The following is a 57,671-nucleotide window of genomic DNA, read 5'->3' on the forward strand; positions in this document are numbered from 1 at the left end:
GACTTCCAAAAACAAGTGAAGAAGCTAGGTTTAATTCAATCAATGTCAAGACGTGGAAACTGTTGGGATAACGCTCCACAGGAATCATTCTTTGGTCATTTTAAAGATGAAGTTTCTATTAAGTCATGTCAAAGTTTAGATGAGCTAATAAAAGAAATCACCTATTATATGAAGTATTACAACCACTATAGATATCAATGGAAATTAAAGAAGATGACCCCTGTTCAATACAGAAATCATCTCCTTAAAATTGCATAGACTTTTTTTCAATGTCCTTTACAAAGGGTACATTTTAAATCGAACGGGTTCTTTTTTATAGATGTAATCGATCTAAAAGATTCGATTTAGCAAGATCAATTACATCACTTGCATGGCCATTTAATACAGCTTTTAATGTCCACAGTGTAAATCCATGCGCTTGTTCAATACTTACTTTAGGAGGCATTGCCAGTTCTTGACGGTTTACTAAAACATCGATTAGAGCCGGTCCATTGTGTTCAAACGCACGTTGTACAGCGGATTCTAAATCAGCAGGGTCTTCTACACGAATTCCTTCAATCCCCATCGCTTGAGCTAATGATGCAAAGTTAGGGTTTTCTAAAGTTGTACCAGTTTCTAGATAACCAGCAGCTTTCATTTCTAATTCTACGAAACTTAGCGCACTATTATTGAATACGACTATTTTTACAGGTAATTTATGCTGGTGGATCGTTAATAAATCACCCATTAACATTGATAATCCACCATCTCCGCATAATGCCACTACTTGACGTCCAGGTTGAGAAACTTGAGCACCAATTGCTTGAGGCATGGCATTAGCCATTGTTCCGTGATTAAATGATCCAAGTAATCTTCTTTTTCCGTTCATTTGTAAATATCTTGCAGACCATAATGTTGGCGTACCGACATCACATGTAAATATAGCATCTTCACTTGCAAGGTCACTTACAATCTTAGTTAAATACTGAGGGTGGATCGGTGTTCGGCCTGGTTTTCCTACAGCAAATTTATCTAAATCTTCACGTACATTTTTGTATGCTGAAACATACTTTTCTAAATGGCTTGAATCTTTCACATCTGTTAAGAGAGGTAATAACTGACTAATTGTTTCTTTTACATCTCCACATAGTCCATAAGTAAGTGCAGCTCGTCGACCTAGATGCTCAGCTCGAACATCAACTTGTAAAATAACTGCATCGTCCGGATAAAACTGTCGATAAGGGAAATCTGTACCAAGCATTAACAAGACATCGCAATCCATAATCGCGTGATATCCTGATGAGTAGCCAATTAATCCGGTCAGCCCAGCATTATATGGATTATCGTATTCAAGGAATTCTTTTCCTCTAAGCGCAATAACCATTGGAGATTTTAACTTTTCGCAAAGAAGCATTAAATGAGAATGAGCTCCTTCACAGCCTGCTCCGCAAAGTAGTGTAACTTTCTTACCTTCATTGAGAAATCCAGCTAGTTTTTCCAATTCAGGTTTTGATGGACTAATCAGTGGATTCGTTACATGAATAACTTGTTCTGGAACAGTTTGTCGATCTTCTAAAGCAGCTATGTCTCCAGGTAAAACAAGTACAGATACACCTTTTCTTGCGATTGCATGCTGCATTGCAATCGTTGCTAGACGAGGCATTTGTTCTGCTCTATAGACTGTTTCACAGAAGTGACTGCATTCTTTAAATAATTGCTCAGGACGAGTTTGTTGAAAATACTCACTTCCAATTTCGATGCTTGGAATTTGAGCCGCAATCGCAAGTACAGGAATACGGCTTCGATGACAATCGTATAATCCGTTAATTAGGTGAAGATTACCTGGACCACTGCTTCCAGCACAAACTGCGATACTTCCACTCATTAGAGCATCTGAACCTGCAGCAAAAGCCGCAACCTCTTCATGGCGAACGCCGATCCATTCAATTCTTTTTGAGTTTTTAATTGAATCCAAAACAGCATTTAAAGAATCGCCAACAATACCGTAAATCCTAGTAACTCCTGCCTGAATCAATGAATCAACCAGTAAATCTGCAATTGTTTTCCTCATTGTAATCTCCTTCTAGTTCACTGTTAATAGGAACTAATTGAATTTAATAAGCCTTAGGCTACAGATAAATTTATGCTTTGCAGAAATGTAAAACGTTATACCAAAAAAAGGCAGGAAAAGTAGGATGCATTAAGAATTAAATACTTTAAAAATCTCTTAACCTCGAATTTTTTGTCGAAGGAATTCATCTTGAAACTTACGTTTACGTAAGATTTATAATATATCTATAGCTAGAAGGAGGAGGTCATTTTGAAGTTTTATTCGATTCGAGAGATGACGAATGAATTTAATACGACTCATAGAACCCTTAGATATTATGAAGAAATTGGATTATTACACCCATCCTATACTGAAAGTGGTAGAAGAAGGTATTGTCATAAAGATCGTACACATCTTTATTTAATTCAAAGGGGTAAAAATTTAGGCTTTCATTTGCAGGAAATAAAAGAAATGATTGATTTATTTGCGCTCGATCGAACAGGGGAAAAACAATTACAAAAAACCATTGAATATGGAAATCAAAAAATTGTAGAGATAGATAAAAAAATTAACGATTTAATTCAATTAAAAGATGAAATTATGAAAATGAAAAGTAATCTTGAGCGAAATTTATTAGAAATTGAATGAAATACTTCTGTAAAAGGATGTGGATGGCTTAATGAATTATTATAAAGAAGATCGTAATCTACAGATGATTTTAAGAAAATATTTTAATGAAGATTTTATTACATGGGCTAATAAAGAATTAGAAGAATTTGGAGAGCTTTGTGCGAATGAAATCGATCAACGTGCAATTCACACAGACCGAGAAGGTCAACCACGTTTAATCAAATATGATGCATACGGTAATGATATTTCACATGTTTGGGTAAATGAAGGTTATAAGCAAACTGTAAAAGATACTTATAATAGGGGGATTGTTAGCTATATTCATAAGCCAATTCCTGAACTTGGTATAAAGGGGAATTATATTTATTCCTATGCGCAAGGTTATTTATTATCACAGACTGAAGCTGGTTTTTATTGTCCAGTAACATTATCAATGGCTGCTACGTTTTTAGTTGAAAGATATGCACATGAAGCATTAAAAGAAAAATATCTCCCCCATCTATTATCAACTGGGGAAACAGAATTATATGAAGGAGCGACTTTTTTAACTGAAAGACAGGGTGGTTCAGATGTTGGAGCCAATGTAGTGAATGCAGTTAAAGAAGGAGATTACTATCGTATTTATGGAGAAAAATATTTTGCTAGCAATGCAGGGCAGTGTGGTATTACAACAATTTTAGCAAGAATTGAGGGAGCGCCTTCTGGGAGTAAGGGGTTAAGCTTATTTTTAGTACCTTGGAAGAATGATGATGGTACTAATAATGGATTCGTGATTCGTCGCTTAAAAGATAAGCTAGGTGTAAGAGCTGTTCCATCAGGAGAAGTTGAGTTTAATGGAGCGAAAGCATTTCTAATCGGAGATCCTTCTAGAGGAATTAACTATATGATGGAAGCATTGAATCTATCTAGAATATGTAATGCTGTAGCATCAGTTGGAATTATGAGAAGAGCCTATGTTGAGGCGAAGAAATATGCTGAAAATAGATCGGCATTTGGACAAATATTAACGAATTTTCCAATGATAAAAGAGACATTAGCAAAACTGGCAACCATTCAGGAAGTTCAGACAAGTGCAGTATTTAATTTAGTGGCTTTATATGATCGAGTGGTTGGGAAAGAAAATGGAACAACCGAGGAGCAAACATTAGTAAGACTTTTGATTGCTATATTAAAAATGCGTACTGCAGATGAAGCAATTCATTTCTCCCACGAAGCGATTGAAATGCATGGAGGAAATGGTTATATTGAAGATTTTGTGACACCTAGGCTTTTAAGAGATGCTCAAGTACTTACAGTCTGGGAAGGAACAGCGAATATTTTAGGTTTAGAGATTTTGAGACTGTTTAACAAAATGAATGGTTATCAAGTCTTTAAATCATTTATTGAAGAAAAATTAGTGGATACACCTCAAACATTAATAGATGAAAGTGAAATCATAATGAAAAAGCTTGAGGAGTTAAATGAAATCGTTCATTATACAGCTACTTTAGATACCAATACTCAATCATATAATTCAAAGAAAATAGCAAATAAAATGGCAGACTTAGTTGAAGCAGTTATTGCTCTTGAAGATGCAAAAGAGCATATTCGAAAAGAGTACATTGCAAAAGTATTGATTCATGAACGATATTTTAAAGATGAAATAAATAAAGAACAAATTCATTTAAAGTATTTTGATGAAATTGTTGGTTATAAAGTTTCGATAAATAAATGAAATGATTAATGTGAAATATTTTTTGTGTCGCTGGTCATTTAATGTACTGGAGTCAATTCTGAAATGTACAAGTACGAAGTGAACTATATTTACCAAGGGAATATCTTAATTGAAAATATTTTAATAAACTTTCTAAAAAATAACACGCAATGGGAAAAAGTATTAAGCTATAAGTATCCTTAAATAATCGAATTAGGCGACAAATTTTCAAAAAAATAATTAAAAAAAGATGGGGAATCAAAGTTTCCACCATCTTTTTTTCTTGTTCGTTTGCTCATCTTTTAATGATTTTAGAAAATCTTTATTTGACTTTAATACATTTTCTTCATTGATTACGCCTAATGGTTTGGACTTGATATGTTTCATTCGTCGCAATATCTCTTCATTTGATTGAAGTACATCTTCAATTTGATTGTTTTTGCTCAATTGAATCACCTCTTAGTCACTAATAGATAGTATATTAGTATCTCTTATAAGATATGATTCAAAACAAAAAAAGAGTGCAACTATTGCACCCTATACGCCTCTATTTTTTAACGCTCTAATTGCTAATCTGTTTGTTTTTCTTAAATTAGTGATTTCACTGGATGGTTCAATTACGATTCCATTACGTTTAGGAGAGGACTTAGGTTGTGATTCAGGAGCTTTTTTAAAAGATAATAATTTTTTTAACATCCATATCGACTCCTTATCTTAAGTTTCTAATAGCAGAATACATTGTTGTGATTGCAAATAAATAGTGTCTATCTACCGTTAATAAATCCGTAGATTGAACTGCAACAAGATAGCAATAACTATCTTTCATAAATTGTAGCACGTATATCCCTTGGTCTTCAATGCTATGCTGATTTTTTGATTTAATATCCGATAAAAATGATTGCTTAACATCATCTCCAACACCAAATCTTAATTTATACATATTAAAAAAAACGGTATAGGCAATATCTGTTTCCGGGTATATCTTGACAACAACTTTGGCCTCGTATAAATATAAATAGTTTTTTAGCAAATTATTTAATTCATCCTCAGGATCTAATTGCGTGTCTAAATACGATTCTAGTGATTCTATGAACTCAATATAATGATTAGTCCTTTGAAGAAGTTTAGCAACTAATCGATCGTTTTTTTCAATTTGAGTTTTAAAACTAACACTTTTTTCAATGGTGTTCCCAGCCCAGATAAATTTATCAGGTGTTAAAAGAAAAAAGATATCTACAAATAAAGGAATCCCAATTAATGAGATTAAAAAGGGGATTGTAACCAAATCTTTAATATCTGAAAATTGAACAGTATTAAAAATTTTGTATGCAACAAGCCCACCTAAAAATAAAAAAGTATAAAGCGCATACCAAATTTTACGATAAAAAACTAAGTTTGCGTCATACTGAAAAATTTGTTCTTCACTATTTTGACTTTTATAATATTTAATTAATACATAAATAAGGAAAATTAAAATCGCCAAAACACAAAAACAAAGAACAGCATCCATGAAATCAAAATGAAGTCCGTTCTCTGATGAGGTTTTGGGTTTTTGAATTATTTTACTTACATTAGTTTCATTAAATAGCAACATAAAATCCCTCCTAAAAACAATAAAGCAATGTGGAAGTTTAATGAGTTTCATTACTCACGTAAGTATACAAAATAATGGTTAAATTTGGTAGATAATTTTGAATTTGTTATAAAATTATCACAAATTATGTAACTTTATGAAAATAATCTTTAGGTTAAAAAATACAATCTACTAAAATAGAAATTTTTAAAATAGAAAAGACACCCTAAGTTGGGTGTCTCAGTGTGTAAACAAAGTACTAAAAAACTTGATTTTCAGACTGATTGCAAGCGCTTGTCTTTCGAGGCGCGAAGCCTGGTGAGGAGCGGAGTTACCCAAAACGGTAATGAGCACCGCAGACAGGCGAAGCAACGAAGAAAGCGAGCGTTTGGCGGGCAGTCTGAGACACCCTAAGTTGGGTGTCTTTCTACTTTTTCAACACATTAATTTTATAGTTCTGAAAAACAGAAGTAGTTCCAAAATGTGTAAAAGAATAAAACACAGTTAAGATGAGCAGCAGGCTAGAAACAATAATTACTGGAAAGAATGATGATAGTAGTTTTGGGAATCGCTGACTTAAAAACATAGTAGAACAAAATATAGATGAACAAGTTAATAATAATAAACAAATTAGTAATAAGGCATGTGCTTCTGATATTGAAATCATAACGACAATCATGCTCCCCATCATACCGGCCATCATTCCAGTAAAAATCCCCTCAAGTAGTGCAAGGAAATGTAATCGAAAGCCGATACATAATCCGATGAGTGCAGGTAAACCCATCGAAATAAGTAAGGAATTGAAAAATTGTTGGTGATTTGAAAGTGTAATGAGCACACCTATTGTTAAACCAGTAGTCATACTGATCATCATCATATACATCATTTGATGCATCTGATCATTTTTTGTTGGTTTGAGGTGGATCGAAATGATTGTTATAAAGAGCATTATGCTAATACATACCCAACTGGTGAACATATATGATACCCCCTAACTATTCGCTTTTTATCATCATATGGACAACTTAAAATAAATAGAATAAAAAATTGACACCTATACCCCCTATGAGTATATAATAATGGTGAGGTGATAATATGGAAAATTGCCATGATAATCAAATGGTTCCAAGAAGTGAGGACGAAATTAACGATTTAATGAAACGTCTTCGTAGAATAGAGGGGCAAGTTAGAGGAATTCAAAAAATGGTCGAAGAGGACCGATATTGTATAGATATTTTAACGCAAATTATGGCTGTTGAAGCTGCTATGAAAAAAGTAAGTTTCTCATTAATTGAAAGACATGCAAATCATTGTATGGTTAAAGCTGTAAAAGAAAACAATGGTGAAGCATCAGTTACTGAATTAATGGAGGTTATTAAGCGTTACGTAAAATAAGGGGGTTGATTAATATGAATGAAGCAAAGCAGTTAACCCTTGGTATTGAGGGGATGACTTGCGCAGCTTGTGCAACCCGAATCGAAAAAAGCTTAAATCGAATGGATGGCTTGAAAGCGAATGTGAATCTAGCTTTAGAAAAAGCTACTATTACCTATGATAAAGGACAATATCAAACTTCTGATTTAATAGAAAAAATCCATACGATTGGTTATGAGGTTGCAGTTGAAAAAATTACATTAAATATTGAAGGAATGACATGTGCTGCTTGTTCAGCTCGAATCGAAAAAGTAATAGGGAAAATGGATGGAGTTGTTCAAGTCAATGTCAATCTAGCTATGAATATAGCAACGATTTCTTATTTACCTGAAGTACGCTCAGTCCAATCGATAATAGATAAAATTAGTCACATCGGTTATGCAGCAGCTATAAAAGAAGAAAATGCAGTTAAAGAAAAAGACACAACAAAAAACAAACAGATTCAATTGATTGTTTCTATCTTACTTTCACTTCCACTATTGTATTCGATGGTATCCCATCTTCCATTTAGTACAAATATTTGGATGCCACATTTATTAATGAATCCATGGTTTCAATTATTGTTTGCAACTCCAGTTCAGTTTATTATAGGTTGGCATTTTTATGTAGGAGCATTTAAAGCAATACGAAATTATAGTGCAAATATGGATGTGCTCGTCGTACTCGGAACATCGGCAGCTTATTTTTATAGCTTAGTTGAGTCAATTAAGACAATCAATAATGATATGTATATGCCGCATCTATATTTTGAGACAAGTGCAGTTTTAATAACTTTAGTTTTGCTTGGAAAATATTTTGAGTATATTGCTAAAGGGAAAACGACTGAAGCAATTTCAAAACTAATGGAATTACAAGCTAAGGAAGCAATTGTATTAGAAAATGGAAATGAAGTTTATGTACCATTGGAAGCTGTAAAAGTTGGAAATCTACTACTTGTTAAACCAGGTGAGAAAATACCAGTTGACGGTGTCATTGTATCAGGAGTATCTACAGTTGATGAATCAATGATTACAGGTGAATCTTTACCAATTGATAAAAAGATAGATGATAAAGTTGTTGGAGCAACTGTTAATGGAAATGGTATTTTAACAATTCGAGCAGAGAAGGTTGGTAAGGATACGGCATTAGCAAATATTGTGAAAATAGTTGAAGAAGCACAAGGTTCAAAAGCTCCAATTCAAAGATTAGCTGATCGAATTTCGAATCTATTTGTTCCAATTGTAATTGGCATAGCCATATTAACATTTATCATTTGGTTTTTTGTAGTCGATCCACAAAATTTGCCTAAGTCAATTGAAGTAGCAATAGCTGTTTTAGTCATAGCATGTCCTTGTGCTTTAGGACTTGCTACACCAACTTCGATTATGGTTGGAAGTGGAAAAGGTGCGGAAAATGGGATTTTATACAAAGGCGGAGAATTTTTAGAAACGACCCAAAAAATTAATACAATTATTCTTGATAAAACAGGAACTGTTACAAAAGGAAAGCCTGAAGTAACAGATATCATTAATTTAAATCATCGAGAGGATTTATTGAAGCTCGTTGCAAGTGTAGAGAAAATGTCAGAGCATCCTTTAGCACAAGCAATTGTTCAATACGCACTTAAACAGGAATTGCAACTAACAGATCTTACAGAGTTTATTGCCATACCTGGACATGGAGTAGAAGCCTTGATTGAAAATAAAAAGGTATATATCGGTACTAGGAAGTTAATGAATGAAAAGAATATCGATTTTTCTCCAGTTGAAGATCAATTAATCGTATTTGAATCTGCCGGGAAAACAGGGATGTTAATAGCAATTGACGACAACCTGGAAGGTATTATTGCTGTAGCCGATACAATTAAAGAATCTTCTAGACATGCGATAAAAGCATTAAAGGATTTAAAAATAGAAGTTTTTATGGTAACTGGTGATAATAAACACACAGCAAAGGCGATTGCAGATCAAGTTGGGATTGAAAATGTATTTGCTGAAGTTCTACCAGAGAAAAAAGCAGATATAGTAGCTGAACTACAAAAACAAGGGAAAATTGTTGCGATGGTTGGAGATGGGATTAATGATGCTCCAGCTCTTGCAAAAGCTGATATTGGTATGGCAATCGGCACTGGTGCAGATGTCGCGATTGAAACAGCGGATGTTACGCTAGTAGGTGGCGACTTATCACATATTCCGAGAGCTATTAGCTTAAGTAAGAAAACAATGAATAACATTCGCCAAAATTTATTTTGGGCATTATTTTATAACAGTTTAGGTATACCGATTGCAGCTTTAGGGTTATTGCAGCCTTGGATTGCAGGTGCTGCAATGGCATTTAGCTCCGTATCGGTTGTCATAAATGCATTACGATTAAAACGTATAAAAATTTAGGAGGATTTAGTAATGGAAACAATTTTAAAAGTAGAAGGTATGACATGTGGACACTGCAAAGCTGCAGTTATGAAAGCGGTAGAAGGAGTGTCTGGTACAAATAATATAATCGTAAGTTTAGAAAATAAAGAAGTAACATTCAATACTTCAAACGCTGAAACAATTGAGAAAGTAAAAGAGGCTATTGAAGATCAAGGTTACGATATCGTTTAATCTTAGCAAAAAAATAAAAGGCGAACTAATGGTTCGCTTTTTATTTGGAAAAAATGCGAGACTGGGGAGAGAATTAGATGAAATACTTATTGTTGTTACTTAGTTTTGTTATAGTTATTGGTTTAAGTGGATGTGGAAATATGTCCCATACAGCTTCTACTCATGAAAGTATGAATCATGAAACAAAAGAAGAAAAAGATTCAACAAAGGTACAATTTACGTTTAACAGTAATCCTGAAAGTGGTAAGAAAGTAGATCTAAACATTCAAGTTAATGATTTGATGGGGAAAACAGTAAATAAATTTGAGTTCGAGCACGAAAAATTAATGCATTTAATTGTTGTAAGTAAGGATTTATCATATTTTGACCATTTGCACCCAGTATACAAAGGTAAAGGGTTATTTACAGTCACACCGGATTTTCCAAGTGGTGGTGAATATAAATTATTTGCAGATTTTATACCTGAGGGCTCTGATAAAAACGTAAAAACAAAACTAGTGCAAGTGTCAGGTGAGCAAGCTAAACCAGTTTCACTAATACCAGATAGAGTATTAACAAAAGTAATTGATGGAAAGGAGGTTACTTTAAAATTTGATAAATTGACGACAAAGAATGAAGTTAAAATGACATTTACGATTAAGGATGCTAAAACCCAAAAAGGTATTACTGATTTACAGCCTTATTTGGGTGCTATTGGTCATGTTGTTGCGATTAGTGGTGATACGAATACTTACTTACATGTCCATCCAATGAATGAAAAGTCAAGTGGACCTGACGCAGAGTTTATGACTAGTTTTCCTAAAAAAGGATTATATAAAATATGGGGACAGTTTAAACAAAATGGAGATTTGTTTATAGTACCATTTATTGTAGATGTGCCATAAATTAAACAGTTAAAAAGCAGGAAACCCTTTGTTTTCCTGCTTTTTTATATTTTCTTAAAGTTATATATTTACATATTAATTGTTTTATAAGATATTCGGCTTAATATCTGCAGGATGACTATTTGGTTTTTTTAAACCATCAGTCTTACTAGCATCGTTAAGTGATAAGTATTTAGTTTCAGGTGCCCATGCAATTGAAACTAGTGTTCCAACGACTAAAACTCTGGTAAAATATTGTTGTAAAAAAGTCATTCAACCTAAAACTTTGTGATAGAGTTCCTTAGCAACAGATGGTTCCTTTGTACCGTGAATGATCGCTCGACCGTCTTTAAATAAAACAATGCGATGATCTTCATAAGTACATGACAATAAATAAGGATTTACAATCAAATCAGTTACTAACCCTTGTAATCTTTCAGACAGGTTAGTTAGTGTTGGGGTTTTAGAAGATGATACTCTTAGTTGGACTGCATCTCTTCCACATAAAACATATGACTTCATATGGTCATCATCTTTTAAAAATGGATAACTTCTTATAGGACCACATGTTGGACAATTTTTATTTTTTAATTTTTCGATGTTAATATCAGACTTTTCATGCTTCCATACATCAATCGATTGTAAGATTGGTAAAAGTTCATAGTTAGTAAGATATTGCATGGCATAGGTTACTTGGTAGGCAGCAATTATTTGCACAATTGGACTGATTACTCCTACTGTATCGCAAGTTATATTTAAAGTTGGTATATGATTTAATAAACAGTTAAGACAAGGAGTTTTTCCTGGAATAATTGGAAACGAGAGGCCGTAGCTTCCAACACACGCACCAAAAATAAAAGGAATCCTATGCTTAATTGCTGCATCATTCACTACCATTCTAGTTTCAAAATTATCTGTTGCATCTAGTATGATTGTTTGACCTTTAATCAGCTCTTCAATATTAAGACTAGTAATATCTGTTATTAAACTAGTAATGGACACTTCACTATTAATTTGTTGAAGTCGATTTTTAGCTGCAATTACTTTAGGTAGTTTATTTCTAGCATCTTCTTCAGTATAAAGTGATTGCCTTTGTAAATTACTCCATTCAACGTAATCACGGTCAACAATTGTTATATTTCCAATTCCTGCTCTTACAAGTATTTCTGCTATTGATGAGCCTAGTGCACCTACACCAATAATAATGGCACTGGCTTTTTGTAAGTTTGATTGGCGATCTCTTCCTAAAAATAATTCTTGCTTTACATAACGGTTTGTCAAGAATTCACCAACCCTGTGATTGGGCTACTAGCTTCACCATAATTTTTTTCTTCAATTCTTCCTGCCTCATAACCAAGCCTTCCTGCTTCAATAGCAAGCTTCATTGCAACGGCCATTTTTACAGGATCTTTCGCATTAGAAACTGCAGTATTTAAAAGGACTCCATCAGCACCTAGTTCCATCGCAAAAGCTGCATCTTTTGGAGACCCGATTCCGGCATCTACTATAACAGGAACATTCGATTCCTCAATGATGAATTTAAGATTTAATGGATTAATAATTCCTTTTCCGGAACCGATTGGAGATGCACCTGGCATAATCGCATGTACACCAAGTTCTTCTAGTCTTCTTGCTAGCACAACATCATCGGAAGTATAAGGTAAAACAATAAAGCCTTCGTTTAATAACATTTCTGATGCCTTCAATGTTTCGATTGGATCAGGTAATAATGATTTATCACACCCAATTACTTCAACCTTGATCATATCGCACAAGCCTGACGCTTTTGCCAATCGTGCAATTCTAACTGCCTCTTCAGCAGTTTTTGCACCAGCTGTATTTGGCAATAGTTTATATTTCGTTAGATCTAATTGTTCAAGAAAATTTGGTTGAGATTCCTCAAAAATATTCATTCTTCTAACAGCAAACGTTAGGATCTCGGCTTCCGATACTTCAACTGCTTCTTTCTGGACTTCAAATGAAGGGTATTTTCCTGTTCCTAATAATAATCTTGAATGAAACGTATGATTTCCTACTTTTAACATAATTAGCCACCACCTACAAAATGTATTAATTCTACAGAATCTCCGTTAGAGAGATGAGTTAACGAATACTGTTCCTTATAAATAATTTCTTTATTTACCTCGACAATAACAATTCGGTTTTCTAATTGATATTTATTTAGCAGATCCTGAATTGTACAGGTTTCGCTCGAAATATCAATATTCTTTCCGTTTAATCTTATTTCCAAAAGATTACACCCCCAAAGAGTTAAAATTAACGATTGATTTTAAATGCTTCGATCCAGTTACGATTGACTTTCCGCTTAAGGATCAAATCTCGAATTAATTTTCCAGTTGCTGGTGCAAGCAATATTCCATTTCGAAAATGGCCGGTCGCAAATAAGATTTGATCCTCTTCTGGATGAGTTCCAATAAAGGGATTATAGTCGAGAGTTCGCGGTCGTAATCCTGCCCAAAATGAATCAATTTTCATGTCTTCAATTTCGGGAAGCATTTTTTTAGCGTTTTGTATTAATGACTCAATCCCCTTTAAGCTAGGGTTCTCATTCCATTCGTTATCGACCATCGTAGCCCCAATGACAAGGCGGCCGTCATTCCTTGGAACAATATAATTTTGTTCATGGAAGAGAGTATGCTTTAATGCAACCTTTTCACTTTTGACCGAGATGCATTCACCTTTAACGGGAATAATTTCGTGATGTAATCCAAGCTGTCCAAACAATGAATTACTCCAAACGCCACTTGCAACCACAATAGTTTTTGCTTCAAAATCGCCATTTGTTGTTTTAATTAAATAATGTGAATCATTTTTTTGAATCTGAAATACATGTGTATATTCAAAAATAGATGCACCTAAAATTTGAGCACTTTTGCAAAACGCATTACAGACAGAAACAGGTAATACATTCACATCGTCTTCAATATAAGCTGCTCCAATGATGTTTGGATGGATGCCAAGTATCTGTTTTTTTAACTCCTCCTGGTTATACCAAAGTGCCGAAGTTTGAGTGAGTAGCGGAGTTAATTGTTTTTTTTCTAAATCTGTATAAGCTAGTTTGAAAATGCCACCTTTTTTAAGTTCAATATCAATTCCACATAATTCTTTTAATTCTTCTTGAAGGTGAAAATAAGTTAATTGACTATTTCTAGCAAAAGTAAAAAACGACTCGGAGTGATCCCACTCGGAATGGGCACCAAGCATTCCAGCAGCTGCCTTAGTTGTTTTCTGTCCAACTTGTTGTCCTTCAAGAACTGCGACATGAATATTTTCTTTCGCTAGATAATAAGCAATGGAACAACCTATTATTCCACCACCAATTACTACAACATCAAATTTCTTGTTCATAAGCGAATTTGCACCTTTCAAAATATTGCAGCGCAGCTTCTAGAGGATTTCGGGCAGAAAATATGCCAGACATGACAGCTATACCATCAATTTCGTTCTCTTTTAGAACTTGGATATGTTCAGGTAATATTCCGCCGACTGCATAGATTGGTATAGTTAACGTTTTTTTCATTTCTGGAATTAGTTCAATCCCATTAGGTGTTAATCCATTTTTACACTCTGTTTCAAAACAATGACCGTACAGAATATAGTCAGCTTTATCATTTTCTGCCTGTATTGCTTCAGTAAGTGTGTGAACTGATTTTCCTACTCGTAAATTAGGAAAATATTCTTTTACATCAACAAGTGGAAGACCATGTCCCGGTAAGTGAATATTTGATAGGTTAGAGAAAATAGCTATATCTAAACGATCATTTAAAACAATTTTTTTCATATCTACCTTGTTTATTTTTAGTAGATTTAAGAGTGATAGTAGCTCAATTGCCATTTTCGACTTTTCGCGAATATGTACATAGTCGACTGCATCGATTATTTGAATTATTTTTGTAGCAAGTACTTTGACTGAGTGCTGATCATCTGTAATTGCAATAAGTTCCATGGCCCAGCCTCTTTCATTTGCAAAATTTTTTCAAACAAAAAAACCACTTTCCTAAAAAAAGAAAGTGGTTACATTACACGCGAAAAAAGTAAAAATGCGCCACTTTCCTACGCAGGTACTAGCCTGTTCAGGTTTTGAGGGTTTAAAAGTAACTACCTTATTCTCAGCCCTTATCAAGGGATCCCCTAGTGATGAATATGTATGAAAATTAATCTTAGCATAGCATATAAAAAATAATATTCAATACTAAATTTATTTTTACTAGTCCAATTTTATTACCAGAAATTGGGCTTGAAGTATAGTGAAATCAAGTGTTTTTAGGAATATAAAAAAACCAAAAATTTTTTTTGTTTGGAGTTTCTGTAAAAATTTAGGGAAATAAAAACATTTACATTTTAAATTTATGGGTTTATATTTAGTTTGAACAATTTAATAGATTGACTAGGGGTGTCCAATTAATTGGGCTGAGAGAGAAACGTGATTAAGTTTCTTAACCCTCAGGACCTGATCTGGTTCATACCAGCGTGGGGAAGTTAGAAATTTTCATTAATGATTACATAATTATTAATGTAGTTTTGCTAACACTTAGCCGGGTCTTAAACATAAGATTCCGGCTTTTTTTCATGCTTTAAATGGATTGGATTTCGTCCTTTTTAAACTAATTAAAAAGGGGAATGAAATCAAATGAACAATTCTGTAAATGAAATGAATTTTTCCATCATGTCTAGTTTTTCAGGAAGTAAGAAGGTATATGTTGAAGGATCTAGACCTGACATTAAGGTGCCAATGCGTGAGATTCAATTAAGTCCAACAACTGGCACTTTTGGCGAAGAAGAAAATGCTCCAGTTAGAGTATACGACACTAGTGGACCTTACACAGACTCAGCTAGCTCAGTTGATATTCGAATGGGACTTAAGGCGATTAGACATAACTGGGTAATCGAACGAAATGATGTTGAAGAGTATGAAGGACGTGAAATAAAGCCTGAAGATAATGGATATAGAAAAGAGTCAGATCAACATAATGTTGAAGTATTTAAAGGGTTAAAAAGAAAACCATTACGTGCAAAAGATAATGGAAATATTACTCAAATGCATTATGCTCGTAAAGGGATTATTACACCTGAAATGGAATTTATTGCGATTCGAGAGAATGTTTCAGCCGAATTTGTTCGTGATGAGGTTGCAAAAGGAAGGGCTGTCATTCCATCGAATATTAATCACCCTGAAAGTGAGCCAATGATTATCGGTCGTAATTTTCATGTGAAAATTAATGCCAATATAGGTAATTCAGCGGTTACGTCTTCAATCGAAGAAGAAGTAGAAAAAATGACATGGGCTACTCGTTGGGGAGCGGATACGATGATGGACCTTTCTACTGGGAAGAATATTCATACAACACGTGAATGGATTGTCCGAAACTCGCCGGTACCAGTAGGGACAGTTCCGATTTATCAGGCGCTTGAAAAGGTTAATGGAATTGCTGAAGATTTAACCTGGGAAGTGTTTAGAGATACTCTAATCGAACAAGCGGAACAAGGGGTAGACTATTTTACGATTCATGCGGGAGTATTATTACGCTATATCCCATTAACGGCAAAACGAGTGACAGGAATTGTATCTCGTGGTGGGTCTATTTTGGCTCAATGGTGTTTAGCTCACCATAAAGAGAATTTTTTATATACTCATTTTGAAGAAATTTGTGAAATTATGAAGCGTTATGACGTAACCTTCTCTTTAGGAGATGGACTGAGACCGGGCTCAATTGCAGATGCAAATGATGAAGCACAATTCGCTGAGTTAGAAACACTAGGTGAGTTAACGAAAATTGCTTGGAAACACGATGTTCAAGTTATGATTGAAGGACCAGGACATGTACCAATGCACTTAATTAAAGAGAATATGGATAAACAATTAGAAATTTGTCAAGAAGCGCCATTTTATACATTAGGACCGTTAACGACTGATATTGCGCCTGGCTATGATCATATTACATCAGCAATCGGTGCAGCAATGATTGGTTGGTTTGGTACTGCAATGCTTTGTTATGTAACTCCGAAAGAGCATTTAGGTCTTCCAAATAAAGAAGATGTAAGAGTAGGTGTTATTACATACAAAATAGCAGCGCATGCAGCTGACTTAGCAAAAGGACACCCTGGTGCACAAAAAAGAGATGACGCACTTTCAAAAGCAAGATTTGAATTTAGATGGCGTGATCAGTTTAATCTTTCCCTTGATCCTGAAAGAGCAATTGAATATCACGATGAAACATTACCTGCTGAAGGAGCTAAAACAGCGCATTTTTGTTCAATGTGTGGTCCAAAATTCTGTAGTATGAGAATCTCACAAGATATTCGAGATAAAGTAAAACAAGAAGAACTTCAAAATGATTCAATCATTGAAGAAGGAATGAAAGAAAAAGCGCTCGAATTTAGAAAACAGGGCGGAGAAATCTATCAATAAGGGTGTGAGCCTTATATGAATAGGGTAGAAGAAATCATAAAAGAAATAAAGAATTTGGAAAGAAATATGAGTCAGTTAAAAATCGAATTGAGCACAATTCAAAAAAATTGTGTACATGATTTCCAGAAGAAAGATACGATACAAGAATGCCTTAAATGCAGTTTAATTGAAAGCTTGTCTTGGTAAAATGAGAAACAAAAAAAACAAACCTCAAAACAAAGAGGTTTGTTTTTTACTTAAGAATTAATGTTCGGACAGACTATTGATTGAAACTTCTTCCTCTCGATCTGGTTGACCTAGCGGATAGATTCTAGCAGTTTCATTTGTTTCGTCAACATGTTGAATGTAAATTGGTACTCCATTATATGTCACATTAGCCATTTCAGGTGAAGAAGCAATTTCTTGAGCTCGTTGTTTATTCAAAACATAACCTCCTCTACATTAATAATTGAAACCTAACATATTATTAACAGAGGTATACTTGAGTATTCATAATCAAGTACAAGTTTTTTTATGTGATGAATTGTAATATTAAGTGCGACAACTAAGAAAACACAAAAAACCCATACTCGCTTCGTGTAAAATAGAAGTTACCACACAACTTTTTTACATGGAGGACAAGTATGAGCTATACCCATCTTACCACATTTGAGCGAGGGAAACTAGAAGCACTCCACCAAGCAGGATACTCTACTAGGGCAATTGCTAGGGAACTAGGGCGACATCATTCAACCATAGCCAGAGAATTAAAACGTAATATCCATATGGAAAAACATTATGATAGTCAGGCAGCTCACACTATTTATAGCCAAAGGAGAACTGCTTGCCAACCAAAAGGGAAATGGACGCAAGAATTGTGTGAAAAAATTCAAGAGAAATTGCACTTGACTTGGTCTCCTGAACAAATTGAAAATCGTTTATTAAAAGACCGAATATCATTCAAAACAATTTACAATTGGCTATATAAAGGTCTACTCTCCATGTCAGACGTAAGTGTTTTAAGACAAAAGGGAAAACGACAAAAGCCTAGAGAGACGAGAGGTCGATTCAATATTGGTACATCCATTCACAAAAGACCAAAAGAGGTCAAAAAGCGTAATACTTTTGGACATTGGGAGTTAGATACAGTAGTGTCTGGACGTGGAAAAAGCAAAGGATGTTTAGCCACTTTTATTGAACGTAAAACACGTTTCTATCAAGCTGTTAAGATGCCAGATCGAACTTCATCCTCAATGGAAGAAGCGATTAAATATGTCACTTCCTTATATCCAAAAGAGACATTTATTAGCGCTACTGTTGATCGTGGAAAAGAGTTTGCGTGTTACGAACAGGTTGAAAAAGAACTACCGATACACGTTTATTTTGCCGATCCCTACTCTTCATGGCAACGAGGTAGTAATGAAAATGCCAATGGACTACTGCGTGAATTTTTCCCAAAAGGAACAGATTTAGCAATCGTAACACAGGAAGAAGTAACTCAAGCTGTGAGCCTGATCAACTATCGACCTCGAAAATGCTTAAACTGGAAAACTGCACACGAAGCGTTTCATAGCGAACTGTCGCACTTAGCTTGACAATCTGTCATGTATAAAAAAACTCCTGTTAAAATTTAACAGGAGTTTTATAGTTTTTAAAGATTACCAGTGATGTCCATATCCATATCCGTCATGTCCAGACCAGCAAGCTGCTCCAACAATGATTAATAAGATAAATAGAACAACGATTAAAGCAAAACCGTTAAGATGGTGTCCGTGATGTCCAGTACTCATACATTTGACCTCCTTCATACGATATTTAAGGGATAACTCCCTTAGGGTCATGTAACTAATTGAAAATTACAATTAGGAGAGGTGGATAATGTATCGTATGTTTTTTTGCCAACTATGAAACTAGTCTATAATGTAATTAGGCTTATACCTAGAAGTAAGTTTTAATAAATGAATTATTTTTCCTTAGGAAGTGAAATTGCTGTTTCAACTACATAACCATTTTGAAACTTCACTGCAATTGTTCCTAAATAAGTGTCAGTAGGCTGAAGTGTTTCAGTACAAGTAAAATAACGAATATGTACAACTTCCTTCGTATCTTTACTAATCTTTTGACAAGCAAGTAAATTACTTAGTCGTTTTAATGCAATCTCTCTTTTCACTCCAATAAGATCTTTTTTAATAAATGATTCATAATAATTTTTTAATGGGAACATTTTAACAGCTCCTGTTCATTCGAAAATAAAATTTCCTAAGTCGTATCATATCATAAAGTAAATCTGTTTTTGTAAAGTTTGTTGTTGTGGATATTTATCATTATTCTAGATTGTTGTTGAAAATATGTAACTAACAAAAAAATCCCACTATAGGTTACTATAGTGGGATTTGCTTACTTATGCAGTTTGATTTGAATCCTTATCAAACTTATTTTTACCGTTTAGTTTAGAATTTTTATATCCGTATGTGCTATAAATTACTAAACCGATTACTAACCAAACTACGAAACCTTTCCAAGTAAATGATGAAAGTTGTAGCATTAAATATACACAGAATACAACAGCTAATACTGGTACTACAGGTACCCAAGGAGTTTTGAATCCACGCTTTAAGTCTGGTCGAGTTTTTCTTAATACAAGAATACCAAGAGAAACAGCAGAGAAAGCGAATAGAGTACCGATATTTGTTAATTCAGCTAATTTGTTTAATGGAATTAAGCCAGCGAATAAAGCAACTAATCCGCCAGTTACCCAAGTGCTTGTTACAGGAACTGAAGTTTTCTTATTAACTTTTGATAATTTACCTGGTAATAAACCGTCTTTACTGATTGCATAGAATAGACGAGTTTGTCCAAACATCATTACGATTAATACAGTTGTAATACCGATGATTGCGCCAAGTGAAATGAAACCAGCTGCCCAATCTTGGTGAATAAAAGCTAGTGCAAAAGCAACAGGGTCTTTAACACCTAATTGATCAAACGGAACGATACCAGTAAGAATTAATGAAACGACAATATATAAGATTGTACAAATTGTTAAAGCTGAGATAATACCGATTGGTAAGTTACGTTGAGGGTTTTTAACTTCCTCAGCTGCAGTTGATACTGCATCAAATCCAAAGTAAGCAAATACTACTACTGCAGCACCAGCTGTTACCCCATGGAATCCCATTGGCATAAATGGAGTCCAGTTATGCGGTTGAACGTACCAAACACCAACAACGATGAAAAGTGCTACTACTGCTAATTTTACAATTACCATGATCGTGTTAAGTTTTGCAGATTCTCTAACACCTCTAGTAAGAATGAACGTTACAATTAAAACAATAATTACTGCTGGTAAATCAATAAAAGTATGTTTAGAAGGATCAAATGCACTTGTTAAAGCTGTTGGAAGGTTTACTCCAAAACCATGTAATAAACTTTGGAAATAGCCAGACCATCCACTTGCTACTGCTGAAGATGCAAGTCCATATTCTAGTACCATATCCCAACCTAATATCCAAGCAATAACTTCACCAAAAGCAACATAACTATAAGTGTAAGCACTACCAGCCTCTGGAATCATAGAGGCAAATTCAGAGTAACAAAGTGCGGCGAATGTACAAGCTAAACCTGCGATAATAAATGAAAGAACAAGTGCTGGACCAGCGTAATCAGCAGCTGCTACACCAGTTAAAACGAATATACCTGTACCGATGATGGCACCGATACCTAACATTGTAAGATCAAACGCCCCTAGAACTTGCTTAAGTGAACTAGGTGAACTGCCTGTAACTGATTTTTTTCGAAATAAATTCATATGAGCCTCCTCTAATCCTATATTTAGTAGTTTTTTAATTTTCTATTTAGAAAGTTTATTATTTTCTAATTTTACCTTAAAAAATAGAAAATTCTGACAATTAGTCCCGAAGTAATATAACAGTTTGTCTCCCTTAAGTGATTTTTATGATAACACACTTATAAAAATATTCAAACAATATTTCGACTTTTTTTTCAATTTTTTTAAAAATAAGTAGTAAATTAGACTTATTACCCAATACCTAGTCGTTTGGTAAAAATAAACTAGTTGATAGTTATGCCATAAGTAATACTGCACTCCTTAAGCATTATATTCCTAAAGGTTTCAAATGAAATCAGACTAAATAGTTATATAATTGGGCTTTTTTCCCAAAAATGAAATAAACCTCCATAATAGAGGTTTATTTTCGGGTCTTTTTTATCATTTATTGTTCTTTTAAGTGACTTAATGATACTTCTTTATCATTTTGCGGTTGATCAAGAGGATAAATTCTTGCTGTCCCCTCATTTTTATTAACATGCTGAATATAAACAGGTACTCCATCGCATGTTACATTAATCATACCAGGTGCAGCTACGATTTCTAAGGCTCTTTCAGTATCCATCATAATACCTCCTTTAATTACTAACCTATTTTATTATTTACATAGTAAAGTTAGAGTATTCATGGAAAATAGGAGCTTTTTTAAAGGATTATGTAATATAGGACAAGGAGGGTAATTGTTGAAGCGATTGTTTTAAGTTTTGCCTGCATTACTTAACTCGTTTCTTTTCTTGTTGTATGATAGCAAAGAAAGCGAAAAATAAAATTGAACTACACATAAATAGTAAACAAAGTAAACCAAAAAGTATTTGCATATTCGCACCTCCTTTTTATGATGAGAACATCGTAAAGTATGGAACTAGTTTCAGAGCAAGAAAAAGTTTAGAAAAGGTGAGAAAATGTCTAATATTAAAGAAATTGCGAGGATTGCCGGCGTTTCGGTTACAACAGTCTCACGAGTTTTAAATGATGAACCATACGTTAGTGAGGAAAAAAGAAAAGCAGTTTTAAATGCAATTGAGTTAACAAATTATCAACGAAATCAAAATGCAGTCAATTTAAGCAAAGGAAAAACGAATCTAATTGGAGTGGTTATTCCGTTCTCGCAACATCCGTACTTTGGATTGCTAATTGATGGAATTGCTAACGAAGCGATAAAAAATAATTATAAGTTAGTACTATTTCAATCAAATTATGAAGAGAAGAGAGAAATTGAGGCTTTAAAGATGCTGCAGCATAAACAAATAGATTCGCTCATTATTTGTTCTAGAATTTGTTCGATTGAAATGATCGAGCATTATAAGCAATATGGACAAATAGTATTATTTGAAGATACGAGAAATACGGGGGTTTCCTCAACATTTATTGATCAATACAATTGCTTCATGATTGCATTAGAATATTTATATCAAAAAGGACATCGGAAAATCGGTTATAGTATTGGCCGTAGAACAGGCAAGAATAGTAAACAAAGAGAACCTGCCTATATTGATTTTCATAAAAAATATAATGAATCACTAAATAACGATTTCGTATTCGATAATTGTTACTATTTTGAAGATGGTGAAAGAATTGTCCAATCTTTGTTAAATTTAAAAGAGAGACCAACAGCCTTGTTAGTAACAAGTGACCAAGTGGCAGCGGGTGTGCAAACTTGCTGTAATGATCGTGGAATAGCTATTCCTCATGATTTAGCGATAATTGGGTTCGATAATCAACCAATTGCAAAAGTAATGAAGTTAACAACAGTCGAAATTCCATTACGAGAAATAGGGAAGAAACTTTTTATACAAGCGATTGATTCTGTCATTAATCAAGAGGAGATAGCGATTAAATTAATTGAAAGGCAGACGGTATAATAAAAAAGCTAGTCAGGGGCTAGCTTTTTTTCGTGTCGTTGTATGGGGAAGTGCAAATAAAAAAGCTGAAACGGCAAATAAATCTGGGGCAGTGCATATAAAAAAGCATAAACTGCAAATAAATTTGGCAAATCTGTAAATAAAAAAGTGGTATCTGCAATAAAAATCAGCATAACTGCAAATATAGTCTTGAAACATGATTGTATAGAGTAAATGCATTAAAAAAATAGAAGAAATAACATTAAAATGGACTGAAAAACAGCTAAAACTAAATAAAATCCAGTAAAACCAATATTATTACACAATAAATTTTCAAGGATTATGCCGAATTTTTTCAATAACATTTAATCAATAAAGTTAAACTATATGTCCGGACTATAACTCCAAAGTAAAAACTAATATAAAACTAGCTTTTGATAGATTGATTCCATAAAGATGACTGTTCTCTAACAACTTCCATAAATTTTCTAGCAGCACGTGATTGCCATCTGTTTTTATGCCATGACATGATTGTAGATACACTTCCTAAATTTGTATCCCAATGTATGACTTTTAGTTTTTGTTGCTGCATTTCATTTTGAACTGCTACGAGTGGGAGTATGGATATACCAAGTCCACACATGACACATTGCTTAATTGCCTCAACACTCCAAAATTCCATTCCAGACTCGGTTGCGATCCCTTTACTTCTTAAAAATGCTTCAAAATAATCACGATAACTACCTTGTTCTGTAAGAATTATATTTTCATTCGCATTTAGTGTAAACGTTGAAAGTGTTCTAGTATCAGAAGTTGTAGGTAGTAAAATGACAAGTGGTTCTTCAATCAGTGTTTCCGTATACAAATCTGAATCCGTTAATGGAGCCTGTAGGAAGAAACCAATATCTAGATCACCTCGACGTAATTCATCTTGTAATTCCCAACATGATCCAGATTTCATCATAATATTTACTTTCGGGTTTTGTGATCGAAATGCTTGAATAATTTGTGGAAGACGATAGATTGTTAAAGATTCAGGAGCTCCAATCTTTAACGTGGATACCTCTTCATTTTCCATTTGGAATACATCTTTTGCTTTTGTATAGAGCTGAATCATTTCGATTGCGTGAACTAAAAAGTTCTCACCGACCTCAGTCAGGTGTACCTTTTTACCTAATCGGTCAAATAAAGGCACTCCTAATTCTTGTTCAAGTGCTTGTATATGTGCAGTAACTGTAGATTGTGCATATCCGAGATGGACTGCAGCTCTAGAGAACCCGCCCAGATCGACAATTGACTTAAACGTAATTAAATGACGGATTTCCATAATAGCCTCCTAAGTATCGAATTTTCCGATGGTTTATATCATAACTATTCATTTTACCGATGTTAGTTTGGTTCATATAATTAAAGTATACGAGATTACAATTTGTTTCAATAACTATTGGAGGGATATTAATGAGGAATCGAAAAATTGGTTTTCTTTTGCTCAGCGGGTTAATGATTGGACCTATTTTAGGTTCGGGAATTATCATTTTACCACCTGCAGTGTATGAGACTGCTGGTAATTATGCTATTTTTGCTTGGGTTCTTATGCTTGGTTTAAGTTTAATATTTGCACTAATGTTTGGTAAGCTAAGTCTGCTTATCCCAGGAGATTCTGGAGTACCATTAGCAGTTGAACGTGCATTTGGTACACAAATAAAAAACCTTTCAGCAATTTTCTTTTTACTTGCAGTTTGTTTTGGACCGATTGCAGTTACAGGTACGGCAGGGCATTACTTACAACTAATGACGAATCAAAGCTTCTTCAATGAAAAGTGGCTAGCTCTAGGAATACTATGTTTTGTTTATTTCATTTTAACTAGAAGCATTGCCGATGTTGGGAAATTTGCCTTTTTTATGTCTAGTTTCATTGTAGTGACACTTATAGTAGGCAGTATTCATACGTTATTTACAGTTGATGGGAGCTTTACTTTATCGAATCAAATTACTGTTTCTGATTTTGGAGAAAGTTTACTTTTATTATTTTGGGCTTTAATCGGGTGGGAGGTCATCGGTAGCTATTCTTTAGAAGTAAAAACGCCAGAACGAACAATTCCTAGGGCAGTAGTCTTAAGTTTCTCGATTATAGCAATTGTAAGTTTAACCGTTGCATTTGCTTTCCAGTGGATTCATTCTAAAAATGGAAATATGATGGATCAATCATTAGCACCGTTACTTCAGAGTTTATTTGGAAGTTGGTCAACTCCAATTATTTCAACAATTACAATTGCTCTTTGTATTAGTACGGTTCTGCTAGTAATAGGAGCAGTATCAAGGCTAATCGCGGATCAAGCCAAAAACGGTTTATTACCTTCATGGCTTTCTTTTAAAAATAAAAATAATGTGGCAACTCGATCGTTATTTAGTTTGTTTTGCATTCACATAATTGTATTTATTCTTTATTTTAATGACTTCCTAAGCATTCAAACACTTGTAGCAATTGCAAATGCATTCTTCCTATGCAACGCCTTACTAGGAGTATTGGCATGTTTGCGATTATTTGATTCCATATTTTTTAAAATGGGTTCATGTATTCTAGCAATTTGCTTTTTAGGAATACTTTTATTTTCTTCACCAGTCATATTAATATTAATCATATTAGTTTCAGTGTACTTTATTTGGCTACAAAAAAGAGATTTAAAACAACATGAAAAAATTTTACAAGTTGGAAATGAATAATGGATAAGAGAGGGAACTTCTATTAAAAGAAGTTTCTTTTTTTGAAAAAAATTTTTATAATAATTCTACTTATTGTATATTTATTATTATTTTATATGGATATTTACTCAAGTTTTACACGTTTTTTTCAGATTGGTATACGATGAAGCTATTGCTTTTTTAGTGCAGATGAAAGGCCTTTTGTTATTTTAGAATTAAATATTTTTTTGTAGTTATCAGGTTTACATCTTTCTATTTCTGATATAAAGAGAAACGCTTAATAAAATGATATCCTAATGATTATAGGAGCATTGTTAAGTGGAGTTTATTACTTCTTGCTATAAATAAATAATGAAAAATCTGATTTTATACAAATGAAAAAACAATTCAATTGTATTATTAATTAATCTAAATTAATGTAATTCTGGAATTTGCAAGTCTTAATGTCTACATTAATTGCATGAACTAATAATTTCTGAAATTACTTTGATATTAATATTTATACACTTTTGTATTGGCTGCAAAAAAATATATATAGTAAGGTGATTAAATTTAGTAGAAAAAAAATAAAAAATTTTTTAACTAAATCGAGTGTGGAATTTTCCATATTTTATAAGGTTTTTTCGCTTAAATTATCTTTTCTATTAGATCGTTTTAAAAGAAATAGAATCTTAAAATCTTTACAATCAAATAATTGCTAGTTATAATGAAACCAAATTTGATAATTAGTGTCCTTCGGGGTCGGGTGAAATTCCCAACCGGCGGTGTTGTATATTTTTATACTAAGCCCGTGAGCTTCATATAGATTTTTTATATGTTGCTGATCTAGTTAGAATCTAGAGCCGACAGTATAGTCTGGATGGGAGAAGGATGGAGTGCATATACGGTATGGCTATTTGTTTTTTCAAAAATACTATCCGTATAGGCTTAGTTCGTTGTACATATTTTATTTGTACAACAATAGACGTGCTACAATATTGTCTTTTAATAGTTCATATTGTACTAGCGTTTATTTAAGTATGCTTCCTTTCTTAAACATCTATTGCCCCTTAGGAGTTTTCTAAGGGGCTTTTCACTTTTTCAAATTAATTTGAATTAGAAGGTGTGATAAGGTGGATCAACTATTTATGAAATTAGAGATAGATCTTATAAAGTCATTTAAAGGGCTTGAGTGTAATGTGCTTTTTCGAAATGAGGTGAAAAAACTTGTTTACTGGAATCGTTGAGGAAATAGGAACAGTAAAAAATATCGTAAAAAAAGGTAAAACTTTATTGCTAACAATTGAGGCACCAGTCATATTAGAGGATGTTCATTTAGGAGATAGTATCTCTGTAAATGGAGTGTGTTTAACCGTTACAGATTTTACTAAAAATGAATTTTCTGTTGATGTCATGCCTGAAACGTTTCAAGCGTCGAATCTAAGTACTTTGGTTTCAAACCAAAAAGTAAATTTAGAGCGGGCAATGGCTGCAAATGGAAGGTTTGGTGGACATATTGTATCGGGTCATATTGATGGCACAGGTAAAATTATATCTGTAAATGCAATGGAAAACGCAGTAATGTATAAAATTACTATTCCAAGTTCGTTTGCTAAATATTGCCTACAAAAAGGCAGTATAACGATTGATGGTACAAGTTTAACAATATTTGAAGTTGAAACTGATATTGTAACAATCTCTTTAATTCCTCATACCCGATCACATACGATCTTAGGCAGTAAAAAAACGGGAGACGTTGTTAATATTGAGTTTGATTTATTAGGTAAGTATGTTGAAAAAATGCTTGGTATGAATGAGACGAAAAAGAGTTCTGCAATAACAACTTCATTTTTATCTCAAAATGGCTATATATAAAGGAGTAAGATCATGTTCTCTAAAATAGAAGAAGCAATTGAAGATTTGAAAAATGGAAAAATTATTATTGTTTGTGATGATGAAGATCGAGAGAATGAAGGCGATTTTGTTGTTATCGGAGAATTTGCAACTCCTGAAAATATCAATTTTATGGCAACACATGGTCGCGGTTTAATATGTGCACCTGTTTCTGAAGAGATAGCCAAAAAACTGGATTTATATGAAATGGTAACAAACAATACAGATTCACATGGAACTGCCTTTACGGTAAGTATTGATCATATCGATTCTACTACTGGTATCTCAGCATTTGAGCGTTCACATACTGTTTTACAAATGTTAAATGATGAATCAACTGGAGCAGATTTTAGAAGACCTGGGCATATGTTTCCTCTAGTCGCTAAAAACGGAGGCGTTATTGAGAGACCGGGACATACTGAAGCGGCAGTAGATCTAGCTCGAATGGCTGGATCGAAAGAAGTTGGTGTTATTTGTGAAATTATGAATGACGACGGAACTATGGCAAGAGTACCGGATTTAATTCAAATCGCAAACAAGTTTAATTTAAAAATGATAACAATTAAAGATTTAATTCATTACAGACAAGAAACTGAACAACTTGTAAAAAGAGAAGTTGAAATTAAATTACCAACTGATTTTGGTGATTTTAAGATGATTGGTTATACAAATGAGATCGACGGTAAAGAGCATATTGCGATTGTAAAAGGTAAAGTTGACGATAGTGAACCAGTGCTTGTACGTATTCATTCGGAATGTTTAACAGGTGATGTATTTGGCTCATGTCGTTGTGATTGTGGACCTCAGTTACAATCAACATTATCGATGATTGAAGAAGCAGGCAAAGGCGTAATTGTTTATATGCGACAAGAAGGCAGAGGGATTGGCTTACTTAATAAGTTAAGAGCATATAAGTTACAGGAAGAAGGCTTTGATACTGTTGAAGCAAATTTAAACTTAGGATTTGATTCAGATTTAAGAGATTATGCGATAAGTGCTCAAATTATAAAAGATTTAGGCATTGAGAGTATAGATTTAGTAACTAATAATCCAGTTAAAATAGATGCGTTAAAATCTCACGGAATACAGATTAATAATCGAGTGCCAATTCAAACTGAGATGAAAATGGAAAACGAAAAATATTTAATTACTAAAATTGAAAAAATGGGACATTTATTACACTATTAAAAATGGGAGAGATTAAGATGAAATTTGAAGGAAATTTAGTAGGATCTGGACTTAAAGTTGCTGTAATTGTAGGACGTTTTAATGAATTTATTACATCAAAACTACTTGGTGGTGCAGAAGATGCACTATATCGTCATGGTGTAGAAGAATCAGACGTTGATGTTATATGGGTACCAGGAGCATTTGAAATTCCATTAGTTGCAAAAAAACTAGCAGATTCAAAAAAATACGATGCGATCATTACGCTTGGAACAGTTATTCGTGGGGCAACTACTCATTATGATTACGTATGTAACGAAGTGGCAAAAGGGGTTGCAGCTATTACTCTACAAACTGGTATCCCTGTTATTTTTGGTGTATTAACGACAGAAAATATTGAACAAGCAATTGAAAGAGCGGGCACGAAAGCTGGTAATAAAGGTTGGGATTCTGGTATTTCGGCAATTGAGATGGCTAATTTATTAAGAACTTTAAACTAAGTATAAATATAATAGAAGAAACTGGTTAAGGAGAGGTGAATTTTACCTCTCTTTTTTTTATTAAATTACCAATAATCTATTAGAAATTACATGTTAAAATAAGATTAATAATTTGATAATTCAAAAAGAAAGGGTGATTCACTCAAGTGGCTATTTTTCAGTTAAAATCAAATAACCCTGATTTTTCCTATATAATTGCAAAAAATCCAAGCTCTGGGATGAGTATTAAGACAATTAGGAAGGGAAACGCGTTTGCGTGGTATTCTACAAAAGATACATATAATGTTTATTTTAAAGATGCTGATAATGAAATTTCGTATAAAGAACAAGCAGAGGAAATGTTTGAATACTTAAATACGACAAGATATTGTTCAACCCTATTCCCTTTAAATGCAATCAACACATTCTTTTCTTCAGCATTCAAAAAATTACATGAAAAAGATCAGAATGAATGAACATAAATATCAGAAGTTAATCAAACAAAAGCGGATCAATAAGAAGATAAATGCCTCAATTAAAGATTATGTTTTAGGGCAAAAGATGTTAGAATATCCACTATCTTCAATCTCAAAAGATAATGAGCAGTATAAACAATTAATTGCAAATAAATTATTCGAAGAACAGCAGGCAAAAGAAATCGATCCTAGATTATAAAATGAAACACCTTTTATGAATCATAAAAGGTGTTTTTTCATTTAAAAAAGCAATCTGAATATTTGTTTAATCTTCTAAATTTGTGGTAGTGTAAAATTTAGTAAAAGTTAATTTGGAGGTAGAAATTAAATGTTATTTTTACTAATTTTAGTATTGCTAGTTATCTTAATAACAATGTTTTTAAATACATATCCTCATTTTGGGAAGAAATATTCAAAGGATAAAATGCAGTCATTTTATGCTTTAGATCATTATAAAAATGGTAAGTTTATAAACCAAGTTCCTACGAGTATGAGTATGGATTTCAAAACAAATATTTCCATGATTAGGGACTTTGTTAAGAAAAATCCGAATCGTACACCTAAAGATGGGATCCCAATGGAGAAAATCGATGTATCATTATTGCATTTGAAAAATAACGACACAAAAATTACTTGGTTTGGACACTCAGCTTTATTAATTCAAATCGATGGAAAAAGTATTTTAATTGATCCAATGTTTGGGAACGCACCAACCCCGTTTCCGCAATTTGGTGGTAAAAGATATAGTGGAGGTTTACCAATTGAGATCAGTGAATTACCAAAAATAGATGCTGTCATATTATCGCATGATCATTATGACCATTTAGATTACGGTACGATAAAAAAAATCAAACAAAAAGTTGATCGATTTATTGTTCCTCTTGGTGTAGGGAGTCACTTGGTGAGTTGGGGAGTATCAAAAGAGAGTATTTCTGAACATAACTGGTGGGATGAATTTAAATTTGATCAATTAACTTTAGCTTGTACTCCTGCAAGACATTTTTCAGGAAGAAATTTAACTGATCGTAACAGTACATTGTGGTGTTCGTGGGTCATCATTGGTGAGAAAACGAAAATTTACTTTAGTGGAGATAGTGGTTATGCACCTCATTTTAAGGAAATAGGAGAAAAATATGGACCGTTTGATCTAGCGCTAATGGAATGTGGTCAATATGATAAACGATGGTCTGCAATTCATATGCTGCCAGAAGAAACAGTTCAGGCTTTTATTGATGTAAAAGGTGAAGTTCTTGTTCCAATTCATTTTGGTGCTTTTACATTAGCATTTCATGACTGGAATGACCCAATTGAACGTGTTGTAAAGGCTGCTAAAGAAAATGGGGTAAAGTATGCAACACCTAAAATTGGAGAAACAATTAATATAAGTGCAGGTGAATATCCTAATTCAGTTTGGTGGAAGTAGTTTATTTATTTGAAAAAAAGCAGGATTGTACACTTTATTATTGAATAAATAAAAAATCAATTTTTTAGGGAAGTGATGTTAATGGTAGCATTAAAAGAAAGTGCAAAAATCGTACAAGATTTAATTCTTGAGTTAGGTTACTCGAATAAAGTGATTGAATTACCAAATAGTGCAAGAACTGCTAAAGAAGCAGCGGATGCATTAAATTGTGAAGTGGCTCAAATTGCAAAGTCTATTATATTTAAATTAAAAAGTTCAAATAGTCCTGTCCTAATCGTAGCAAGTGGAATAAACCGTGTAAATGAGAAACAAATCGAGAAAATAATTAATGATAAACTAGGTAAAGCAGATGCTGATTTCGTACGTGAACAAACAGGATTCGTAATTGGAGGGGTATCACCAATCGGTCATAAAAACCAAGTAATGACGTTTATTGATGAGGATCTGTTACAGTATAAAGAAGTATGGGCTGCCGCGGGTCATCCAAAAGCAATTTTTCAGTTAACACCAAATGAATTAATTGAAATGACAAAAGGGAAAGTTGTAAAAATTAAATAATAGAACCTAAATTATTTAGGCACATTCAAGTGTAATAAATCAGTTATTGATTTACTATACTTAAATGTGTCTATTTATATTGGAAATTTTTACCTTGAAATCTATATGGAATACGTCAGATTAAATTAGAGGGAAAGTGAGATGAATAAGTAAATGTTCAAATTTATTTGTACGACTTGTGGCGTTCAGTATAACAAGTCTATTGATCCTCCTGAGTACTGCATAATTTGTTCTGAAGAAAGACAATACATCAATCCAAGTGGTCAAAGTTGGACAACATTACAATCAATGAAAGAAGAGAACTATCAAAATATTATTCGTTTTGAAGAGGAAAATCTATATAGTATTGTAACTAGCCCCAAGTTTGGGATTGGTCAAACTGCATATCTCATTAAGAATGAAGGGTTTAATGTTTTATGGGATTGTGTTACTTATCTAGATGAGAAGACGATTGAAGAAATTATGAGATTAGGAGGAATCAATGCGATTGCTCTATCACATCCACACTATTACTCTAGTCAAATTGAATGGGCTGAAAGATTTGATGTACCTGTATACATACATGAAGATGATCAAGAGTGGATCACGAGAAAAAGTGACAAAATTATTTTTTGGTCTGGCGAATCGTTAAAGCTTAACAAAGGAATTCAAATTCATCGATTAGGTGGTCACTTTAAAGGTGGGGCAGTATTAGAATGGAAAGCTGGAAATGAGCAAAAAGGAATACTGTTAACAGGTGATATTATTCAAGTAGTTGCAGATCCAAATTGGGTAAGTTTTATGTACAGTTATCCTAATTTAATTCCATTACCAGCAAAAAAAGTAAAAGAGATATCATTAGCCGTAGAGAAGTTAACATTTGATCGAATTTATAATGCATTTCATGGGATTGTAAAAGAGAATGCAAAGCTCGTTGTCTCTAATTCTGCTAAAAGATATATCGAAGCATTGGATGGTATATTATTTGATACTTAAATGATAGTTAATCTACGAAAAAAGGACCAACTCTGTTTGGTTCTTTTTTGTGTTTTAGGAATCTTACAATCTTACTTAGAACATTCCATCGTTTATCTAAATAACTTTATTTATATTTTAATTTTTAATTAGCTAATTGAATTATAAAATGAATCCCTAAAATAGTTAAAAATCACGTTAATTTTATTAAAAAAAACGCAGAATTTTGTCGTATTTTTTCATAAGTGGAATAAATGCTGATAAATCAAGGCCAGCAATAACCCATTTGATTAAAAACAGAATATTCACGATAATTTAAGTAAGATAAATGAACGAAAATTGATCATTTTAAATGATTAATGACAGTGAATTTTGTCAATATAAGATAATTTTTGTAATTAATTGTATTAGCTATTTTATTGAAAACGAACTGGAGGAAGAAAGATGGGGGAAAATAGAGAGAAGGGTAGAGTTCTTAAAGGTTTTACAGTATTAGCTTTAACATCTAGTTTTATTTTAGGTTCTCTTGGACAAGTATCAAATGTATCAAATGCAGCAAGTCCAAGTAAAGCAGAAGACATTCTTGCTAACTTAACTGCACAGCAAAGAGCGGCACTTAAAGAGCTTTCAACGAATGAAGAATCAGGGCTTCAAATTTCTTCTGATATTAATTTGGACTCTACAGAGCAAACAAGTGTTATTGTCGAGTTTGTGAATCAACCTGCGAAAGTTGCTCAAATTGAAGCTAGTTTGGAAGGGAAAACTCTAACTAAATCGGATGCTGAAATATTAATTGATCAAGACCATGATACTTTTACAAAAGATGTTGCTCAAGTATTGAAAAATGAAAAAAGTAAAAAAGTAGATTATAAAATTAATCATTCTTATAAACATGCATTTAATGGCGTTTCGATGACATTACCTGCAAATCAAATTAAGAATCTACTAAAATCAAAAGCAGTTAAAAAAGTTTGGAGTAACGAAACATTATCTATTGATCCACCAAAAGAAACTGATCAACTAAAAGCAGATGAAGCTAATGTTGGAAACTATACGCCATATGATGCTTTAGATCGTTTACATAAAGAAGGGTTTACCGGTAAAGGGATTAAAGTTGGAATATTAGATACGGGTATGGATTATAACCATCCAGACTTGAAGGATGCTTATAAAGGTGGATATGATTTCGTTGAAAATGATAATGATCCAATGGAAACGACTTACGCTGATTGGAAAAAATCTGGTAAACCTGAGGTTAGTAATTCAGAAGCATATTACACTGAACATGGTACACATGTAGCAGGTATTATTGGTGGCCGTGGTAAAGCAAACAGTGAGTATAAAACGTTAGGAGCAGCACCAGAGTCAGATCTATATGCTTACCGTGTACTTGGACCATATGGAAGTGGAACAACTGAAGATATTCTAGCAGGAATCGATCGTGCAGTTCAAGATGGTATGGACGTCATTAATATGTCACTTGGAGCAACTATAAATGATCCAATGTATGCAACTTCTATCGCAGTTAACAATGCAGTTTTAAGTGGTGTGACAACAGTCGTTGCAGCAGGAAATACTGGCGATAAAATGTATACACTTGGTTCACCTGGTGCTGCGGCGTTAGCTTTAACGGTAGGGGCATCATCAATCGCTTTAGATGTTTATCAATATGCAGGAGTAAATAATGGAAAGAACTATTCAGTAAGACAATTAGCTCAAAATTATTCAGATAATATGACATCACTAAAAGGAAAAACTTATCAATTAGTTGATGTGGGTCTTGGAAACCCTGCAGATTTTACTGGTAAAGATGTAAAAGGAAAAATTGCCTTTATGAAACGTGGTACGATTGCTTTAATTGATAAAATTAAAATCGCAAAAGCAAATGGTGCTGTAGGCGTATTAATATATAATGATGAAACAAATAAAGCTGAAGGTGCAATCCAAGCATTCCTTGGTGAATCTGTTGACGCAATTCCTGCATTTTCTGTTTCAAATGAAGAAGGTTTAGAAATTTCAACCGCAATCAAAGCTGGTGCATCAGATTTCACTTTTGGTGATTTTAAAAAGATACAAACAGCATCAGATGAATTAGCAGGATTTAGTTCAAGAGGTCCATCACGCACTAACTATGATATAAAACCAGAAGTAACGGCTCCAGGTGTTTCGATCCTTTCGACTGTGCCATTCTATATCAATAATAAAACAGTTGATGGATCAAAACCCGAAGATTATGAATATGCATATGCGCGCTTATCTGGAACATCTATGGCAACACCTTATGTAGCGGGCGTATCAGCATTATTACTTCAATCAAATAAGGATTTACAACCAGAAGACATTAAATCAATCTTAATGAACACAGCTGATCCATTATCAAAAGCGTATAGCGTTTTTGAAGTTGGTAGTGGACGAGTAGATGCATATGAGGCAATTCACTCTAATGTAGAATTAGAAGTGGTGGATCAAACAACTACGTTTATTGATGGAAAAGAAAAATCAATTAAAGAATTAACTGGAGGCATTAGCTTCGGTTCATATGGTTCTGACGATCAAGATATAACGGATTCTCGTAATATTACATTAAAAAATCGTAGTGAAAAAGCTAAAACATTTAAAGTGGATGTGAAATTCCAAAGTGGATTACGGGGTTCTAAAGATGCGGCACAAAATAATGTAACATTAGCTGGACCTACTTCTGTAAAATTAAATGGAATTAACCAGAAGAATGTTCAATTTAACTTATCCATTCCAAAAACAGCAGAAAAAGGAACATATGAAGGCTATATTACATTTACAAATACGTTAGATCCAACGGAAACGTATCAAATTCCATTTGGTGGACGTTTTGTTGATGAAGGAATTGATACTTTTAAGATCAACAATCCAATGTTTGGCAATAATATAGACTGGCCTGAAAATGCGTATCCTTATATAAGTTTTAGTTACTCATTAAAATCATATATGAAAACATTAGATGTAGTGTTACAAGATGCAGAAACTGGTGAGGATTTAGGTTTAGTAGGTTCATTTGTACCAATCACATTGAACGAAAATCAAAATTATACGAATTCAAGAGGATTTAATTCGATCTACTATCCATTTACTGGAGACGCGAAAAATCCGATAAGTAGCGAACCGAATAATGCAACAGCGGGTAAATATCGATTAAAAATGATTGGAACAAATGAAGAAGGTAAGGTATTCACTAAAACAGCTGATTTCTTTTTTGACGCTGGCACACCAACTATGACAACTAGCTTTGATAATTTAGATCAAAAAGTTATTGAATATAAAGATAGTCAATTCGATTCAAATGGCCAATTTTTATATGACTTTAACATTAATTTAAATGATCCTGAAACTGCCGAAGCAAATGGCTTAGGTATTCCGGTTGATCAATCAAGCAATGCAGTTGTATCGTTTTACGATAGTCCATTCCCAGCAAAGCCTAAGTATACAGATAAAAATGGAAACTATGCGGATAAGATTAAAGTTAAAAAGCGTTCTACTCCATTGCAAGTTTCATTTTATGGATTTGATGCAGCACGAAACTTTACTGGAAATGCATCGAATGATTTAAGAATCATATTTGTGGATGAAAATTTTCCATACTATTACTTAAAACCAAATAAACAAACCGTTACAACAGGTGATACTGTAAATTACAGTGTTCGTTCAAATAACGTGAAATACTTAAAAACAACAAAAATCAATTTAAAAGTTGATCCAAATCTTGCAACTATTCAAAATGTCGATGTAAGTGATGAAGTAAAACAATTTGGGGATGCGCAAGTTTCTGTGTCATCAGTACCTACTGCAACGGGTACACTTCTTTATACATTTACCTTTACTTATAATGGAACGAAAAATTTGCCAGGAGATCTAAAATTATTTAATTTCGACATAAAAACAGCTGAGAAATGGATTAAAGGTGTGCCATTTGATTGGTATACAATGACGTCATCAACGATTGATCAATCAAATGTAGAAACAAGTAACGTCTATACTTATATGGAAACTTATAAAATCAAGGAAGCTCAATCAAGGGTAGATGGAGCCATATTATCTGAAGGATCAATTGATCTGACTACAGGTCAAATGAATTATGCAATTGATCAAAGTAAAATTGGTGCAAAAGTAACAGTTACTTCTTATGATGGAAAAACGACTGTAGAAGCACCAATTTCTAACAAAAATGGTCAATACATTGCTGAAGGTATAAAAGCTGATCATAAACCTTATACTGTGAAAGTCGATATACCTGGTCATTTTACAATGTATCGAAAAATGAATTTAGCAGATAACGTACGTGGTGAATTAATAGGGAAGAGAATGAATTGGAATTTAACTAGGGCAGCAGCTGGTGATGTGAATAAAGATAACGTTATCGACATTTTAGATGCAATAGCTGTCCAAACATATTGGGGTACAAATAAAAATACTACCGATTTTAACTTTGATAAAGTAGTGGATGCAAAGGATATGGCTTATATTGTGAAGAACTTTGGATTACAAAATTCTTCAGTTGATAATCCGCCTAAACCAAAAACTACTTATAAAGGAAAGAATTTAGAAAGCATTTTAAAGGACTTAGGATTAGATCAGTAATAAAGGAAGGGAAACCAAATGACTCGGTTTCCCTTTTTTGGGTGTGTGATTTATTATTTCATAGCTACTGCTTCTATATGATTTAGTTCTTCTTTTCTCGGTTTAAAGGCAGATAAAGATAAAACAATAATAGAGATTATACCAATCCAAATAATAATACTTAATGGATGACTCATCGAAAATCCTTTATCAAAATAGAAAATTTCTCTTAATCCGTCAGCACCAAATCGCATTGGGACCCATGAGTAAATCCAGTCTTTTGAAAAAGTTGGTAAAAGCTCTTTTGGCATTCCGATTAAAGAACCCGAGAAGAAAAAGATTAGGGCAAAGATCCCTACCCCACCAAAGCCGATCCAAGACATGACAGCAGAAATTAAGATATGGAAACAGAAATAAGTAATCGTTAAATATAGCGCAACGTCCAAGAAGTTTGGAAGAGTAAAGCCAATCCACTTTGCCATTAAAGTTATGCCGAAACCGATTAGGAAGGATAGGACTACTCCTAATAGTAATTGTTCAAAAATAACTTTTAATTTACTAATTGAATTTGATGTTACTGTTTTCTTTTTCGCTAAAAAGACGATTACAGCACCAATTAAGCTAGACATCCAAAGTGGTGTGATTAAACTTATTGGTGCATTTCCATTTGCTGTATGTGTTCCAATAGCATTTACATTTTCAACCTTCGTTATGATTGGGTTTGCTAATACTTCAGCTTGATTAACTGAAATTGAGCGCACGCTTTTCTTTAATTCATTAAAAATTTCAGTATGAATAGTTAAGTTAAGATTTTCTACTAAATGAGTCAGCATTTGACTAGCCATTGTTGATCCATTTGTATTTTTACCTTGATTAACTAAAATTTTCATTGTAATAGGTGAAGGATTCGCTGTTTTTAATGAAGCCTGATTTTTACTTAAATCATTCGGAAGAATAAGGGCAGCATAATATTTTTGGTTATTTAGACCTTTACGTACTTTTTCTTCACTTGATACTTGAATCCACTTAATCGCTGGTTTTTCACCATTTTTCGTTTTAGATAGTGCATTTATTTTTGCAACCATCATATCACCTATATTAACAGTCCCTTTTGAAGGTACTTGAATTCCTTGATCTTCGTTTACGATCGCGATTGGAAGATTTTTAGGTGTAGGATTAACGGATGATGCTAATGTTAGACTGAAGATAATCGCAACAACTAGTACTAGTATAGGAGCTAATATAGCTTGTTTTTGTTTAAATAAGTTCATTTTAATAACCTCCTAATTCTTTTAATTAAATAACTGAACAACGTGTTGACTATTGTTATGTGAAGATATTACAATGAGTTTTAATAAATCACAATAAGCAAATCATACAAATGTGTTCATTACTAAACACATTTGTATGATTTGTTTAGTAAGAACTAAAAGGATGATCTAAAATGAGTCAATCATTGAGAGAAATAAAAGTTGAAAAAACAAAGAAATTAATAAAAGAGACGTTGTTAGATTTAATAGAAGAAAAAGGATTCGAAGCTATTTCAGTTAGAGATATTACTTTAAAAGCAGGATTAAATCGCGGTACATTTTATCTACATTACAGAGATAAATATGATTTAATGGAAAAAAGTCAAAATGAAATATTGGAAGGATTACAGGATCGACTTATCTTTATAAGGCCTAAAGAAATGAATGAGTTTTATTCAAATGATATTGTCTATCCACCTATTCTTAATGTATATCATTATTTAAAAGAAAATCAACGAATGATAAAAATTTTAATCAGTACAAAAGGTGACCCAGCTTTTCCAAAGAAAATGAAGGAACATATAAAAGAGACGATTTATGAAAAACTAGTGGATTTATTAGAAGAAGAATACATGATTGAAATTCCACATGAATACACAACTGCATTTATTTCATCGGCATTTTTTGGACTTTTGGAGCAATGGCTAGAAAAAGAAGAACCAATTACCCCTGAAGAAATGGCAATTATGCATATGAAGCTTTTGAAGTTTATGAAGAAATTTGTTAGTCAAATCGCTAAATAATATAAATAAAAATGATGTCTCAAGACTTTTATTAGAGACATCATTTTCCTAATAATATTAAGATCTTGTTTCTGATATTGCTGTTCTAACTTTTTCAAATGATGTTTTAGCTTTATGAGAGTTTAAGATCATTAAGTTTACGTATAATGCATCAATAATACTTAATTGTGCAATTCTAGATGCCAGTGCTTCTGGTCGATATTCTGTTTCCTCGGAAGAGGTGTAAAGCGAGACATCAACATTTTGACTTAACGTAGATTTTGGGAAACCTGTAATTCCAATCGTTTTGGTACCGTTTTCATTTAATACTTGCAAAATACGAAGGATGTCTTTATTTGAGCCTGAATGCGAGATAACAATCGCCACATCTTCTTTTGTCAGTTGAGAAGCTGACATTAATTGAAAGTGTGAGTCAGTGTATGAGTTTGCTTTTATTCCTGTGCGAATAAATTTATGGAAGGCATCCATTGCAATAACAGATGAGCCACCTACACCATATAATTCAACTTTATTAGCTTTTAATATAAGATTTACTGCTTTTTTAAACGATGCACTATCTAGAATTTGGGCAGTGTTTTCAAGTGTTCGAATATTAGATTGAAATATTTTATTCGCGATTGTTATCTCATCGTCAGTTTCGTTAATTTCTTCATGGATTTGCTGAATCGGTGTCATAATTTCAGATGCTAATGCAATTTTGAGCGCTTGGTAACCTTTAAATCCAATCCGTTTACAAAATCTAAAAACAGTTGCATCAGCAACGTTTAGGTCTTCAGCTACTTCTGTAATTGTACTGTGAATTATATGCTTTGGGTTTTGTAATATATAATCAGCAATCTTTTTTTCTTTATCACTTAATCGCGCATAGTAAGAACGAATTTTACCTAAGCTGTTCGTTTGTTCCATATTGTTTACACCTTTCGAGTAAATTGAGTTTTAGTTATAAATAAATTTTTAATATAGTATTGAATTGAAAAAAATGCATTTTAAAGATTTAGAAAAGTAATATAATTTGCTTAATTATTATTATATAGGAAAAAAGAGTTTTTTTTAATAATAATATGAAAACCCTTTCATATGAAAATTATTTCGCATATATTAATTTTTGTCAAAAAAAATTTTTTCACACATGTTTAGTATAGCAAATTTTCAAAATAAGTGGGTTAAGTGATTAAAAAGAGTCAAAAAAGGAATTTTATCTTTGGTTTAAATGAAGAAAGATGAAGATTAACATATTGGGTTGAATAGGTCTTTAGAAATAAATGAATAATAATAAATTAGTCTTTAAGATAGGATTTCATTTTTGGATCCTATCTTTTTTTTAGTAATAATGTATTGGATTTGTATTATAATTTACTAGTACTAGGTAAAAATCATTAATTGTTTTTTCCTTAAAAGGATATTAAAATTTAGTAAAGAATATTTAGATAAGTATGTTTATAGAGATAGAGGAGGGTGCATATGATTGAGGGGGAAATCATAAAGTTTTATCGTGAAAAAATGGGGTTAACTCAAGCTATGCTTGGAGAAGGTATATGTACAACTACTCATGTAAGTAAAATTGAAAGAGGTAAGACGGCATACTCACCTGATATTATTGCTTTATTTTCAGATCGTTTAGGAATTAATATTAATCAAGAAGTCCAATCTTTTTATAATTTAGAGAAAAAATTACAACTATGGCATGATGCATTAATCATGAAAAAAGAAGCTCAAATAGAAGAATATAAAGCAGAACTTGAACAATTGCCCTTTATTGACTATTCACAATATGCAGCCCACTATAATTTACTAAGAGCAAGGTATTATTTTCATTATCAAAATTTAGATATGGTTAAGCAAATACTTACATATGTAAAAAAAGAATTTAGTGATTTATCTCCTTTCGAGAAAAATTTATTCTATCATCTTCAAGGTATGTACTATATATCGAACTATACTAGCCTAAGTAGCGAAGACCATCAAAAGGCAATTAAAGTATTAAAGATGATTAATATTGATGAGTATCGAAATGAAGAATATTATCACCATCTAGCAATTGCCTATCATTATGGAAGCTCAAAAATCTTAGCGTATAAATATGCTGAAATGGCACTTAAGTTTTTTCAGAAGACGAATAATTATTTATTTGCAATTAGTTCCGAAACCCTTATGCTATTGCAGTACGGTAGTGAATTAGAAATGAATTTTAGTGAAGTTGTCGAACGCTATAAAGATCTGATTCATAACTGTGAAGTATTAGGAGATCGCGAACGCAAGGCCATTTTATTAAATAATCTCGGAGTGAAATACTTTAAGCGAGAAGAGTATGAAACTGCATTGTATTATTTTGAGGAAAGTATTAATGAAACCGAAAATAAAAAATCAATCAATTATTTAAGACGTTTGTGCAATTATTTAGAGACATGTACAGAAGGCATACTATTAGAAAAAGAGATACTTCTTGGTGTGATGAAAAGAGCATTAGCATTAGCAAAAATGTTAAAAAGCCCAGTACATATTACATTGATTAAACTATTTAAGCTTAAGGCTGAGGGAGCCCGTGAAAAATTTTATCAATATCTATCGGATGAGGCACTCCCATTCTTTTATTCTACTAATAATAAATTTTATATCGAACAGTTTGGTAAGAAATTATATAAATACTATATAGAGATTAAAGAGTTTCAAAAAGCTGCCGAGTTATATGAGTCCATTGAACATACATTTGTAAGCATGTAAATAACATGAGGGTATCCCAAAAGGGGTCCCTCGTTTTTTTTGCTGACAAATTCAAATTAAGTGGTCCAACTATGCAAATAAATATTGGCAAGTTCAAATAAACAGTGAACTGCAAATAAAATCTGAGAATCGCAATTAAAATTAATAAAACAGCAATTAAAATTAGAGAATAGCAATAAAAATTGCCAAAACTGCAATTAAATCCAAGGAAATCGCAAATAAAGTTAATAATTCCCCATACCGGATGGGGTAATATGACTCGGAAATTGTATAATAGAAGATCAATTTAAATGGAAAACTAGCTAATGTAATCTAAATCTTACAATTTCAACTAAACGATTTAATTATTTTTAAAAATAGAGAAGTATCTCAACCACAAATGAAAAGTACATCCTGAAATACCCCCACTATTTAGATTAACAAATAATTGTTCCAATAGAGTTAAGGAGACATCGTGTGAAATTTGAGATGGCTCCTATTTTTGTCTTTTATAGAAATTTATTTCGTGGTAATAGGCTAATAAATTAATAGATTGAATGTAAATTGCATGAAATTGGTTTATTCTGATGGGGAATTATGTTGTAATTTGTCAATTTTTTAAAAGGGTATTTAGTAAACGTTGATAAATCAGGGTTTGTTATAACCCAATTGATTAAAAATAGAAAATTCATAATAATATAATTAATAGAAATAAACGACAAATGTCATTCTATTTTGTTGATTACTTGAAGAAGTTGTCAAAAAAACTTATTTCTAGTATTAACGGATAAGGCAATCTAAGAAGAAAAATGAACTGGAGGAAGAAAAATGGGGGAAAAGAGAGAAAAAAGTAAAGTTCTAAAAAGTTTTACTGTTTTAGCTTTAACATCTAGTTTTATTTTAGGTTCTCTTGGACAAGTAACAAATGTATCAAATGCAGCAAGTCCAAGTAAGGCAGAAGATATTTTGGCAAGTTTAAATTCAGAGCAAAGAGCAGCTCTTAAGCAGCTTTCTACTAGTGAAGAAACTGGGCTTCAAATTTCCTCAGATATTAACTTGGACTCTACTGAACAAACGAATGTCATTGTAGAGTTTGCCAATAAACCAGTTAAGGTTGCTCAAATTGAAGCGAGCGTAGAAGGGAAAACTTTAACGAAAACAGATGCTGAAAAGCTAATTGATCAAGATCATGATACTTTTACGAAAGATGTCGGCCAAGTTATAACAAGTGGCAAAAGTAAAAAAGTAGATTATAAAATCAATCAATCATATAAACACGCATTTAATGGTGTTTCCATGACATTACCAGCAAACCAAATTAAGAATCTACTAAAATCTAAAGCTGTAAAAAAGGTGTGGAGTAACCAAACATTTACAATTGATCCGCCAAAAGAAAATGATCAACTGAAAGCCGATGAAGCAAATGTTGCAAACTATACTCCATATGATGCCCTAGATCGCTTACATGCTGAAGGGTTTACGGGTAAAGGAATTAAAGTAGGGATTCTAGATACAGGAATGGATTATCATCACCCAGACTTGAAGGATGCTTTTAAAGGTGGATACGATTTCGTTGATAACGATAATGATCCGATGGAAACAACTTATGCAGATTGGAAAAAATCAGGTCAGCCTGAAATTAGTGGCTCATCAACTTATTACACTGAACATGGTACTCACGTAGCTGGTATTATTGGTGGACGTGGTGTAGCCAATAGTGAATATAAAACAATTGGTGCAGCACCTGATGCTGATCTTTATTCATATCGAGTGTTAGGGCCTTATGGATCTGGTACTGAGGAAGACATTATTGCCGGAATTGATCGAGCTGTTCAAGACGGTATGGATGTTATTAATATGTCACTAGGTGCAACCTTAAATGATCCGCTTTATGCAACATCGATTGCAGTAAATAACTCTGTGTTAAGTGGTGTAACGACAGTTGTTGCAGCAGGAAATAGCGGTGATAAAATGTATACGCTTGGTTCTCCTGGTGCTGCAGCATTAGCATTAACAGTTGGTGCATCGTCAATCGCATTAGATGTTTATCAATATGCTGGAATTAATAATGGTAAAAACTATTCAGTTAGACAATTAGCTCGAAATTATTCTGATGACTTAACAACTTTAAAGGGAAAAACATATCAGTTAGTTGATGTTGGTTTAGGTAATCCTGCAGATTTTAATGGTAAAGATGTAAATGGGAAAATTGCTTTCATCAAACGTGGAACGATTGCATTAATCGATAAAATTAAAAATGCAAAAGCAAAAGGTGCAGTTGGCGTTTTAATGTACAACGACGAAACAAATCAAGCTGAAGGTGCAATCCAATCTTTCCTTGGTGAATCAGTTGATGCAATTCCAGCATTCTCTATATCTAATAAGGAGGGTATAGAAATTGCAGCTGCAATTAAAACTGGTGCATCAAACTTCACATTTGGAGACTTTAAAAAGGTGCAAACAGCATCAGACGAATTAGCTGGTTTTAGTTCAAGAGGTCCATCTCGAGTAAATTATGATATTAAACCGGAAGTGACGGCTCCTGGTGTGGCGATCCTTTCAACTGTACCATTTTATGTAAATAATAAAACTGGTGATGGATCGAAACCTGAAGATTATAAATATGCGTATGAGCGCTTATCAGGAACATCAATGGCAACACCTTATGTAGCAGGTGTGTCGGCATTATTACTTCAATCAAATAAAGAATTACAACCAGAAGATATTAAATCAATTCTTATGAATACAGCGGATCCGTTATCAAAAGCTTATAGTGTATTTGAAGCAGGTAGTGGACGTGTTGACGCATATGAAGCGATTCATTCCAATGTAGAATTAGAAGTAGTAGACCAAACGCCAACTTATATTAATGGTAAAGAAAAATCAATTAAAGAATTAACAGGTGGCATTAGCTTCGGATCTTTTGGTTCCAATGATCAAGATATTGCAGATTCTCGTAATATTACATTAAAAAATCGTAGCGAAAAAGCAAAAACATTTAATGTTAATGTGAAATTCCAAACTGGATTAAGAGGATCAAAAGATTCAACTGGGAACAATGTAACTTTAACTGGTCCTACTTCTGTAAAATTAAATGGAATTAGCCAAAAGAATGTTAAGTTTAACTTAAATATTCCAAAAACAGCAGAAAAAGGAACTTATGAAGGATTTATTACATTTACAAATACTCAGGATCCATCAGAAACATATCAAATCCCATTTGGTGGGCGTGTAGTCGATGAAGGCATTGATTATTTTAAAATTGATAATCCAATGTTTGGTAATGATACGAGCTGGCCAGCAAATTCATTTCCGTTCTTATCATTTGATCTTTCATTGAAATCACATATGAAAACATTAGATGTATTACTACAAGATGCTAAAACAGGTGAGGATCTTGGTTTAGTTGGTTCTTTCACACCTATTACAATGAATGAAAATCAAGATTACTTTATTGGAAGAGGATTTAGTTCAATTTACTATCCATTTACTGGTGATGCCAAAAATCCAATTAGTTATGATCCAGTAGTAGCAAAAGCAGGAAACTATAAATTAAAATTAGTTGGTACGAATGAACAAGGTAAAACATTCGTAAAAACCACTGATTTTATTTACGATGTTGCAGCACCTACTATGACTTCTAGCTTTGACACATTAGATCAAAAAGTAATTGAATACAAAGATAGCCAATTTGATTCAAACGGGGAATTCTTATATGACTTTAACATTAATCTAAATGATCCTGAAACTGCTGAAGCAAGCCGCTTAGGTTTCCCAGTAGATCAGTCAAATAATGCAGTTGTATCGTTTCACGACAGTCCGTTCCCGGCTAAACCAATTAAAACAGATAAGAACGGAAACTATACTGACCAAATTTTAGTGAAGAAGCGTTCTACACCATTACAAGTTTCATTCTATGGTATGGATGCAGCAAGAAACTTTACTGGAAATGCAACAAATATGTTAAGACTAGTATTCGTGGATCAAAATTTCCCTTACTACTACTTAAAAGCAAATAAACAAACAGTAACAACAGGTGATACTGTAAATTACAGTGTTCGTTCAAATAATATTAAAAACTTAAAAACAACTAAAATTAATTTCAAGGTTGATCCAAATCTAGCAACAATTCAAAATGTCACTGTAAATGATGCAGTAAAACAATATGGTGATGCACAAGTTTCAGTTACTTCAGTACCTTCTGGATTAAGTCAGCTTTATACATTTACGTTTACTTATAATGGAACAAAAGCTTTACCGGAAGACTTACAATTATTTAATTTCGATATGAAAACAGCAGAGAAATATACAAGATCAACTCCAAATGACTGGTATACAATGACTGCGTCTACAATCGACCAATCAAATGTTGTGACAAATGATGTTTATGCGTACATGGAATCTTATAAAATTAAGAACACTTATTCAAAAATTGATGGTGCATTACGCTTAGAAGGAACAACAGATCCGGCAACAGGTAACACAAATTATGCGCTTGATCAAAGTGCAATTGGAGCAAAAGTAACCGTTACTTCTTATGATGGAAAAACAATTGTGCAACCTTCGATCAACAAAAGCGGACAATTTAGTGCTGAAGGACTGAAAGCAGATACAAAACCTTATACTTATAAAGTTGATGTACCTGGGCATTTTACAATGAATAAACAAGTACTTTTATCAGACAAAGTACGTGGCGAAGAACTAGGAAAAAGATATAACTTGAGTTTATTAACAGCTGCAGCTGGTGACGTTAATAAAGATGATGTAATTGATGTGTTAGATGCATTAGCTGTACAAACTTATTGGGGTACAAATAAAGCTACAGCAGACTTTAACTTTGATAAAGTAGTAGATAAAAAGGATATGGACTTTGTTGTTCGAAACTTTGGATTACAAAATCCTACTGTTGATGAAGCACCAAAACCAAAAACTACTTATAAAGGTGCTACATTAGATAGTATCTTAACAGAGTTAGGATTAAACAAATAATAAAAGCAGCCTTCTCCCGATTATTTTTTGGGAGAAGGCTTTTTATTTTAGTTAATTGGTAAATTTATACATAATAAAATTCGTTTCAGGTTAATTTAAAGGAATAAAGGATTTGTAGGGAGACTTTTTATGAATAAAAAGTTTATTTATTCAACTCATATTTATATCTTGCTTATTATGTCTACTGGATTTATGTTGCACGTGTTTATCGTTCCTAGTGTTTTGACATCAACTCATCGAGATTCTTGGATTACGGTTATGGCTAGTATTCTCCCTTTTATAAGTTGGACAGCTTTAGTTTTTTATTTGTATAAGAAGTTTAATAATGAAGATATTTTGTCTGTAATGTTTAAAGTATTGTATAAACCATTAGCTTATATATTATCAGGCATTTTTGTAGCTTACTTTTTATTTTCAGCTTTTGTTACTTTTCGTTTTACACTTATTTGGGCAAATATAAACTATACACAAGATATTCCAGATATTGTCGTAGTTTTATTAATTGCACTGATTTGTTTTTATGCATCATGTAAAGGGCTTCGTACAATTAGTACGGCAGCATTTTTAATTTTACCGCCTGTTGTTTTATTTGGTTTCTTGGTTGGTATTGGAAATGAAAAGAACAAAGATTACGGCCTACTATTTCCTATATTCGAAAGAGGATACCAAGATTTCTTTCATGGTTTTATTTATACTTGTTCAGGTTTTTTTGAAATCATTTTTATTTTATTTTTAATCTCCTATCTGAAAGATAAAATAAAAGTAAAAGGGCTAATGATTGTAAGTTTTATATTATTAATGTTAATTTTAGGACCATTAACTGGAGCGATTATGGAATTTGGACCACTTGAGGCAGAAAAAATGAGAAATCCAGTTTATGAACAATGGAAGCTTTTAACCTTAGGTGAAAATATTACAAGATTGGATTTTTTATCAATTTATCAGTGGTTAGCTGGTGCTTTTATTCGGATTAGTATAAATTTGTTCATTGCAAATTATATCATCAACTATAGTGGACGGAAAAAATGGAGTTTACCATTATTGTCCCTTTTTTTATTAGTAGCGGTAATGATTCCCTGGAACGCATCATCCTTTTATAACTTTTTACAATACTACTACTTTCCTATCAATTTAATTTTTTTAATATGTATGATGTTGTTATTTTTAGTTATTTCAAAATTAAAAGGTGATTCAACATGAGAAAAGAATCGACATCTTTAGAAAGCCTAAATCTATTAGAATTTATGGAGTCTTTTAATCACTCTTCGGATATTGATTTTAGAACGAAATCGTATAAAGAAGGAGAAGACTCACATTTTGTCATCATTATGTTTTGTCCAAACTTAATAGATGTTCAATTTAGCAATCAAATTATTAATGACATATTTAACGTAGTCCATAAAGAAGAAAAATTTGATTTTGAGTTATTAAGAAATATAGTCGAAGCAAAGAGATTAAAAGATGTATCTTCTATTAAAAAGGAAGTTGAAGAAAACTTATTTTCAGGAGATTTAGTCATATTTAGTTCTTATTTAAATGATGTTTTCTTCATTCCTGTTTCAAATCCTCCACAACGAAGTCCAGAAGAATCAAATTTAGAAAATTCAATTCGCGGTCCAAGAGACGGATTTGTAGAAAGTATTTCAATAAATATGGCATTAATTAGACAAAGACTGAAGACTTCAACATTAAAAAGTGTCGAATTTACAATCGGTGAACGTAGTCGAACGAAAGTTTTATTAGTTTATATGGAAGATATTATTAATCCTGCAATTCTTGCAGATGTTAAACAACGCTTAGGTAATATTAAAAAAGATGTGATTATAAGTAGCTATGAAATTGAGGAAGCTTTATATGATGAACCCTTCTCGATCTTCCCGCTTTTAGATAATATTGGTAGACCAGATTTCGTCGTACAATCAATCAATCAAGGTAGATTTGCAGTCATTGTTGATGGGAATCCTACTTGTTTAATAGGTCCGACAAATTTAAATCAACTCGTATATTCACCAGAGGATATACATGCAAGTTTTTATTACGTAAATATAGTTAGGTATCTCAGAATTATGGCAATCATTACAACAATATTCCTACCAGGGTTTTATATTGCAATGGTTACTTATCATATAGATCAAATACCTTATCCATTCCTTGCGACGATTGGTATGTCGAGAAACGGTTTGCCATTTTCAGCACCGCTAGAGGCTTGTTTAATGTTAGTTTTTTTTGAATTATTTAAAGAAGCGGGGATTCGTTTACCGAAAGCAGTAGGTCAAACTGTAGCTGTTTTAGGGGGACTATTTATTGGCGATGCCGCAATCCGCGCAGGACTAACTTCACCTGCAATGCTTGTTGTAGTAGCATTAACGGTTATTTCAGGCTATACATTAATTAACCAAAACATCTCAGGTAACATTGTAATCCTCAGATTTTTTATTTTATTTTTATCGGCTGCTCTAGGGTTAATTGGCTTTTTTACTGGCTTTTTTCTAGTTATAACGTTGATTGTTTCGTTAGAAAGCTTTGGTCAACCGTATATTTCCATCCTATCTGTTCCAAGTAAGTCTGATTTCTTAAATGTAATTATTAAGTTACCTCAAAAGTTTAAAGTCAAACGAAATCTATCACTCCATCCAGTTGATGAAGACCGTCAGAAGGAGTGAGAAATAAGATGAAAAAATTACTTATCAGTATATTGGTGATTTTTCAATTACTCATTTTAACAGGTTGTTGGGGAACTCGCACAATTATTGATCAAACATTAGTTACAAGTTTTGGTATTGATTTTAAGGATAATCAGTATGTTGTCACGATTCAAGCACTCAATTTTTCGAATATTGCTAAGCAAGAAAGTGGGGCATTACAAGTACCAGCTCCTCCATTAATTGGTCAAGCAAAAGGTAAAAGTATACAGTCAGCATTAACTAAATTGGAATCACATTCACCAATACCTTTGTATTATGGTCATGTAAATAGTGTCATTTTAAGTAAATCGGTTATTGAAAAAAAATTGAAGGACGTTAATTCCTTTATTAGCGGAAGACCACAATTAAGATACACAATGTGGATTTATGGTACCGATCAGGATATTAAAGATATCTTAAGGAGTCAAAGCTTCTTTAATTTACCTTTTTTATATACGGTAGTAACGAATCCAGATGAGAAAAGTAGAGGGGGCTTAATTTTTTTAAGCTTGAAATTTCATCAATATATATCAAGATATACTGAACCTGTTGGAACATTATTGATCCCTTCATTAGGTATTGAAGATAAGAAATTTGAAGAAAAAGAATTAGACAAAGTAGCTTATATTAATGGTGCCTACGCAATATCACAGAAAAAGTTTAAAGGGCATGTGAATTTAAAGGAATTAAAAGCACTAGATTATATGGATCAAGAAAATTACAGTTTACCACTTTCACTTGAAAAAGATAAATTGAATTTAGTCGTTAGGAGCTCAAAGAGTTCAATTAAAGTCGTAAAAGGTGGTAAGAAGCCAAAGTATATTATTAAAGTAAAAACTAATGTAGTCATCGTACAAAATGAGAATCTTTATAGTAAAAAGAAAATTGCTTCTAAAATCAGTAGTAAAATGAAAAATGAAATTTTAAAGACAGTAAAAAAAGGAGAAGTGCTTCATGCCGATCTTCTCAATATTTCAGAAAAGCCTTATCGATTTAATCGAAAAGAATGGGATATAAAGACCCTGAATGATATCGATACAAATTCAATAAAAGATATAAAAGTAAATGTGCGTATTATAGGAAGTAAAGCATATAAAAGATAAAAGTTGTTTTGAAAAAAGAAGAGCGAAAAAGGAAGGTTAAATTTTATCAAAGAGACCTTCTTTTTTATGCTCATTTTTATTGAAAATGAATTATGATAGAAATGAACTGAATAAAAAGGAGAAAAGCAATGACTGAAGGAGTAAAAGATAATTGGTTTCCAGGGCGATGGTTAGGTGGGATCTCCTTAATTTTAGGTCCAATTTTTATGCTTACAGGTGTCATTTTAAGAAGTAGATTTCATTTCTTCTTCCCAGATCAGCTTGAAGCATATAAGGCGCACCCAACTTTACTATTTTTATCATATAGTTTCTTTGTTGCTGGGAACGTCTTATTGTGGCCAGCAGTTATTTCACTTTGTAAATTAATCAGTATAAAGAAACCAAATTGGGCATTATGGGGAGGGAGTTTTGCAATATTTGGTCTTTTTGCTCGTACTTTTCATGCAGGAGTTGATCATCTAGCTTTTCAGCTTGTACGAATTCAAGGTGTTGATTCTACAACAAAAGTAATGGCGCAATCTTACGGAGCGTTTCATATATTCCATAGCCTATCCCCATTAATTATGTTTGGTTGGATTATTTTAGCCATTGGTTCATATCGAGCTAGAGTACTGGGGTTCATTCGCTCTATAATGTTAGGACTTATGAGTTCGCTGCCACTTGGTGTCTTAAAAGGTACAACCCCATTTTCAATTGTGGCTACATCGGCTCTTTGTATAGTACTTTTACCAATGGGTATAAGGGTATTAAAAGACGGACCAAGACCAAGTTTAAAGAAAATACTTGGGTCAGTTTTAATAATGATAATATTGTTAGTAGGATTATTTGTAATTGGAGAGCTAGGTTAAAAGAAAATAATCCCTATTTTTTGGAGAAGAGGTGAAGAAATTGATTCTAGTAATTGGTGGTGCTCGAAGTGGGAAGAGCTCATATGCCGAAAGACGAATAAAGGAGCTACAAACAAACACAAATGAAGTAGTCTATATTGCTACTGCAATACCATTTGACGGAGATATAAATGAAAGAATTAAAAGACATCAAGAAGATCGTCCGATTGATTGGCATACTGTTGAGCGATATAAACAATTTAATCAATTAAAAATGAATGAGGAATTTATACAATCCAAATATGTCATTTTAGATTGCATGACGGTTATGATTACAAATTTAATGTTTGATCATTATACTGATATTGATTTTGAGACGATGAATAATGAACAAATAAATAAACTAGAAGTAGATATAGAAAATGAAGTGAACGAGTTGATAAACGTTTGTGATCAACACGGTAAAACATTCATAATTGTATCGAATGAGGTAGGTTATGGACTTGTTCCATCTTATCGATTAGGAAGGATTTTTAGAGATATAGCTGGGCGTATAAATCAAAAAATAGCTTCAAGAGCAGAAGAAGTTATACTCGTTACAGCTGGTATACCATTCAGAATAAAGTAGGAGTACCAATATGAATCGATTTAAAATGATCCTTAGTTTTTTTTCAACCATCCCGGTTAAAAATTACGATTTTATTGAAGCCGAACTAGGAAAAGGAATTAGATTGGTTCCATTAGTAGGTGTGTTATTTGGTTTAATACTAGTTAGTTTGAATACTGGAATCTCGTTAGTTTTGGACAAAGAAGCAGGTGCATTTCTTATTCTATTAGTCTATTTATTCTTAACAGGTGGATTACATTTTGATGGAGTAGCTGACACGTCAGATGGAATTTTTAGTTATCGTTCAAAAGAAAGAATACTAGAAATTATGAAAGATAGTCGCATTGGCGCATTTGGGGTCATTTCCTTAATTGTTTTATTTTTAGGAGATTGGTTATTTTTATCAAAGAGTACAACATTTGTTATGTTTTTATTTCCGATTATTGGAAGATGCATTGCCTTATTTACATGCAGAATTAGTACTTATGCTAGAAATGAAGGATTTGGAAGTCAATTTATAATCGAAGCCAAAAAATCTAATTCATTATTTGTTCTAATTACATATGTGTTACTCATTTGTGTAAGTAGTGTATTACTCAATGAAATAGCCATTATTTTTGCGGTATGTATCACGTTTATTTTTATTACTTTTATAACGAAAAGAATCAATCAAAAACTTGATGGAATTACAGGGGATGTAATTGGATTTACAATTGAAGTTTCCCAATTATGCTTTTTAATTTTTGCTGTTATAGGTGAGAGATTAGTATGAGAATATTTTTAATTAGACACACAGAAAGCATTGGAAATAGACAAAAGGTTTATGCAGGAATGACTGATTTTGATTTAACAGAAAAAGGCTTAAGTCAAATAGGTGGTGTGATCACCCAGTTTACGAAAATGATTGAGCCTACTTCACACTTTACTTTGTATTCTAGTCCACTTCGTAGATGCACTTTATTAAGTGATGCGATTGAAGGTTTAATAGGAGAATCGAAAATCGTTGATCATCGGTTACAAGAGACAAATTTTGGGCTATTTGAAGGGAAAACATATACTGATCTTTTAAATGAAGTGCCTGAAGTTGTAGAAAAGTGGAATGAAGATTTGATTCATTTTCAAATTCCGAATGGGGAAAGCTTAAAGCAGTGTGCAGAAAGAGTTAATACATTTTGTCATGATATTAGATCAAAAAATGAAGATGTAATAGTCGTATCACATGGTGGGATTATGAAGGTACTACTCTTAAATTTACTTCATTTAGATTTAAGTCATTTCTGGAAATTTTATACGAGTAATGGATGTATTATTGAAATTGAGTATAATGACGGTTTTGGATTTTTGAAAAATATCATTCAACTAAATTAAGAGGATGGAGAAACATGAACACAAAAAGAATTGTTTTACTTTCATTATTTATCGCATTAAGTGCAGTACTGTCTAATATAAAAATAGTTTATTCTATCGCATTCGATTCATTGCCGGCCTTTCTGGCTGCTATGTTGATTTCACCGATTGCAGGCGGGATTGTAGGGGCACTAGGTCATCTTCTTACAGCAATTACTTCAGGTTTTCCATTTACAGTACCAGTGCATCTATTTATCGCAATACAAATGCTTGTGATTGTTTGGATGTTTGGCGTATTATTTAAAAAAATGAATCAATACATCGCAATGATCGTGGCAATTATCTTAAATGGTCCAGTTGCAACTTTGTTAAGTGGTCTATTAATTGCTTATTTGAATCACTCGTTTACAGTAAAGACTATTAGTAGTTTTTTTATCTTAATGGTTGTGCCTTTGACTTTAGCTTCAGCGGCAAATATTGTTTTAGCATTTATACTTCAAAAGGTGATGAAACGTGCAAATTTCAAAATATAGAGATTTAACTTTAATGCATATAGATGGGAGTCGTTATTTTACTATTGCTTGTGATAGCTGCGGTGGAATAGGGATGAGTGAGCTTGATCTCATTAAAGTTGATGAAGACATTGTAGGTTATTTAACAGCGAAATTATGTTTAGTCGAAACATTAGCATTTCGTGCTAAGCCCACTGTTTTAATTAATACTTTATGTGTAGAAATGAACGGAAGAGGTAAGCGAATAATAAACGGGATTGAAAAAGCGATTAAAGAATATAATGAAGCTAATTTTTATGAAGACAACTTAGAAATAAATATTACAGGAAGTACAGAAGAAAATATTCCAACAAAACAAACAGGTTTAGGAATTACTTTAATGGGAGAAATTTATAATCCGTTTAATAGAAAAGAAGTCATTTCAGGGGATCGTGTAATATTAATTGGTTATCCAAAAGTAGGAAATGAAGTATTAGAGGATTTAAATGAAAATAAAAAAGAAATCATTAACTTTAATACATTAAAGCAATTAACAAATTGCGAAGAAGTCTCAGATCTATTACCGATCGGTTCAAAAGGCGTTCAATATGAATTGAATCAGTTGATGGAAACACATACTATCGATATAAAATTAGTTAATCAATCTAGTATCCCATTACATAAATCGGCAGGTCCCGCGACATGTGCTCTAGCAATTATTAAAAAGGATGCGATTGAAGGATTAAAAAGGCAAATCTTACAACCAATCACATTACTAGGTGAGATCGTTTAATGAATCGATTGAAATAAAAATATGGAGATTTAATATGGCAGAAGCTTTAAAAGATTTATATAACCACGATTTAATTTCAAAAATTGCAAATGAAATTAATACCGTTTATACAGTTTTTAATCGAGAAACATTTATGGATAAGGTTTTCAATGAGAGCTGGGAAGCAAAAACATTAAAGGAAAGAATGAGACATATTACGATTTGTTTGGGAGAGACACTTCCAAACAAATATGAAAAATCAATAGAGATTTTAAGTAGTATATTAGAGAAATTTCCAAAAGGCCAATTAAGTAGTATTTTTTTTCCTGATTTTGTTGAAGTGTACGGCTTAGATCATTGGGAAAAATCAATAGAAGCCCTAGAATTATTCACAAAGCACTCAACATCAGAATTTGCTGTTAGACCGTTCATTGTTCAAGACCAAGAACGAATGATGACACAAATGCTGAAATGGTCTACTCATCCAGATGAACATGTAAGAAGACTTGCAAGTGAAGGATGCCGTCCAAAATTACCTTGGGGGATGGTTCTAAAAAATCTAAAAAAAGACCCAACTCCAATTCTTCCTATTCTAGAAAACTTAAAGGAAGACGAGTCATTATATGTTCGCAAAAGTGTAGCAAATAATTTAAACGATATTTCGAAAGACCACCCAACTCTAGTATTAAAAATTGCGAAAGAATGGTACGGTAAAAATCCACATACGAATTGGATTATAAAGCATGCATGTAGAACATTATTAAAAAAAGGGAATATAGAAGCTTTAACGATATTTGGATTTCAAACGACAAAAGCAATCCATATAGACAAATTCCAATTACAATCAGACAAAATCGAAATTGGTGGTGACTTAAACTTTTCATTTACAATTCATAGTAACGAACCGACTACTACAAAACTTAGAATCGAATTCGCAATTGATTATGTAAAGTCAAAAGGTAACCGTACAAGAAAAATCTTTAAAATATCCGAAAACACAATTGAAAATGACAAAACATTATCATACAACAAAACACACTCATTCAAAAACTTATCAACAAGAAAACACTACCCAGGCCAACATAGCATCACAATTCTAATCAATGGAGTTGAAAGTGGAACTTTTGACTTTATGGTAAACTAAAAAAGAGATTCCAATTTTTGGAATCTCTCCTTTTTTCACTTATCCCTGTCGCTTGTGCATCATTACATCTTCAGTTAATGGAGTAAAGCCAAGTTTTTCTTGTAATACACTTTTAGGAATTTGTGATTTAGTGATTGTAACTGCTGTAACTTTTCGATTGATGTTTTCATTATGGATGATCGACATTATATCATAAAAATAAGGTATAGCTGCGTCAGTATAAGCAACAGCTAATATTTCTGAATACCCAGTATCTGGTCGTATTGTCATACCAAAATAGGCAATGACTTGATTTTCTTTCTTACATTCAACTGCATAATCAAATTCAATTGAGCTATAATACTCACTCATCATGGCAACTTGTTCGTTCGTAAGAATTTGTTGCTTCATTTTTAAATCTTTCCAAACATTAAATTGAAATTGATCCTTTATCTCATACGAAAATCCAGGAATACTTTGAATTGTTTTTATAAGAAGTGGATAATACGCACCAACTATTTGTGTACGATTGGTAATGTTGAAGCCTTTTGATAAGAAATAGTCTATTTGTTTTGACCACTGTCCTCTAAATCGCTGTGCAAATAGTTTTCCACCGTATTCCTCGCTAACAGCAAATTGATAAACTCTTTCAAACAATTCATCCCGGACTGTATCCTCATATTCAGGTAATACCCATGGATAACCTAATGAAACAAACTCTCCTTTACCAGAAAAACTCATATATCCTACAAGCTGATCTCCGTTAAAAGCAAAGCATCTAGATTTTTCATTAAATTCAGATTGTTGTTCAAATAATTTTGGAGATAAAGTTGCTTTCCAAGCATATGGTAGAGATTCGGTCATCTTATTCCAAAAATCAAACTGCAAATCAAGATCTGTTGGACTCTCATAAAAACGATAATCTATAGTCATATCAATATCCTTTCCTAAATCGTACTAATTTTAATAGTAACAAATTCATTTGGATTTGAATCTTCAAGAATAGCTAATTTTACTAAAAAAAATCAGTAACATCTAATAAGGTCAATTAAATAAATATCATATTAATTAAAGTATGATTTTATAGTCATTCTGTTGCCTATAAAAAGGGCATTGAGTAAGATGTTTAATTTGAGTCTGTAAAGGGGCACTTTTTTGTTTTACTTTTTTAGTAATAATTACATATTTATACTCCTTAAGGTAACGATATAAAAATGACCTAAATTAGAAGGGGACTATGCGGGCGGTTACTTATCAAGGGCATTATAATGTAAAAACATTTAAGTAGATGACCCAAAAATTCAGGATAAAGAAGATGTCATTATTAAAATTACTTCAACAGCAATTTGTGGATCTGACCTACATCTTTATCAAGGCAATTTTCCAATAAAAGAAGGCTATATTATTGGTCATGAGCCAATGGGAATAGCGAAGAAATTGGCCCGGGTGTTACTAATCTAAAAAAAGGGGACCGAGTTGTAATTCCATTTACTGTAGCATGTGGAACTTGTCCATATTGTACGAGCACCCCTTCGTTCCAATCAACTTATTCATCAAAAAAAGTATGCAATAAATCCTAATAAAATAGCCTTTACTTAGAGTAACCTAACAGTTCTTTATTAATCAGTTTAAGGTCAATTAAAATCAAACATCAACGTTTTAAATAATCGTTTGAACTTGTTTTTCTAAAAATTAGCTCTTATCTATTTTTATCTACTTTTGAATAAACAATTACTAAAATTTGTTAATAATATAAAACCGTTCTATCATCTAAAATTCTAAAAGGAGTTCAATAGTTTGTACTCCTTTAGATTTATCTACAGAGATATTTTATTTTGCTTATAATCTAATT

General features: G+C 32.6%; 54 protein-coding genes, 1 pseudogene and 3 riboswitches (1 of these 58 running past the window's edge). Of the genes and pseudogenes, 34 read left to right on the plus strand and 21 right to left on the minus strand.

Annotation, left to right across the window (positions count from 1 at the left end; genetic code table 11):
- A partial coding sequence (locus tag ACFVRR_RS20090; RefSeq protein WP_387332101.1) for an IS3 family transposase occupies positions 1-258 on the plus strand: 258 nt, incomplete at its 5' end.
- Positions 259-313: 55 nt separating this feature from the next.
- Here the strand turns inward: ACFVRR_RS20090 and poxB are convergent.
- Entirely contained in the window at positions 314-2,050 is a 1,737-nt protein-coding gene (poxB, locus tag ACFVRR_RS20095) for a ubiquinone-dependent pyruvate dehydrogenase (RefSeq protein ID WP_387332103.1), read from the minus strand.
- Between the two features lie 249 nt (positions 2,051-2,299).
- Between poxB and ACFVRR_RS20100 the strand changes: the two genes are divergently transcribed.
- Together ACFVRR_RS20100 and ACFVRR_RS20105 are read left to right on the plus strand one after the other, a co-directional pair.
- Positions 2,300-2,677 carry a MerR family transcriptional regulator gene (locus ACFVRR_RS20100; RefSeq protein WP_387332105.1) on the plus strand — a complete coding sequence of 126 codons (378 nt, stop codon included), beginning with the start codon at positions 2,300-2,302 and terminating at the stop codon, positions 2,675-2,677.
- A 31-nt stretch (positions 2,678-2,708) separates the two neighbouring features.
- Positions 2,709-4,373, plus strand: coding sequence for an acyl-CoA dehydrogenase family protein (locus tag ACFVRR_RS20105; protein WP_387332107.1), 1,665 nt, complete (start codon positions 2,709-2,711; stop codon positions 4,371-4,373).
- A gap of 237 nt (positions 4,374-4,610) precedes the next feature.
- On the opposite strand, the gene ACFVRR_RS20110 is transcribed toward ACFVRR_RS20105, so the two are convergent.
- From ACFVRR_RS20110 to ACFVRR_RS20125, 4 genes are all read right to left on the minus strand, one after another.
- A complete protein-coding gene (locus ACFVRR_RS20110) occupies positions 4,611-4,799 on the minus strand; it encodes a hypothetical protein (RefSeq protein ID WP_387332109.1) in 189 nt (62 codons plus the stop codon).
- A 90-nt stretch (positions 4,800-4,889) separates the two neighbouring features.
- The gene (locus ACFVRR_RS20115; protein ID WP_387332111.1) at positions 4,890-5,048 is read right to left on the minus strand and encodes a hypothetical protein; all 159 of its coding nucleotides are present in this window, start codon (positions 5,046-5,048) and stop codon (positions 4,890-4,892) included.
- Positions 5,049-5,061: 13 nt separating this feature from the next.
- The gene (locus ACFVRR_RS20120; protein WP_387332113.1) at positions 5,062-5,946 is read right to left on the minus strand and encodes a type II toxin-antitoxin system SpoIISA family toxin; all 885 of its coding nucleotides are present in this window, start codon (positions 5,944-5,946) and stop codon (positions 5,062-5,064) included.
- A 406-nt stretch (positions 5,947-6,352) separates the two neighbouring features.
- Positions 6,353-6,904 carry a hypothetical protein gene (locus ACFVRR_RS20125; protein ID WP_387332115.1) on the minus strand — a complete coding sequence of 184 codons (552 nt, stop codon included), beginning with the start codon at positions 6,902-6,904 and terminating at the stop codon, positions 6,353-6,355.
- A 116-nt stretch (positions 6,905-7,020) separates the two neighbouring features.
- Between ACFVRR_RS20125 and ACFVRR_RS20130 the strand changes: the two genes are divergently transcribed.
- The 4 genes from ACFVRR_RS20130 to ACFVRR_RS20145 all read left to right on the plus strand — a co-directional run bounded on the left by ACFVRR_RS20130 (position 7,021) and on the right by ACFVRR_RS20145 (position 10,825).
- The gene (locus ACFVRR_RS20130) at positions 7,021-7,320 is read left to right on the plus strand and encodes a metal-sensitive transcriptional regulator (protein ID WP_387332117.1); all 300 of its coding nucleotides are present in this window, start codon (positions 7,021-7,023) and stop codon (positions 7,318-7,320) included.
- A 14-nt stretch (positions 7,321-7,334) separates the two neighbouring features.
- A complete protein-coding gene (locus ACFVRR_RS20135) occupies positions 7,335-9,728 on the plus strand; it encodes a heavy metal translocating P-type ATPase (protein WP_387332119.1) in 2,394 nt (797 codons plus the stop codon).
- Between the two features lie 12 nt (positions 9,729-9,740).
- Positions 9,741-9,941: a cation transporter gene (locus ACFVRR_RS20140; protein WP_088014159.1), complete on the plus strand. Its 201-nt coding sequence runs from the start codon at positions 9,741-9,743 to the stop codon at positions 9,939-9,941.
- Positions 9,942-10,018: 77 nt separating this feature from the next.
- Positions 10,019-10,825 carry a hypothetical protein gene (locus ACFVRR_RS20145; protein WP_387332121.1) on the plus strand — a complete coding sequence of 269 codons (807 nt, stop codon included), beginning with the start codon at positions 10,019-10,021 and terminating at the stop codon, positions 10,823-10,825.
- An 84-nt stretch (positions 10,826-10,909) separates the two neighbouring features.
- Here ACFVRR_RS20145 and ACFVRR_RS20150 read toward each other — a convergent pair whose 3' ends face one another.
- Genes ACFVRR_RS20150 through ACFVRR_RS20175 form a run of 6 tightly spaced genes read right to left on the minus strand, consistent with a single transcriptional unit; the run spans position 10,910 to position 14,771 of the window.
- On the minus strand, positions 10,910-11,077 hold the full coding sequence (locus ACFVRR_RS20150) for a hypothetical protein (RefSeq protein ID WP_387332123.1): 168 nt from the start codon (positions 11,075-11,077) through the stop codon (positions 10,910-10,912).
- On the minus strand, positions 11,078-12,085 hold the full coding sequence (locus ACFVRR_RS20155) for a ThiF family adenylyltransferase (RefSeq protein WP_387332125.1): 1,008 nt from the start codon (positions 12,083-12,085) through the stop codon (positions 11,078-11,080).
- Complete coding sequence (locus tag ACFVRR_RS20160) at positions 12,082-12,849, minus strand: thiazole synthase (RefSeq protein WP_387332127.1); 768 nt, start codon at positions 12,847-12,849, stop codon at positions 12,082-12,084. The genes ACFVRR_RS20155 and ACFVRR_RS20160 overlap by 4 nt, the downstream gene beginning before the upstream one ends.
- Positions 12,850-12,851: 2 nt before the next feature.
- Complete coding sequence (thiS, locus tag ACFVRR_RS20165; RefSeq protein ID WP_387332129.1) at positions 12,852-13,055, minus strand: sulfur carrier protein ThiS; 204 nt, start codon at positions 13,053-13,055, stop codon at positions 12,852-12,854.
- A gap of 26 nt (positions 13,056-13,081) precedes the next feature.
- A complete protein-coding gene (thiO, locus tag ACFVRR_RS20170) occupies positions 13,082-14,173 on the minus strand; it encodes a glycine oxidase ThiO (RefSeq protein ID WP_387332131.1) in 1,092 nt (363 codons plus the stop codon).
- Positions 14,157-14,771 (minus strand): thiamine phosphate synthase, encoded by a 615-nt coding sequence (locus ACFVRR_RS20175; RefSeq protein WP_387332133.1) that lies wholly within the window; start codon positions 14,769-14,771, stop codon positions 14,157-14,159. The genes thiO and ACFVRR_RS20175 overlap by 17 nt, the downstream gene beginning before the upstream one ends.
- An 87-nt stretch (positions 14,772-14,858) precedes the next feature.
- Positions 14,859-14,968: riboswitch (TPP riboswitch) on the minus strand.
- A gap of 236 nt (positions 14,969-15,204) precedes the next feature.
- Positions 15,205-15,319, plus strand: a riboswitch (TPP riboswitch).
- A 136-nt stretch (positions 15,320-15,455) separates the two neighbouring features.
- On the opposite strand from ACFVRR_RS20175, the gene thiC reads away from it, so the two are divergent.
- On the plus strand, positions 15,456-17,234 hold the full coding sequence (gene thiC / locus ACFVRR_RS20180) for a phosphomethylpyrimidine synthase ThiC (protein WP_387332135.1): 1,779 nt from the start codon (positions 15,456-15,458) through the stop codon (positions 17,232-17,234).
- 243 nt (positions 17,235-17,477) lie between these two features.
- On the opposite strand, the gene ACFVRR_RS20185 is transcribed toward thiC, so the two are convergent.
- A complete protein-coding gene (locus ACFVRR_RS20185; protein ID WP_056467551.1) occupies positions 17,478-17,657 on the minus strand; it encodes a small acid-soluble spore protein H in 180 nt (59 codons plus the stop codon).
- Positions 17,658-17,857: 200 nt separating this feature from the next.
- Between ACFVRR_RS20185 and ACFVRR_RS20190 the strand changes: the two genes are divergently transcribed.
- Positions 17,858-18,808: an IS30 family transposase gene (locus ACFVRR_RS20190; RefSeq protein ID WP_387332137.1), complete on the plus strand. Its 951-nt coding sequence runs from the start codon at positions 17,858-17,860 to the stop codon at positions 18,806-18,808.
- 63 nt (positions 18,809-18,871) lie between these two features.
- Here the strand turns inward: ACFVRR_RS20190 and ACFVRR_RS20195 are convergent, their stop codons facing one another.
- The 4 genes from ACFVRR_RS20195 to ACFVRR_RS20210 all read right to left on the minus strand — a co-directional run bounded on the left by ACFVRR_RS20195 (position 18,872) and on the right by ACFVRR_RS20210 (position 21,625).
- The gene (locus ACFVRR_RS20195) at positions 18,872-19,003 is read right to left on the minus strand and encodes a YjcZ family sporulation protein (RefSeq protein ID WP_097976661.1); all 132 of its coding nucleotides are present in this window, start codon (positions 19,001-19,003) and stop codon (positions 18,872-18,874) included.
- A 173-nt stretch (positions 19,004-19,176) separates the two neighbouring features.
- The gene (locus ACFVRR_RS20200) at positions 19,177-19,437 is read right to left on the minus strand and encodes a hypothetical protein (RefSeq protein ID WP_056467548.1); all 261 of its coding nucleotides are present in this window, start codon (positions 19,435-19,437) and stop codon (positions 19,177-19,179) included.
- Positions 19,438-19,614: 177 nt separating this feature from the next.
- Entirely contained in the window at positions 19,615-21,021 is a 1,407-nt protein-coding gene (gene bcaP, locus ACFVRR_RS20205; protein WP_387332140.1) for a branched-chain amino acid transporter BcaP, read from the minus strand.
- Between the two features lie 424 nt (positions 21,022-21,445).
- Entirely contained in the window at positions 21,446-21,625 is a 180-nt protein-coding gene (locus tag ACFVRR_RS20210; protein ID WP_025672332.1) for an H-type small acid-soluble spore protein, read from the minus strand.
- A 337-nt stretch (positions 21,626-21,962) separates the two neighbouring features.
- Here ACFVRR_RS20210 and ACFVRR_RS20215 point away from each other — a divergent pair, with 337 nt between their 5' ends.
- A complete protein-coding gene (locus ACFVRR_RS20215) occupies positions 21,963-22,922 on the plus strand; it encodes a LacI family DNA-binding transcriptional regulator (protein ID WP_387332142.1) in 960 nt (319 codons plus the stop codon).
- Positions 22,923-23,328: 406 nt separating this feature from the next.
- On the opposite strand, the gene ACFVRR_RS20220 is transcribed toward ACFVRR_RS20215, so the two are convergent.
- Positions 23,329-24,228, minus strand: coding sequence for a LysR family transcriptional regulator (locus tag ACFVRR_RS20220; protein ID WP_387332144.1), 900 nt, complete (start codon positions 24,226-24,228; stop codon positions 23,329-23,331).
- A gap of 131 nt (positions 24,229-24,359) precedes the next feature.
- Between ACFVRR_RS20220 and ACFVRR_RS20225 the strand changes: the two genes are divergently transcribed.
- The 10 genes from ACFVRR_RS20225 to ACFVRR_RS20270 all read left to right on the plus strand — a co-directional run bounded on the left by ACFVRR_RS20225 (position 24,360) and on the right by ACFVRR_RS20270 (position 37,144).
- Positions 24,360-25,625 (plus strand): APC family permease, encoded by a 1,266-nt coding sequence (locus ACFVRR_RS20225; protein ID WP_387332146.1) that lies wholly within the window; start codon positions 24,360-24,362, stop codon positions 25,623-25,625.
- 706 nt (positions 25,626-26,331) lie between these two features.
- Positions 26,332-26,479: riboswitch (FMN riboswitch) on the plus strand.
- A gap of 331 nt (positions 26,480-26,810) precedes the next feature.
- A complete protein-coding gene (gene ribE / locus ACFVRR_RS20230; protein ID WP_097976652.1) occupies positions 26,811-27,458 on the plus strand; it encodes a riboflavin synthase in 648 nt (215 codons plus the stop codon).
- A gap of 12 nt (positions 27,459-27,470) precedes the next feature.
- Complete coding sequence (locus ACFVRR_RS20235) at positions 27,471-28,664, plus strand: bifunctional 3,4-dihydroxy-2-butanone-4-phosphate synthase/GTP cyclohydrolase II (RefSeq protein WP_387332148.1); 1,194 nt, start codon at positions 27,471-27,473, stop codon at positions 28,662-28,664.
- Between the two features lie 17 nt (positions 28,665-28,681).
- Entirely contained in the window at positions 28,682-29,143 is a 462-nt protein-coding gene (gene ribH, locus ACFVRR_RS20240; RefSeq protein ID WP_097976649.1) for a 6,7-dimethyl-8-ribityllumazine synthase, read from the plus strand.
- A 146-nt stretch (positions 29,144-29,289) separates the two neighbouring features.
- Positions 29,290-29,598 (plus strand): hypothetical protein, encoded by a 309-nt coding sequence (locus ACFVRR_RS20245; RefSeq protein WP_387332151.1) that lies wholly within the window; start codon positions 29,290-29,292, stop codon positions 29,596-29,598.
- On the plus strand, positions 29,591-29,797 hold the full coding sequence (locus ACFVRR_RS20250; RefSeq protein WP_387332153.1) for a hypothetical protein: 207 nt from the start codon (positions 29,591-29,593) through the stop codon (positions 29,795-29,797). The genes ACFVRR_RS20245 and ACFVRR_RS20250 overlap by 8 nt, the downstream gene beginning before the upstream one ends.
- Before the next feature lie 225 nt (positions 29,798-30,022).
- Positions 30,023-31,021 carry an MBL fold metallo-hydrolase gene (locus ACFVRR_RS20255; protein WP_387332260.1) on the plus strand — a complete coding sequence of 333 codons (999 nt, stop codon included), beginning with the start codon at positions 30,023-30,025 and terminating at the stop codon, positions 31,019-31,021.
- A gap of 81 nt (positions 31,022-31,102) precedes the next feature.
- Complete coding sequence (locus tag ACFVRR_RS20260; protein ID WP_387332155.1) at positions 31,103-31,579, plus strand: YbaK/EbsC family protein; 477 nt, start codon at positions 31,103-31,105, stop codon at positions 31,577-31,579.
- Positions 31,580-31,732: 153 nt separating this feature from the next.
- On the plus strand, positions 31,733-32,554 hold the full coding sequence (locus ACFVRR_RS20265) for an MBL fold metallo-hydrolase (RefSeq protein WP_387332157.1): 822 nt from the start codon (positions 31,733-31,735) through the stop codon (positions 32,552-32,554).
- 423 nt (positions 32,555-32,977) lie between these two features.
- Entirely contained in the window at positions 32,978-37,144 is a 4,167-nt protein-coding gene (locus ACFVRR_RS20270) for a S8 family serine peptidase (protein ID WP_387332159.1), read from the plus strand.
- 53 nt (positions 37,145-37,197) lie between these two features.
- Here ACFVRR_RS20270 and ACFVRR_RS20275 read toward each other — a convergent pair whose 3' ends face one another.
- Positions 37,198-38,394 (minus strand): YhgE/Pip domain-containing protein, encoded by a 1,197-nt coding sequence (locus tag ACFVRR_RS20275; RefSeq protein WP_387332161.1) that lies wholly within the window; start codon positions 38,392-38,394, stop codon positions 37,198-37,200.
- A 173-nt stretch (positions 38,395-38,567) separates the two neighbouring features.
- Here ACFVRR_RS20275 and ACFVRR_RS20280 point away from each other — a divergent pair, with 173 nt between their 5' ends.
- Complete coding sequence (locus tag ACFVRR_RS20280; RefSeq protein ID WP_387332163.1) at positions 38,568-39,176, plus strand: TetR/AcrR family transcriptional regulator; 609 nt, start codon at positions 38,568-38,570, stop codon at positions 39,174-39,176.
- Between the two features lie 57 nt (positions 39,177-39,233).
- On the opposite strand, the gene ACFVRR_RS20285 is transcribed toward ACFVRR_RS20280, so the two are convergent.
- The gene (locus tag ACFVRR_RS20285) at positions 39,234-40,082 is read right to left on the minus strand and encodes a MurR/RpiR family transcriptional regulator (protein WP_335473299.1); all 849 of its coding nucleotides are present in this window, start codon (positions 40,080-40,082) and stop codon (positions 39,234-39,236) included.
- A 555-nt stretch (positions 40,083-40,637) separates the two neighbouring features.
- On the opposite strand from ACFVRR_RS20285, the gene ACFVRR_RS20290 reads away from it, so the two are divergent.
- The 12 genes from ACFVRR_RS20290 to ACFVRR_RS20345 all read left to right on the plus strand — a co-directional run bounded on the left by ACFVRR_RS20290 (position 40,638) and on the right by ACFVRR_RS20345 (position 55,840).
- On the plus strand, positions 40,638-41,897 hold the full coding sequence (locus ACFVRR_RS20290; protein WP_387332166.1) for a helix-turn-helix domain-containing protein: 1,260 nt from the start codon (positions 40,638-40,640) through the stop codon (positions 41,895-41,897).
- An 807-nt stretch (positions 41,898-42,704) separates the two neighbouring features.
- Positions 42,705-46,865 carry a S8 family serine peptidase gene (locus ACFVRR_RS20295; protein ID WP_387332168.1) on the plus strand — a complete coding sequence of 1,387 codons (4,161 nt, stop codon included), beginning with the start codon at positions 42,705-42,707 and terminating at the stop codon, positions 46,863-46,865.
- A gap of 129 nt (positions 46,866-46,994) precedes the next feature.
- Positions 46,995-48,065, plus strand: a complete 1,071-nt coding sequence (locus ACFVRR_RS20300; protein ID WP_387332170.1) for a GerAB/ArcD/ProY family transporter — start codon at positions 46,995-46,997, stop codon at positions 48,063-48,065.
- Positions 48,062-49,528: a spore germination protein gene (locus ACFVRR_RS20305; RefSeq protein WP_387332171.1), complete on the plus strand. Its 1,467-nt coding sequence runs from the start codon at positions 48,062-48,064 to the stop codon at positions 49,526-49,528. Before ACFVRR_RS20300 ends, ACFVRR_RS20305 begins: the two co-directional genes overlap by 4 nt.
- Positions 49,529-49,536: 8 nt before the next feature.
- The gene (locus ACFVRR_RS20310) at positions 49,537-50,652 is read left to right on the plus strand and encodes a Ger(x)C family spore germination protein (RefSeq protein ID WP_387332173.1); all 1,116 of its coding nucleotides are present in this window, start codon (positions 49,537-49,539) and stop codon (positions 50,650-50,652) included.
- A 128-nt stretch (positions 50,653-50,780) separates the two neighbouring features.
- Positions 50,781-51,500, plus strand: coding sequence for a hypothetical protein (locus tag ACFVRR_RS20315; RefSeq protein ID WP_387332175.1), 720 nt, complete (start codon positions 50,781-50,783; stop codon positions 51,498-51,500).
- 31 nt (positions 51,501-51,531) lie between these two features.
- Positions 51,532-52,107, plus strand: coding sequence for a bifunctional adenosylcobinamide kinase/adenosylcobinamide-phosphate guanylyltransferase (gene cobU / locus ACFVRR_RS20320; protein ID WP_387332177.1), 576 nt, complete (start codon positions 51,532-51,534; stop codon positions 52,105-52,107).
- A 10-nt stretch (positions 52,108-52,117) separates the two neighbouring features.
- Entirely contained in the window at positions 52,118-52,858 is a 741-nt protein-coding gene (gene cobS / locus ACFVRR_RS20325; protein WP_387332179.1) for an adenosylcobinamide-GDP ribazoletransferase, read from the plus strand.
- Complete coding sequence (locus tag ACFVRR_RS20330; RefSeq protein ID WP_387332181.1) at positions 52,855-53,454, plus strand: histidine phosphatase family protein; 600 nt, start codon at positions 52,855-52,857, stop codon at positions 53,452-53,454. The genes cobS and ACFVRR_RS20330 overlap by 4 nt, the downstream gene beginning before the upstream one ends.
- Positions 53,455-53,468: 14 nt before the next feature.
- Entirely contained in the window at positions 53,469-53,966 is a 498-nt protein-coding gene (locus ACFVRR_RS20335; RefSeq protein ID WP_387332183.1) for an ECF transporter S component, read from the plus strand.
- Positions 53,947-54,717: a hypothetical protein gene (locus ACFVRR_RS20340; protein WP_387332185.1), complete on the plus strand. Its 771-nt coding sequence runs from the start codon at positions 53,947-53,949 to the stop codon at positions 54,715-54,717. The genes ACFVRR_RS20335 and ACFVRR_RS20340 overlap by 20 nt, the downstream gene beginning before the upstream one ends.
- A 34-nt stretch (positions 54,718-54,751) precedes the next feature.
- The gene (locus ACFVRR_RS20345; RefSeq protein WP_387332187.1) at positions 54,752-55,840 is read left to right on the plus strand and encodes a DNA alkylation repair protein; all 1,089 of its coding nucleotides are present in this window, start codon (positions 54,752-54,754) and stop codon (positions 55,838-55,840) included.
- 39 nt (positions 55,841-55,879) lie between these two features.
- On the opposite strand, the gene ACFVRR_RS20350 is transcribed toward ACFVRR_RS20345, so the two are convergent.
- Positions 55,880-56,752 carry a hypothetical protein gene (locus ACFVRR_RS20350; protein ID WP_387332189.1) on the minus strand — a complete coding sequence of 291 codons (873 nt, stop codon included), beginning with the start codon at positions 56,750-56,752 and terminating at the stop codon, positions 55,880-55,882.
- Positions 56,753-57,056: 304 nt separating this feature from the next.
- Between ACFVRR_RS20350 and ACFVRR_RS20355 the strand changes: the two are divergent.
- A pseudogene (locus ACFVRR_RS20355) lies at positions 57,057-57,339 on the plus strand (alcohol dehydrogenase catalytic domain-containing protein); the annotation flags it as partial.
- 297 nt (positions 57,340-57,636) lie between these two features.
- Here ACFVRR_RS20355 and ACFVRR_RS20360 read toward each other — a convergent pair.
- Positions 57,637-57,671 carry the end of an MFS transporter gene (locus ACFVRR_RS20360; protein ID WP_176522546.1) on the minus strand. Its footprint extends 1,216 nt past the window's final position, so only the last 35 of its 1,251 coding nucleotides appear in the window; the start codon falls outside the window, past its right edge — the gene reads right to left on this strand; the stop codon is at positions 57,637-57,639.

Source organism: Gottfriedia sp. NPDC057948 (assembly GCF_042887255.1).
GTDB lineage: Bacteria > Bacillota > Bacilli > Bacillales > Bacillaceae_G > Gottfriedia.

Excerpts from the sequence above, each read along its gene's own strand:
- ACFVRR_RS20350 (WP_387332189.1), bottom strand. The coding sequence starts at position 56,752 with ATGACTATAGATTATCGTTTTTATGAGAGTCCAACAGATCTTGATTTG.
- ribH (WP_097976649.1), top strand. The coding sequence starts at position 28,682 with ATGAAATTTGAAGGAAATTTAGTAGGATCTGGACTTAAAGTTGCTGTA.
- ACFVRR_RS20275 (WP_387332161.1), bottom strand. The coding sequence starts at position 38,394 with ATGAACTTATTTAAACAAAAACAAGCTATATTAGCTCCTATACTAGTA.
- ACFVRR_RS20270 (WP_387332159.1), top strand. The coding sequence starts at position 32,978 with ATGGGGGAAAATAGAGAGAAGGGTAGAGTTCTTAAAGGTTTTACAGTA.
- ACFVRR_RS20190 (WP_387332137.1), top strand. The coding sequence starts at position 17,858 with ATGAGCTATACCCATCTTACCACATTTGAGCGAGGGAAACTAGAAGCA.
- cobS (WP_387332179.1), top strand. The coding sequence starts at position 52,118 with ATGAATCGATTTAAAATGATCCTTAGTTTTTTTTCAACCATCCCGGTT.
- ACFVRR_RS20135 (WP_387332119.1), top strand. The coding sequence starts at position 7,335 with ATGAATGAAGCAAAGCAGTTAACCCTTGGTATTGAGGGGATGACTTGC.
- ACFVRR_RS20305 (WP_387332171.1), top strand. The coding sequence starts at position 48,062 with ATGAGAAAAGAATCGACATCTTTAGAAAGCCTAAATCTATTAGAATTT.
- ACFVRR_RS20195 (WP_097976661.1), bottom strand. The coding sequence starts at position 19,003 with ATGAGTACTGGACATCACGGACACCATCTTAACGGTTTTGCTTTAATC.
- ACFVRR_RS20140 (WP_088014159.1), top strand. The coding sequence starts at position 9,741 with ATGGAAACAATTTTAAAAGTAGAAGGTATGACATGTGGACACTGCAAA.
- bcaP (WP_387332140.1), bottom strand. The coding sequence starts at position 21,021 with ATGAATTTATTTCGAAAAAAATCAGTTACAGGCAGTTCACCTAGTTCA.
- ACFVRR_RS20290 (WP_387332166.1), top strand. The coding sequence starts at position 40,638 with ATGATTGAGGGGGAAATCATAAAGTTTTATCGTGAAAAAATGGGGTTA.
- ACFVRR_RS20250 (WP_387332153.1), top strand. The coding sequence starts at position 29,591 with ATGAATGAACATAAATATCAGAAGTTAATCAAACAAAAGCGGATCAAT.
- thiO (WP_387332131.1), bottom strand. The coding sequence starts at position 14,173 with ATGAACAAGAAATTTGATGTTGTAGTAATTGGTGGTGGAATAATAGGT.
- ACFVRR_RS20300 (WP_387332170.1), top strand. The coding sequence starts at position 46,995 with ATGAATAAAAAGTTTATTTATTCAACTCATATTTATATCTTGCTTATT.
- ACFVRR_RS20260 (WP_387332155.1), top strand. The coding sequence starts at position 31,103 with ATGGTAGCATTAAAAGAAAGTGCAAAAATCGTACAAGATTTAATTCTT.
- ACFVRR_RS20125 (WP_387332115.1), bottom strand. The coding sequence starts at position 6,904 with ATGTTCACCAGTTGGGTATGTATTAGCATAATGCTCTTTATAACAATC.
- poxB (WP_387332103.1), bottom strand. The coding sequence starts at position 2,050 with ATGAGGAAAACAATTGCAGATTTACTGGTTGATTCATTGATTCAGGCA.
- ACFVRR_RS20145 (WP_387332121.1), top strand. The coding sequence starts at position 10,019 with ATGAAATACTTATTGTTGTTACTTAGTTTTGTTATAGTTATTGGTTTA.
- ACFVRR_RS20310 (WP_387332173.1), top strand. The coding sequence starts at position 49,537 with ATGAAAAAATTACTTATCAGTATATTGGTGATTTTTCAATTACTCATT.
- ACFVRR_RS20345 (WP_387332187.1), top strand. The coding sequence starts at position 54,752 with ATGGCAGAAGCTTTAAAAGATTTATATAACCACGATTTAATTTCAAAA.
- ACFVRR_RS20335 (WP_387332183.1), top strand. The coding sequence starts at position 53,469 with ATGAACACAAAAAGAATTGTTTTACTTTCATTATTTATCGCATTAAGT.
- ACFVRR_RS20120 (WP_387332113.1), bottom strand. The coding sequence starts at position 5,946 with ATGTTGCTATTTAATGAAACTAATGTAAGTAAAATAATTCAAAAACCC.
- thiC (WP_387332135.1), top strand. The coding sequence starts at position 15,456 with ATGAACAATTCTGTAAATGAAATGAATTTTTCCATCATGTCTAGTTTT.
- ACFVRR_RS20315 (WP_387332175.1), top strand. The coding sequence starts at position 50,781 with ATGACTGAAGGAGTAAAAGATAATTGGTTTCCAGGGCGATGGTTAGGT.
- ACFVRR_RS20175 (WP_387332133.1), bottom strand. The coding sequence starts at position 14,771 with ATGGAACTTATTGCAATTACAGATGATCAGCACTCAGTCAAAGTACTT.
- ACFVRR_RS20225 (WP_387332146.1), top strand. The coding sequence starts at position 24,360 with ATGAGGAATCGAAAAATTGGTTTTCTTTTGCTCAGCGGGTTAATGATT.
- ACFVRR_RS20255 (WP_387332260.1), top strand. The coding sequence starts at position 30,023 with ATGCAGTCATTTTATGCTTTAGATCATTATAAAAATGGTAAGTTTATA.
- ACFVRR_RS20105 (WP_387332107.1), top strand. The coding sequence starts at position 2,709 with ATGAATTATTATAAAGAAGATCGTAATCTACAGATGATTTTAAGAAAA.
- ACFVRR_RS20295 (WP_387332168.1), top strand. The coding sequence starts at position 42,705 with ATGGGGGAAAAGAGAGAAAAAAGTAAAGTTCTAAAAAGTTTTACTGTT.
- ACFVRR_RS20235 (WP_387332148.1), top strand. The coding sequence starts at position 27,471 with ATGTTCTCTAAAATAGAAGAAGCAATTGAAGATTTGAAAAATGGAAAA.
- ACFVRR_RS20150 (WP_387332123.1), bottom strand. The coding sequence starts at position 11,077 with ATGACTTTTTTACAACAATATTTTACCAGAGTTTTAGTCGTTGGAACA.
- ACFVRR_RS20200 (WP_056467548.1), bottom strand. The coding sequence starts at position 19,437 with ATGTTCCCATTAAAAAATTATTATGAATCATTTATTAAAAAAGATCTT.
- ACFVRR_RS20265 (WP_387332157.1), top strand. The coding sequence starts at position 31,733 with ATGTTCAAATTTATTTGTACGACTTGTGGCGTTCAGTATAACAAGTCT.
- ACFVRR_RS20130 (WP_387332117.1), top strand. The coding sequence starts at position 7,021 with ATGGAAAATTGCCATGATAATCAAATGGTTCCAAGAAGTGAGGACGAA.
- ACFVRR_RS20215 (WP_387332142.1), top strand. The coding sequence starts at position 21,963 with ATGTCTAATATTAAAGAAATTGCGAGGATTGCCGGCGTTTCGGTTACA.
- ACFVRR_RS20160 (WP_387332127.1), bottom strand. The coding sequence starts at position 12,849 with ATGTTAAAAGTAGGAAATCATACGTTTCATTCAAGATTATTATTAGGA.
- ACFVRR_RS20220 (WP_387332144.1), bottom strand. The coding sequence starts at position 24,228 with ATGGAAATCCGTCATTTAATTACGTTTAAGTCAATTGTCGATCTGGGC.
- ACFVRR_RS20115 (WP_387332111.1), bottom strand. The coding sequence starts at position 5,048 with ATGTTAAAAAAATTATTATCTTTTAAAAAAGCTCCTGAATCACAACCT.
- ACFVRR_RS20210 (WP_025672332.1), bottom strand. The coding sequence starts at position 21,625 with ATGGATACTGAAAGAGCCTTAGAAATCGTAGCTGCACCTGGTATGATT.
- ACFVRR_RS20330 (WP_387332181.1), top strand. The coding sequence starts at position 52,855 with ATGAGAATATTTTTAATTAGACACACAGAAAGCATTGGAAATAGACAA.
- ACFVRR_RS20285 (WP_335473299.1), bottom strand. The coding sequence starts at position 40,082 with ATGGAACAAACGAACAGCTTAGGTAAAATTCGTTCTTACTATGCGCGA.
- ACFVRR_RS20280 (WP_387332163.1), top strand. The coding sequence starts at position 38,568 with ATGAGTCAATCATTGAGAGAAATAAAAGTTGAAAAAACAAAGAAATTA.